The 56,038-nt window shown below is 73.2% G+C and carries 56 protein-coding genes and 4 tRNA genes (2 of these 60 running past the window's edge); 26 read left to right on the top strand and 34 right to left on the bottom strand.

The annotated features are described in order from the left end of the window. Window positions 1-357, bottom strand: the 5' portion of a protein-coding gene (locus FB380_RS09170) for a hemerythrin domain-containing protein (RefSeq protein WP_166754801.1). 354 nt of this gene lie to the left of the window's left edge; only the first 357 of its 711 coding nucleotides appear in the window; it begins with the start codon at window positions 355-357; its stop codon lies beyond the left edge, outside the window. Window positions 358-479: 122 nt separating this feature from the next. On the opposite strand from FB380_RS09170, the gene FB380_RS09165 reads away from it, so the two are divergent. Next, window positions 480-698, top strand: a complete 219-nt coding sequence (locus FB380_RS09165; RefSeq protein WP_166754800.1) for a hypothetical protein — start codon at window positions 480-482, stop codon at window positions 696-698. Between the two features lie 35 nt (window positions 699-733). Then, a complete protein-coding gene (locus tag FB380_RS09160; RefSeq protein ID WP_229681842.1) occupies window positions 734-2,407 on the top strand; it encodes a bifunctional 3'-5' exonuclease/DNA polymerase in 1,674 nt (557 codons plus the stop codon). A gap of 72 nt (window positions 2,408-2,479) precedes the next feature. On the opposite strand, the gene FB380_RS25945 is transcribed toward FB380_RS09160, so the two are convergent. From FB380_RS25945 to FB380_RS09140, 4 genes are all read right to left on the bottom strand, one after another. Next, on the bottom strand, window positions 2,480-4,036 hold the full coding sequence (locus tag FB380_RS25945) for a flagellin N-terminal helical domain-containing protein (protein WP_166754799.1): 1,557 nt from the start codon (window positions 4,034-4,036) through the stop codon (window positions 2,480-2,482). A 93-nt stretch (window positions 4,037-4,129) separates the two neighbouring features. Beyond that, the gene (locus FB380_RS09150) at window positions 4,130-5,032 is read right to left on the bottom strand and encodes a hypothetical protein (RefSeq protein WP_166754798.1); all 903 of its coding nucleotides are present in this window, start codon (window positions 5,030-5,032) and stop codon (window positions 4,130-4,132) included. Further along, window positions 5,032-5,268 carry a hypothetical protein gene (locus FB380_RS09145; RefSeq protein ID WP_166754797.1) on the bottom strand — a complete coding sequence of 79 codons (237 nt, stop codon included), beginning with the start codon at window positions 5,266-5,268 and terminating at the stop codon, window positions 5,032-5,034. Before FB380_RS09145 ends, FB380_RS09150 begins: the two co-directional genes overlap by 1 nt. 442 nt (window positions 5,269-5,710) lie before the next feature. After that, a complete protein-coding gene (locus FB380_RS09140) occupies window positions 5,711-6,931 on the bottom strand; it encodes a WD40 repeat domain-containing protein (protein ID WP_166754796.1) in 1,221 nt (406 codons plus the stop codon). Window positions 6,932-7,118: 187 nt separating this feature from the next. Here FB380_RS09140 and FB380_RS09135 point away from each other — a divergent pair, with 187 nt between their 5' ends. From FB380_RS09135 to FB380_RS09120, 4 genes are all read left to right on the top strand, one after another. Continuing rightward, a complete protein-coding gene (locus FB380_RS09135) occupies window positions 7,119-8,303 on the top strand; it encodes an alpha/beta hydrolase family protein (protein ID WP_166754795.1) in 1,185 nt (394 codons plus the stop codon). Between the two features lie 290 nt (window positions 8,304-8,593). Then, a complete protein-coding gene (locus FB380_RS09130; protein WP_166754794.1) occupies window positions 8,594-9,016 on the top strand; it encodes a hypothetical protein in 423 nt (140 codons plus the stop codon). A 1,007-nt stretch (window positions 9,017-10,023) separates the two neighbouring features. Then, window positions 10,024-10,317, top strand: coding sequence for a hypothetical protein (locus FB380_RS09125; RefSeq protein ID WP_166754793.1), 294 nt, complete (start codon window positions 10,024-10,026; stop codon window positions 10,315-10,317). Window positions 10,318-11,454: 1,137 nt separating this feature from the next. Continuing rightward, window positions 11,455-12,480, top strand: a complete 1,026-nt coding sequence (locus FB380_RS09120) for a hypothetical protein (protein WP_166754792.1) — start codon at window positions 11,455-11,457, stop codon at window positions 12,478-12,480. Window positions 12,481-12,588: 108 nt separating this feature from the next. Here the strand turns inward: FB380_RS09120 and FB380_RS09115 are convergent, their stop codons facing one another. The 4 genes from FB380_RS09115 to FB380_RS09100 form a co-directional block, all read right to left on the bottom strand. Next, a complete protein-coding gene (locus FB380_RS09115; protein ID WP_166754791.1) occupies window positions 12,589-13,368 on the bottom strand; it encodes a hypothetical protein in 780 nt (259 codons plus the stop codon). A gap of 1,372 nt (window positions 13,369-14,740) precedes the next feature. Further along, window positions 14,741-15,595 (bottom strand): hypothetical protein, encoded by an 855-nt coding sequence (locus tag FB380_RS09110; RefSeq protein ID WP_166754790.1) that lies wholly within the window; start codon window positions 15,593-15,595, stop codon window positions 14,741-14,743. A gap of 461 nt (window positions 15,596-16,056) precedes the next feature. Beyond that, the gene (locus tag FB380_RS09105; RefSeq protein WP_166754789.1) at window positions 16,057-16,704 is read right to left on the bottom strand and encodes a hypothetical protein; all 648 of its coding nucleotides are present in this window, start codon (window positions 16,702-16,704) and stop codon (window positions 16,057-16,059) included. A gap of 390 nt (window positions 16,705-17,094) precedes the next feature. Next, the gene (locus FB380_RS09100; RefSeq protein WP_166754788.1) at window positions 17,095-17,343 is read right to left on the bottom strand and encodes a hypothetical protein; all 249 of its coding nucleotides are present in this window, start codon (window positions 17,341-17,343) and stop codon (window positions 17,095-17,097) included. Between the two features lie 72 nt (window positions 17,344-17,415). Here FB380_RS09100 and FB380_RS09095 point away from each other — a divergent pair, with 72 nt between their 5' ends. Beyond that, window positions 17,416-18,315 (top strand): tyrosine-type recombinase/integrase, encoded by a 900-nt coding sequence (locus tag FB380_RS09095; protein ID WP_166754787.1) that lies wholly within the window; start codon window positions 17,416-17,418, stop codon window positions 18,313-18,315. Window positions 18,316-18,427: 112 nt separating this feature from the next. Here FB380_RS09095 and FB380_RS09090 read toward each other — a convergent pair. Then, window positions 18,428-18,500, bottom strand: a tRNA-Lys gene (locus FB380_RS09090). Window positions 18,501-18,732: 232 nt separating this feature from the next. Here FB380_RS09090 and FB380_RS09085 point away from each other — a divergent pair. Next, window positions 18,733-19,443, top strand: a complete 711-nt coding sequence (locus FB380_RS09085) for a hypothetical protein (protein WP_166754786.1) — start codon at window positions 18,733-18,735, stop codon at window positions 19,441-19,443. A gap of 125 nt (window positions 19,444-19,568) precedes the next feature. Here FB380_RS09085 and FB380_RS09080 read toward each other — a convergent pair whose 3' ends face one another. Continuing rightward, window positions 19,569-20,237, bottom strand: coding sequence for a TetR/AcrR family transcriptional regulator C-terminal domain-containing protein (locus FB380_RS09080; protein ID WP_166754785.1), 669 nt, complete (start codon window positions 20,235-20,237; stop codon window positions 19,569-19,571). Window positions 20,238-20,318: 81 nt separating this feature from the next. Between FB380_RS09080 and FB380_RS09075 the strand changes: the two genes are divergently transcribed. Continuing rightward, the gene (locus FB380_RS09075) at window positions 20,319-21,371 is read left to right on the top strand and encodes an NAD(P)-dependent alcohol dehydrogenase (RefSeq protein ID WP_229681841.1); all 1,053 of its coding nucleotides are present in this window, start codon (window positions 20,319-20,321) and stop codon (window positions 21,369-21,371) included. A gap of 165 nt (window positions 21,372-21,536) precedes the next feature. Here FB380_RS09075 and FB380_RS09070 read toward each other — a convergent pair whose 3' ends face one another. From FB380_RS09070 to FB380_RS09055, 4 genes are read right to left on the bottom strand one after another with little or no spacing between them, the layout of a single operon-like run. Continuing rightward, on the bottom strand, window positions 21,537-21,680 hold the full coding sequence (locus tag FB380_RS09070) for a hypothetical protein (protein ID WP_166754784.1): 144 nt from the start codon (window positions 21,678-21,680) through the stop codon (window positions 21,537-21,539). Next, a complete protein-coding gene (locus FB380_RS09065) occupies window positions 21,635-22,360 on the bottom strand; it encodes a hypothetical protein (protein ID WP_166754783.1) in 726 nt (241 codons plus the stop codon). Before FB380_RS09065 ends, FB380_RS09070 begins: the two co-directional genes overlap by 46 nt. 35 nt (window positions 22,361-22,395) lie before the next feature. Further along, the gene (locus FB380_RS24635) at window positions 22,396-23,283 is read right to left on the bottom strand and encodes a Rieske (2Fe-2S) protein (protein ID WP_166754782.1); all 888 of its coding nucleotides are present in this window, start codon (window positions 23,281-23,283) and stop codon (window positions 22,396-22,398) included. Window positions 23,284-23,335: 52 nt separating this feature from the next. Next, window positions 23,336-23,836: a hypothetical protein gene (locus tag FB380_RS09055; RefSeq protein WP_166754781.1), complete on the bottom strand. Its 501-nt coding sequence runs from the start codon at window positions 23,834-23,836 to the stop codon at window positions 23,336-23,338. Window positions 23,837-24,029: 193 nt separating this feature from the next. On the opposite strand from FB380_RS09055, the gene FB380_RS09050 reads away from it, so the two are divergent. After that, window positions 24,030-24,554 (top strand): GtrA family protein, encoded by a 525-nt coding sequence (locus FB380_RS09050; protein WP_166754780.1) that lies wholly within the window; start codon window positions 24,030-24,032, stop codon window positions 24,552-24,554. Window positions 24,555-24,588: 34 nt separating this feature from the next. Here FB380_RS09050 and FB380_RS09045 read toward each other — a convergent pair whose 3' ends face one another. After that, the gene (locus tag FB380_RS09045; RefSeq protein WP_166754779.1) at window positions 24,589-25,230 is read right to left on the bottom strand and encodes an AMIN-like domain-containing (lipo)protein; all 642 of its coding nucleotides are present in this window, start codon (window positions 25,228-25,230) and stop codon (window positions 24,589-24,591) included. 118 nt (window positions 25,231-25,348) lie between these two features. Here FB380_RS09045 and FB380_RS09040 point away from each other — a divergent pair. From FB380_RS09040 to FB380_RS09020, 5 genes are all read left to right on the top strand, one after another. Then, window positions 25,349-25,421: transfer RNA gene (locus tag FB380_RS09040), tRNA-Glu, on the top strand. A gap of 37 nt (window positions 25,422-25,458) precedes the next feature. Then, window positions 25,459-25,535, top strand: a tRNA-Asp gene (locus tag FB380_RS09035). A gap of 23 nt (window positions 25,536-25,558) precedes the next feature. Then, a tRNA-Phe gene (locus FB380_RS09030) sits at window positions 25,559-25,632 on the top strand. A gap of 111 nt (window positions 25,633-25,743) precedes the next feature. Continuing rightward, window positions 25,744-26,484: a response regulator transcription factor gene (locus FB380_RS09025; protein WP_166754778.1), complete on the top strand. Its 741-nt coding sequence runs from the start codon at window positions 25,744-25,746 to the stop codon at window positions 26,482-26,484. A 16-nt stretch (window positions 26,485-26,500) separates the two neighbouring features. After that, window positions 26,501-27,991 carry a sensor histidine kinase gene (locus tag FB380_RS09020; RefSeq protein ID WP_166754777.1) on the top strand — a complete coding sequence of 497 codons (1,491 nt, stop codon included), beginning with the start codon at window positions 26,501-26,503 and terminating at the stop codon, window positions 27,989-27,991. A gap of 11 nt (window positions 27,992-28,002) precedes the next feature. On the opposite strand, the gene FB380_RS09015 is transcribed toward FB380_RS09020, so the two are convergent. Beyond that, entirely contained in the window at window positions 28,003-29,055 is a 1,053-nt protein-coding gene (locus FB380_RS09015) for a glycosyltransferase family 4 protein (protein WP_166754776.1), read from the bottom strand. Between the two features lie 453 nt (window positions 29,056-29,508). Between FB380_RS09015 and FB380_RS09010 the strand changes: the two genes are divergently transcribed. Then, a complete protein-coding gene (locus FB380_RS09010) occupies window positions 29,509-30,882 on the top strand; it encodes a serine/threonine-protein kinase (protein ID WP_166754775.1) in 1,374 nt (457 codons plus the stop codon). A gap of 56 nt (window positions 30,883-30,938) precedes the next feature. Here FB380_RS09010 and pcaC read toward each other — a convergent pair whose 3' ends face one another. The 5 genes from pcaC to pcaH all read right to left on the bottom strand — a co-directional run bounded on the left by pcaC (window position 30,939) and on the right by pcaH (window position 35,021). Beyond that, window positions 30,939-31,355, bottom strand: coding sequence for a 4-carboxymuconolactone decarboxylase (gene pcaC, locus FB380_RS09005; RefSeq protein ID WP_166754774.1), 417 nt, complete (start codon window positions 31,353-31,355; stop codon window positions 30,939-30,941). After that, a complete protein-coding gene (gene pcaD, locus FB380_RS09000; protein WP_166754773.1) occupies window positions 31,352-32,128 on the bottom strand; it encodes a 3-oxoadipate enol-lactonase in 777 nt (258 codons plus the stop codon). Before pcaD ends, pcaC begins: the two co-directional genes overlap by 4 nt. A 67-nt stretch (window positions 32,129-32,195) precedes the next feature. Continuing rightward, window positions 32,196-33,536, bottom strand: coding sequence for a lyase family protein (locus tag FB380_RS08995; protein WP_166754772.1), 1,341 nt, complete (start codon window positions 33,534-33,536; stop codon window positions 32,196-32,198). Between the two features lie 37 nt (window positions 33,537-33,573). Then, window positions 33,574-34,257, bottom strand: coding sequence for a protocatechuate 3,4-dioxygenase subunit alpha (gene pcaG, locus FB380_RS08990; protein ID WP_166754771.1), 684 nt, complete (start codon window positions 34,255-34,257; stop codon window positions 33,574-33,576). Further along, on the bottom strand, window positions 34,254-35,021 hold the full coding sequence (gene pcaH, locus FB380_RS08985) for a protocatechuate 3,4-dioxygenase subunit beta (protein ID WP_166754770.1): 768 nt from the start codon (window positions 35,019-35,021) through the stop codon (window positions 34,254-34,256). The genes pcaG and pcaH overlap by 4 nt, the downstream gene beginning before the upstream one ends. Before the next feature lie 69 nt (window positions 35,022-35,090). On the opposite strand from pcaH, the gene FB380_RS08980 reads away from it, so the two are divergent. From FB380_RS08980 to FB380_RS08960, 5 genes are all read left to right on the top strand, one after another. Continuing rightward, window positions 35,091-35,867: an IclR family transcriptional regulator gene (locus tag FB380_RS08980; protein WP_166754769.1), complete on the top strand. Its 777-nt coding sequence runs from the start codon at window positions 35,091-35,093 to the stop codon at window positions 35,865-35,867. A 62-nt stretch (window positions 35,868-35,929) separates the two neighbouring features. Next, window positions 35,930-37,102 (top strand): 4-hydroxybenzoate 3-monooxygenase, encoded by a 1,173-nt coding sequence (locus FB380_RS08975; RefSeq protein ID WP_166754768.1) that lies wholly within the window; start codon window positions 35,930-35,932, stop codon window positions 37,100-37,102. 158 nt (window positions 37,103-37,260) lie between these two features. Beyond that, window positions 37,261-37,470 (top strand): hypothetical protein, encoded by a 210-nt coding sequence (locus tag FB380_RS08970; RefSeq protein ID WP_166754767.1) that lies wholly within the window; start codon window positions 37,261-37,263, stop codon window positions 37,468-37,470. Between the two features lie 87 nt (window positions 37,471-37,557). Beyond that, window positions 37,558-38,178 carry a hypothetical protein gene (locus tag FB380_RS08965; RefSeq protein ID WP_166754766.1) on the top strand — a complete coding sequence of 207 codons (621 nt, stop codon included), beginning with the start codon at window positions 37,558-37,560 and terminating at the stop codon, window positions 38,176-38,178. Beyond that, entirely contained in the window at window positions 38,178-38,837 is a 660-nt protein-coding gene (locus tag FB380_RS08960) for a hypothetical protein (protein ID WP_166754765.1), read from the top strand. Before FB380_RS08965 ends, FB380_RS08960 begins: the two co-directional genes overlap by 1 nt. 15 nt (window positions 38,838-38,852) lie before the next feature. On the opposite strand, the gene FB380_RS08955 is transcribed toward FB380_RS08960, so the two are convergent. Continuing rightward, window positions 38,853-40,463 carry a GMC family oxidoreductase gene (locus FB380_RS08955; RefSeq protein ID WP_229681840.1) on the bottom strand — a complete coding sequence of 537 codons (1,611 nt, stop codon included), beginning with the start codon at window positions 40,461-40,463 and terminating at the stop codon, window positions 38,853-38,855. A gap of 26 nt (window positions 40,464-40,489) precedes the next feature. Next, window positions 40,490-41,356, bottom strand: a complete 867-nt coding sequence (locus FB380_RS08950; protein WP_166754764.1) for an MBL fold metallo-hydrolase — start codon at window positions 41,354-41,356, stop codon at window positions 40,490-40,492. A 66-nt stretch (window positions 41,357-41,422) separates the two neighbouring features. Here FB380_RS08950 and FB380_RS08945 point away from each other — a divergent pair, with 66 nt between their 5' ends. After that, complete coding sequence (locus FB380_RS08945; RefSeq protein ID WP_166754763.1) at window positions 41,423-41,902, top strand: hypothetical protein; 480 nt, start codon at window positions 41,423-41,425, stop codon at window positions 41,900-41,902. A 108-nt stretch (window positions 41,903-42,010) separates the two neighbouring features. Here FB380_RS08945 and FB380_RS08940 read toward each other — a convergent pair whose 3' ends face one another. The 4 genes from FB380_RS08940 to FB380_RS08925 all read right to left on the bottom strand — a co-directional run bounded on the left by FB380_RS08940 (window position 42,011) and on the right by FB380_RS08925 (window position 46,347). Beyond that, window positions 42,011-43,354, bottom strand: coding sequence for a M23 family metallopeptidase (locus FB380_RS08940; protein ID WP_166754762.1), 1,344 nt, complete (start codon window positions 43,352-43,354; stop codon window positions 42,011-42,013). Between the two features lie 151 nt (window positions 43,355-43,505). Next, entirely contained in the window at window positions 43,506-44,306 is an 801-nt protein-coding gene (locus FB380_RS08935; protein ID WP_166754761.1) for an ATP-binding cassette domain-containing protein, read from the bottom strand. Further along, a complete protein-coding gene (locus tag FB380_RS08930) occupies window positions 44,303-45,187 on the bottom strand; it encodes an ABC transporter permease (RefSeq protein ID WP_229681839.1) in 885 nt (294 codons plus the stop codon). The genes FB380_RS08935 and FB380_RS08930 overlap by 4 nt, the downstream gene beginning before the upstream one ends. A 173-nt stretch (window positions 45,188-45,360) precedes the next feature. Then, on the bottom strand, window positions 45,361-46,347 hold the full coding sequence (locus tag FB380_RS08925; RefSeq protein WP_166754760.1) for a sugar ABC transporter substrate-binding protein: 987 nt from the start codon (window positions 46,345-46,347) through the stop codon (window positions 45,361-45,363). Window positions 46,348-46,650: 303 nt separating this feature from the next. Between FB380_RS08925 and FB380_RS08920 the strand changes: the two genes are divergently transcribed. Both FB380_RS08920 and FB380_RS08915 read left to right on the top strand, forming a co-directional pair. Continuing rightward, entirely contained in the window at window positions 46,651-47,709 is a 1,059-nt protein-coding gene (locus tag FB380_RS08920; RefSeq protein WP_166756168.1) for a Glu/Leu/Phe/Val family dehydrogenase, read from the top strand. A 295-nt stretch (window positions 47,710-48,004) separates the two neighbouring features. Further along, on the top strand, window positions 48,005-48,220 hold the full coding sequence (locus tag FB380_RS08915) for a DUF3073 domain-containing protein (protein WP_036336377.1): 216 nt from the start codon (window positions 48,005-48,007) through the stop codon (window positions 48,218-48,220). Window positions 48,221-48,338: 118 nt separating this feature from the next. Here the strand turns inward: FB380_RS08915 and purM are convergent, their stop codons facing one another. The 4 genes from purM to FB380_RS08895 form a co-directional block, all read right to left on the bottom strand. Next, complete coding sequence (purM, locus tag FB380_RS08910; RefSeq protein WP_229681837.1) at window positions 48,339-49,403, bottom strand: phosphoribosylformylglycinamidine cyclo-ligase; 1,065 nt, start codon at window positions 49,401-49,403, stop codon at window positions 48,339-48,341. Continuing rightward, complete coding sequence (gene purF, locus FB380_RS08905; protein ID WP_166754759.1) at window positions 49,400-50,971, bottom strand: amidophosphoribosyltransferase; 1,572 nt, start codon at window positions 50,969-50,971, stop codon at window positions 49,400-49,402. The genes purM and purF overlap by 4 nt, the downstream gene beginning before the upstream one ends. A gap of 76 nt (window positions 50,972-51,047) precedes the next feature. Then, the gene (locus FB380_RS08900; protein WP_166754758.1) at window positions 51,048-51,656 is read right to left on the bottom strand and encodes an MBL fold metallo-hydrolase; all 609 of its coding nucleotides are present in this window, start codon (window positions 51,654-51,656) and stop codon (window positions 51,048-51,050) included. Then, entirely contained in the window at window positions 51,653-52,753 is a 1,101-nt protein-coding gene (locus FB380_RS08895; RefSeq protein ID WP_166754757.1) for an S-(hydroxymethyl)mycothiol dehydrogenase, read from the bottom strand. Before FB380_RS08895 ends, FB380_RS08900 begins: the two co-directional genes overlap by 4 nt. A gap of 237 nt (window positions 52,754-52,990) precedes the next feature. Here FB380_RS08895 and FB380_RS08890 point away from each other — a divergent pair, with 237 nt between their 5' ends. Both FB380_RS08890 and FB380_RS25420 read left to right on the top strand, forming a co-directional pair. Continuing rightward, entirely contained in the window at window positions 52,991-54,406 is a 1,416-nt protein-coding gene (locus FB380_RS08890; protein WP_166754756.1) for an OFA family MFS transporter, read from the top strand. Further along, a complete protein-coding gene (locus FB380_RS25420; protein ID WP_268237702.1) occupies window positions 54,403-54,525 on the top strand; it encodes an MFS transporter small subunit in 123 nt (40 codons plus the stop codon). Before FB380_RS08890 ends, FB380_RS25420 begins: the two co-directional genes overlap by 4 nt. Window positions 54,526-54,651: 126 nt before the next feature. Here FB380_RS25420 and FB380_RS08885 read toward each other — a convergent pair whose 3' ends face one another. Beyond that, a complete protein-coding gene (locus FB380_RS08885) occupies window positions 54,652-55,059 on the bottom strand; it encodes a sterol carrier family protein (RefSeq protein WP_166754755.1) in 408 nt (135 codons plus the stop codon). 132 nt (window positions 55,060-55,191) lie between these two features. Next, window positions 55,192-56,038, bottom strand: the 3' end of a protein-coding gene (gene purL, locus FB380_RS08880) for a phosphoribosylformylglycinamidine synthase subunit PurL (protein WP_229681836.1). 1,493 nt of this gene lie beyond the right edge of the window; the window shows 847 of its 2,340 coding nt (coding positions 1,494-2,340); its start codon lies beyond the right edge, outside the window — the gene reads right to left on this strand; its stop codon occupies window positions 55,192-55,194.

Here is a 56,038-nt window from a genome sequence, read left to right as displayed (position 1 = left end):
CACCTGGACCAGTCGGGACAGCGCGGCGGCCCGGCGCGGGTCCTCGTGCGGGAGCGTCTCCAGCTCGCCGACCAGCTCGTTGACCTCCTGGTGCTCCTCCTCGACCTGGCGGGTCAGCGCATCGCCGTCGGGCAGCACCCGCCGGACCACCGGCCAGAGCACGGTCTCCTCGGCGAAGGCGTGGCTGAACACCAGCCGGTCGATCCGGCGCAGCACCCGCTCCTGCGCGGTGCCGGTGGTGCCGTCGAGCTCGTGCAGCAGCCGGTCCAGCTGCTCGTGGTCCGCGCGCTGGCGGGTGAGGACGCTGCCCGGCCCGCCGAGCTCCTCGACGGTCTGGTCGGCGATCGATCGGGACATCGGTGGCTCCTGCGGTGCGGCGGTGCGGCGTCCGTGGCTGGGACGGACCCGGCTCCTGCCCGGGACCGGTCCGTCCCATGCGCCGGCCGGGCCCCGCGGGCGCGGGTGGGAGAGTGGCGGCCATGGCGAACGTGATCGGGCGGGCCCGGCGGACGGCGCAGGACCCGGTGGGCGAGAAGCTGGCCGGGCCGCTGCACGCGGTCGACGCGGCCGTCGGCCGTCCGGCGATGGAGTCGCACGAGGACGTGCCGGCCCTGTGCGGCACGTACGTCCAGGTGGTGCCGGTGGAGGACGTGCCGGACGACACCGGCCTCTGCCCGGCCTGTCAGTACGGCAGCTGAGCGGTCGCGTCGTACCCGTCCCGCACACTGACGGGGTGAGCTCGGGCGGGCCGGCGCGGGACGGCGGCGTCCCGGAGCGGGTGCTGCTCGTGCGCCCGGCGCCCGGCAAGGTCCACGCCCAGCCGCTCTCCGGCGCCGGTGTTCCGGTGCGGCTGCCGGAGGCGGAGCTGCCCGGGTTCGTCCGGCAGCACCCCCACACCCGGTGGGTCTGGGACGACACCACCCGCTGGTACCCGCAGCTGCTGGCGGCCGGGGTGCGGGTGGAGCGATGCACGGACCTGCGGTTGAGCCGGGCGCTGCTGCGCCACTCCCCCTTCGTCGACCAGGCCTTCCTCGCCGGGGACGACGCCGCCGCCTGGGACGCGCTGGCGCCGGTCGCCGCCGAGGACCCTGCCCTCTTCGCCCTGGACGACCTGGCCGACCGGCTCGACCCGGGCGCCGAGCACGACCGGCAGCAGGCGGCCCTGGCCGCGGCGCCGCACCGCGGCCGGCTGGCCCTGCTGCTCGCCGCGGAGTCTTCCGGTGCCCTGGTGGCCGCGGAGATGACGCACGCCGGGCTGCCCTGGCGCGCCGACGTCCACGACCGGCTGCTGACCGAGCTGATGGGCCCACGGCCGCCGCGCGGGCAGCGGCCGGCGCAGCTGGAGCGGCTCGTGCCGGAGATCCGCGGCGCCCTGGGGGCGCCGCAGCTGAACCCGGACTCCCCCGGCGAGCTGCTCCGGGCGCTGCAGGCCGCGGGGCTGCCGGTCGCCGACACCCGGTCCTGGACGCTGGAGCAGCTGGACCACCCGGGCATCCCGCCGCTGCTGGAGTACAAGAAGCTGTCCCGGCTGCTGGCGGCGAACGGCTGGGCGTGGCTGGACAGCTGGGTGCGCGACGGCCGGTTCCGGCCCACCTACCTGCCCGGCGGGGTCGTCACCGGCCGGTGGGCGTCCTCCGGCGGCGGAGCGCTGTCGGTCCCGGCCCAGGTCCGTCCGGCGGCCGTCGCCGACGCGGGGTGGCGGTTCGTCGTCGCCGACGTCTCGCAGCTGGAGCCGCGCGTGCTGGCCGCGATGAGCGGCGACACCGCGATGGCCGGGGCCGCGCGGGCCCGGGACCTGTACCAGGCGATGGTCGACAGCGGCACCGTGCCCAGCCGCAGCGACGCGAAGCTGGGCATGCTCGGCGCGATGTACGGCGGCACCCGCGGCGAGAGCGGGCGGATGCTCCCCCGGCTGGCCCGCCGCTACCCGCGGGCCATCGGCCTGGTCGAGGAGGCCGCCCGGGCCGGCGAGCGGGGCGAGGTCGTGCACACCCTCCTCGGCCGCGGCTCGCCCCCGCCGACCGGCGCGTGGGCCGAGCGCTCCCTCGAACCGTCCGACGACGGCGTGCCGCCGGAGGACCGGGCCCGCGACCGGCGCGCCTGGGGCCGGTTCACCCGCAACTTCGTCGTCCAGGGCACCGGGGCGGAGTGGGCGCTGTGCTGGCTGGCCGACCTGCGCAACCGGCTCTGGCAGCTCGGGGACGCCGGGGAGCTCACCGACCGCCCGCACCTGGTGTTCTTCCTGCACGACGAGGTGGTGGTGCACACCCCCGCCGACCTCGCCGACGAGGTGACCGCGGCGGTGCGCCGGGCGGCGGCGGAGGCCGGCCGGCTGCTGTTCGGCTCGTTCCCGGTCGACTTCCCGCTCGACGTCTCGGTCGTCCAGTCCTGGGCCGACGCCTCCTAGGGGTCGGCGCAGGTCAGGGCTGCAGCAGGCTGAGGACGCGCTGGGCCGACGCCTCCTAGGGGTCGGCGCAGGTCAGGGCTGCAGCAGGCTGAGGACGCGCTGGGCCGACTGGTTCGCCTGGGCGAGCATCGCGGTGCCGGCCTGGATGAGCACCTGGCCGCGGGCGAAGCGGGTCATCTCCTGGGCCATGTCGGTGTCCCGGATCCGCGACTCGGCGGCCGTGGCGTTCTCCAGGGCCACCCCGAGCCTGCCGATCGTGTGCTCGAGCCGGTTCTGCACCGCCCCCAGCTCGGCCCGCTGTGCCGACACCAGCCCGATCGCCCGGTCCACGGCGCGGATCGCGGCCGGGGCGCCGGTGGCGGGGCGGTACACCGGGCTGGCTGCGGCCACCTCCTCCGCCGTCGCGTCGTCGGCGGGCACGGGACCGCGGAACACGACGTCCTCGCCGACCACCGTGAAGGAGTCCCCGCTGGTGAGGCCGGCCGCCTGCGCCGCGGCGCCCAGCTGCGCCAGCGCCTCCGCGGTGGAGACCACCTGGTCGCCGGTGGTGTCGACGAGGCGCACCCGGCCCAGGTCCAGGCCGCGGCCGCCGACGGACACCGTGCCGGTGAGCCGGCCGAGCTGGCCGCCCGCGGCGGCGCCGAGCAGGACGAGCGAACCGGCCGCCGGGCTGTCCGGGGGCAGCGCGGGCACCGTCGACACGGTCACCGGCGGTGCGCCGGTCGCCGGGGCGTACGCCGGGGTGGCCGCGGCCAGGTCCGCCGTCGTTGCGTCGGCAGCGGGCAGCGGGCCGCGGAAGAGGAGGTCGTCGCCGTCGTCCAGGAACGGGTCGTGCGGCCAGCCGAAGCCGGCGGCCCGCGCGGCGGCGTTCAGCTGGGTCACGGCCTCCGCGTTGGGAACGCCGTCGCCCTCCGGGTCGGGGTGGACCACCGCGCCGAGGTCGAGGCTGAGGCCGTCGAGGGAGATGGTGCCGGTGAGCGAGGCGACGCCGCCGGCCACGAGCGTCACGCCCTCGAAGACCAGCGCGGCGGCGGTCGGGCTGTCCGTGCCGTCCGGCCCCATCGCCCGGGTGGCCCGCACCGCCGGTTCGCCCCGGGTCACGTCGACGTCGGCCAGCCCGAGCGCCACGGCGTCCGTGCCGGTGCCCAGGCGCAGCCCGATCGTCTCGCCCACCCCGGCGCCCACCTGGAAGAGCCGGTCCCAGGTGCCGTCCAGCAGGGCGTTGCCGTGCGAGGTGGTGGTGCCGGCGATCCGGTCCAGCTCGTCCCGCAGCCGGCCGAGCTCGGCCTGGACGGCGGACCTGCCCGCGGCGTCCACCGCCCCGTCGTTGGCCGCCCGGACGGCGAGGTCGCGCATGCGCTGCAGGATCGCGGCGCTCTCCTGCAGCGCGCCCTCCGCCGTCTGCAGCACGCTGATGCCGTCGCGGGCGTTGCGGAGCGCCTGGACCGTCCCGCCGATCCGGGACCGCAGTCCCTCGGAGACGGCCAGCCCGGCGGCGTCGTCGGCCGCCCGGTTGATCCGGAGGCCCAAGGAGAGCCGCTCGAGCGACGTGCGCAGCGCCTGGTCGTTCGTCGCCAGCACCCGGGCGGCGCTCCTGGCCGCGCTGCCGGTGGTGACGGTGAGACCCACGCTGTCCCCTCATGGCCGGACGGACCGCCGCAGCCGTGCGGCGGGATGGGGACGGCGGCCCGGCCTGGTCGTGCCGGGCCGCCGTCCGGTCGCTCAGTGCGGGTCGACGGCCACCAGGAAGCAGCCGGCGCTGCCGAACGGCTGGACGTCGAAGCCCAGCTGCAGCAGGCACTCGGCGATCGCGGCGTTCATCGTGTGCTGCACCGCCTCCTGCGCAGCGACCCCGCGGACCAGGTCGCGGCTCATCCGGTCGTGCTGGTGCCAGCTGACCAGCACACCCGGGTGCCCGGGCTCGGGCGTGAGGCACACGCCGCCGGCCGGGCCCTCCCCCGCGCAGTCGTGCAGCTGGAGCCCCGCCTCGACCAGCGCGGCGGTCAGCTCGACCCCCAGCGAGACGAGCTCGTCCTCGTCCGCCAGCGGCCCGTCCCACTCCTCGGGCAGCCGGTCGAGCTGGTCCCCGAGGTCGCTGAGCCACTCCCGCTCGGCCGGCAGCTGCCGGCGGACCAGCCGGCCGTCGGAGCGCAGCACCCCGTAGACGGCCCGGCCCGCACCCGACGGCGCCGACAGCGCCAGCCAGTCGGCCTCGATCGGGTCGGCGAACGGGCCCGCCAGCACCTGTTCGCGGGCGCCGTCCTCCTGCTCCTCGACCAGCCACCAGGCCGGCGGGGTGCCCTGCCCACCGCCCTGCCGGCCCGCCGGGTGCGTCGCCGTGGCGTGCGCCGGGACCGGCTGCCGGGCCACCGCGTTGGCCGGCTCGGCGGGCTGGACCCGGCCGGCCGGCCCGCCGGCGGCCGCCGCCGCGCCGACCGCGACCGGGACCTCGAGCTCGACCTCGGCCTCGACCTCGGCCTCGGCCTCGGCCGGCGCCTGCCGGCGCTGGCCCTGCACCTGGTTGCGCTCGAACTCGTACTGCGCGGTCGAGCTCTGCGCGAGGGCCACGACGAGCGCGGCCAGCACCACGAAACCGACGACGGCGACCACCGGCCAGATGAACATCACTGCCACCCACCGGGGACGGCGCCCCAGCTCGCGGCCCGACGCGAGGAGCCGCGCGTCCAGCGGAGGAACGAGGAGCCGGACGCACGCAGGGAGGCGCGCACCGACCTCGGCTCGTCCCCGGCGTCCTCGCCGGCCTCGAAGAGCTGGAGCAGGGTGGCCAGGTCCAGCTCCTCCTCCGCCGGGGCTCCGGAACGGGACGACGGGGGCGGCGCCTGGTCGAGCGCGGTGGTCACAAGGGGCTCCTCGGTGCGGTCCGTCGCGGCTGGGGAAGCGCCGCGGACATGCCAAAAACTAGGGCGCCCGACGCGCCGGACGACGCGCTTTCACACCGTCATCACGGTCCCGTCACCGAATCGTTGTGCAAGGCACCCGAACGGTCGATGACCGGCCTCTCAGCAGCCGCCTTGTCGACATCTACACGGCTCTGAACTGGCATTTCCCTGGATCGCGGTGCGGTCATCCAGATCTGGGCATTGCACTTCGGCATGTTGCGCCCGCCATTCCTGATGCGGCCCCCGCAGGTATCGGAATCGCGGTCCACGGCCTTTCACCCGCCGCCACGAGCGCTGTCCGGATGAGGACGGTCGGCGAGCGTTTGGGGTGTTGCCAGTCAGCGGCGGGGCGCAGCCCGCGCCACGGTGAGGCCGATGGCTGCCGCAGCGACGAGGGCCAGGGTCACCCGCAGCGGCGTCGGCCACCGGCCGCGATCGGGCTCCCCGGCCGGCCGGACCTGCAGGTCGGGCACGAGCGCCGTCGCCAGCTGGAAACGCCCGGCCCCGTAGTTGCCGCCCCGGTGGGGACGACGCTGAGCCGCTCGGTGGCGCCGTCGTCCAGCGACACCCGCGTCACCGCCAGGTCCACGGGGTCGCCGCCCTTGTCGTCGGCGTGCGGGGAGAGGACGAGCACCTCGCGCGCCGACACCCAGCCCAGCAGCCGGCTAGACGCGGCGACCGCCCCGTCCAGGGACTCGGGCACCTCCGTGGGCCGGTCGGTCGCGGCGACGAACGTGAGGACGTCGGGGATCGACTCCCACTCCCCCTGGCACGCCGTCCACTGCGCCTCGTGGACCGTGTCCAGGCACGGGAACGGCATGCGGGAGGTGGCCAGCAGCGCGCCGTCCGGGGACCAGGCGTCCGCGCCGGCGAGGTGGTGCCCCGCGGGCAGGTCGAGAGTCCGCCGTCCGCCGCCCTCGAGGTCGAACACCTCCAGGGTCCCGCCGGCGGTCGCGGAGCGCTGCACGGCGAGCTCGCTGCCGTCCGGCGAGAACGCCGCCGTCGACACCTGGGTGGCCCCCGTCAGCGTGCGCACCGCACCGCTGGACACGTCGAGCAGGCCGACGTCCCCCTCGATCGGCGTCCCGCTGTAGGGGTTGGTGGCCGCCGTGCCGGCCAGGTGGGCGACGAGCCGCCCGTCCAGGGACCAGGCGACCGGGAGGGCGCTGTGGGCCCCGGGCACCGGCTGCCGGACGACGTCGCCGGTCTCCAGGTCCAACAGCGCCAGGTCGGCCCGGTCGCTGTCGTGGTCACCCACCGCGATCCGGGTGCCGTCGGGGGACAGCAGCATCGGCGCCGGGTCGCCCTGGGTCTCCGGGCCGGCCCGGTCCTCGGCGAGGTCGACCCGCCGGTAGACGTCGTCATCGGCGCCGACGACGACCGCCTGCGGGAAGTCGAGGAACTCCACGCCCCACCCGTGCTGGAACAGCGCGAGCGCGCGCCCCGGCGGCGCGTCGGACACGTCCCCGGTCAGGTAGGAGTAGCCGGCCATCCGGTCCGGGATCCCGGCGGCCGCGTTGGAGTCGGCAGTGGCCGGACCGTCGCCGGGCAGCAGGGCCACGACCAGCGCGGGCAGCAGGGCCAGCCCGCCGACGAGGAGCGGGAGACGTCTCCGGGTGCCCACCGCGCCAGCATGGGGGCGGACCGGCCGGGGTTACCACCCGCCGAGGCGACCAGCACCCCAACCGCGCGAGAAGAGACGGTGTCCGGTCGCGTCCGAGCACCTTGTCGGGGAGGTCCCGCAGTGCCAGCCTGATCGGCGCAGCGCCGAACGCCCGGCCGCACCTCCGTGGCCGTCCGAGGAGGTGCCGGTGGAGCTGTACTTCGACGACGTCCCCTTGGACGGCCAGCTGCAGCGCAGTGTCGGGAAGGCCGCTTCGGGCATGGGCGACGTCGGTGAGTGCCTGGCCATCGCCGGACGGATCACCCCCGGCGACCGGGACAGCTGGTACCGAGCATGGTCGGGGTTTGCGACCCGGCTGGTCGGCCAGGCCGATCAGGCGGCCGAGGACGGGCACCGGGTCAGCGCCCGCGGCGCCTACCTGCGCGCGGCGGAGTACTTCCGCCAGGCCTTCTTCTTCCACCGGGAGGACCTGGACGGGAGCGAGCTCCGCAGCGGGTACGCGTCCAGCGTGCAGGCGTTCCGCTCGGCGCTGAGCCACGTCGGTCATCCGGCGCAGGTGTTGTCCGGCGCAGCATCGGGCTACCTGTTCACCCCTGGCCACACCGACGACCGCTGCCCCACGATCCTGCACATCGGCGGCTACGACGGCACCGCGGAGGAGCTCTACGCCGCGGTGCCCGCTGCGCTGGACCGGGGGTACGCCGTCGCCGTGCTGGACGGCCCCGGCCAGGGAGCGATGCTGTACGACCGGCGGGTCCCGATGCGGCCGGACTGGGAGGACGTCGTGCCGGCCATGTTCGACGCCGTCGCTGCCTGCCCCGAGGTAGATCCCGACCGCGTCGTCCTGGTCGGGCGGTCCTTCGGCGGTCTGATCGCGCCGCGGGGCGCCGCCGGGGAGCACCGGCTCGCGGCGATGGTCGTCGATCCCGGCCAGTACGACCTGGGGGCGGCACTCACCGCCCGGCTGGGCCCACTGGTGGACCGGGTGCACGACCCGGCCGCCGATCCGCAGTTCGACGCCCTGCTCGACGTCCCCGGCATGACGGCGGTCCTGGGGCCCCGGATGGCGACCCACGGGGTGACCGGCGTCCGGGCGTACTTCGCCGACGTCCTCCGCTACACCAACGCCGACACCGTGAGCCGGGTCGTCTGCCCGACCTTCGTCACCGACAACGAGACCGACGAGATCTCGACCGGCCAGGGCAAGGTCCTCTTCGACCACCTCCGCTGCCCCAAGGAGTTCCGGCTCTTCACGGAGGCCGAGGGCGCCGGAGGGCACTGCGAGGGGATGGCCCCGGTCGTCTTCTGGGACGCTGCGTTCGACTGGCTGGACACGGTCCTGGCGCCCGCCGCCGGAAAGGCGTCCGCCTGACCGGTCAGTCGCCTGCTCGGTGGGCCCCGTGGGGATCGAACCCACAACCCGCGGAGTAGAGGGCAACCCGTCACGGACGTTCACGACTTGACCCGCATGCCTAGGTCAGCACCGCACAGCAACGATCTGGGCCGTCCCGTGACCCCACCTCCACACGACGAAAGTGTCGAGTAAGTGTCGGATCGGACACGGCGGTCCCCGGGACCCGTCTAGCTTGATCACCGTGCACCACGGTGGGAAGGTTGTAGCCATAGATCCACACCGTCCATACGATCCGGGAGAAGTAGTAGATGCCCGCGAGCAAGATCGTGGACGAGGGCGAGGTCTTCCGGTGGTTCGCGGAGGGCAAGACCTACGAAGAGATGATCGCGCTGTATCGGGAGAAGTACAGCGTTGAGACCACGATCGGCCTGTGGGCGAACTTCCGACGCAGGAAGGGAATGGCCCCGCGCACGACCCGGGACCTAGACCTGATCCCCTGGCAGGTGCAGGAGCGGCACCGGTGGGCCTACCCCTTGCAGATGCTCCGCCTAGAGGGTCGACGCCGAGCCACAGGCGAGTCGGTCCGTGGGCCTGACGCGGTGCGTCACGCCAACTTCTTGGCTCGCCTGAGCGACCGCCATGAGGTCGTGGAATACCGACCCGAGACGCCGGAAGGCTTCTTTTACGTCCCGCGCCAGCCGACAGACGTGGACCTCGTTCGCCGTCCCTGATGCTCCTGTGACTGTTGCGACTCGCCGCTAAATCACCCTTCTAACCGCCGACCTGGGCAGATGCGACATCCGGTCGGATCGCCCCCGCTGCACACTTGCTACCCCATCACTACGCGTGGCAAGTTTGTCGCGAGCCGGACGCACCGCTGGTCAGGCCGTCGAGCGAGCAAGGTTTCCCTCAGGGAGTAAGCCCCTCGCCGGGTGCCCCCTCACAACTACACCGATTCACCACCGAGGCGGAGCTATGCCAATTTGTCGCTCCCGGTAGGAAGTTTGCAGCCCGCCGGGTTGACCCATGTCGCCCGGTCCCCACCTACACCAGAAGGGATCACCCAGTGACACGAGACAAGGCCAAGACCAGCCACCACAGGGACAACGACGCACCACCCGTGTACCTGCGTCGCAAGGAGGCGGCAGCGTTCATCGGCCTTGCCGTAGGCACGCTGTCCAACCTCGCCAGCGCCGGGCGGGGGCCGAGCTACCACGTTCCTCCGGGCACCCGCACCCCGTTGTATGCCTTGCACGACTTGGTGGCGTTCGTCAGCGCTGGTCGCATCGAGTGCTCGGGCACCGCATGGCGACCACGGAGCCCGAGACCATCCGGCAGGCACAGCGCACCGACGGATGGATGGCCAAGTACCGGACCGTCCTGAGCTGTGACCCGTGCAGCGGTCAGGCCGGGTGGGCGCACGCCCTGGGGTGTAACGCAGTCCGTCCCCCCTGCCCCCGGTGTCGTCCCAGGGTGGAGAGCTGGGCGGGTGAGACGCGGAACGGTTGGAAGCGCCTCCCACCGGACAGGGCGCGTCGCCAATGCCCGTCTCAGCTCCGCCCATCCCTCCACACCCGGGCGAGCTGACGCGGGCACTGAGCGGCCATACAGGGGGCTCATGAACACCCCCAACAACGATCAGGAATCAAACAACGGCGAGGGGTAGAACGTGGGCGACACCCAAAGTGGAATCGGTAAGGGACCAGCGTGGACGAACGAACATGACACACACGACGTCGTGTTGACCGGGGAGTACCTGACAAGCCTCCCCATCGGCTCAGTGATCAGCGTGCTGATGACCGCCAGCAGTGGGACCGGTCACCGCATACCCATCGCATTCGCAAAGCGCGGCGACGACGTGTGGGATGTACACGCCCGGTCCTGGGTCAACTCCAAGAGGCTCATCGGTGGTCGAGCAACAGCACGCAAGCGCCGGAGCCCCAGGGAGCCCGCGCCCGTTCCGGAGACCACACAGCGGCGGGTGTCGTTCGCGGAAGCGGCTGCACGGATGACCAAGCGGAACGACGAGTGACCGCCTCATTCGTCCCCGGCATCGCTTTCGCAGGAGATGCGCCCTGGGGTGCCTACTGCCAGCGGGAAATGGGAATGTGGGCAAAAAGGCCCGAGGTGACCCCCTTGGCTGTCCGCATCTTATTCGCCGCGATAGGGCGGCACGATTCGGCTGGGCACGCAGTGTTCGGACCAGGCGAACTGGCGGAGGTGCCGGGGCGAGTTGACACGGCTACCGGGGAGGTATTGGTGGCGCGGAAAGACAGCGTGTCCGACGCAATTAAAGCGGCCAAGCGTCTGGGATTCATCACCGAGGAGTCGACTGTCCGTTGTTTGGTCTTGGGGCGGCATGCCTTCCAGAAGGGCAAGGGTGCTCCAAAGCTTTGTCCCGTGCACGGTTGACTTTGGCCTTACAGGCCAAGGTTTTCCCCGTTCCCTGGTCCTGAGGGCCAAAGCGTTTGACCTGTAGGGCCAAGGGCTAAGTGCCCGCTGAGGCCGAAACCCCTGGTAAATCAGGGTATCGGCCGATTCTCAGGTATCCCCCTTCTTGATTATCTTCTTGGTCTGGACGACAAGTATCCAAGGCAGGCAAAGAGGCAGTGTCCCTCGTGACCTACGGAACGGCGGCACTTCGTCTCTATGGCAGCGGCGAAGTGAATAGAAGCGTTGGGGTCACTATCGCTCCCAACAGGTCTATCCCTGGTGGAACAGGACAACTAGGGGATGGACCAGTTCCCCTTGAGCAACAGCGACCATGACCTAGTCGAGCAGGACGACTAGAGGATGGGGCGGGGCCCCGCCCGCCCATAGGCCCATCGTCTAGAGCAACAGAGCTCTAACCAATCCCAGCACTCTAACCCTAACCAGGGTCTATCAGTCCTGCGCAGAAACGGGATCCGTCCCCAATTCCGGAGCCGGCGAACAACAGACAGAAGGCGAGTCAACGAATGCCGCATAACGGAATTCTGCTGATCAGTGCCGACGACCTCCACCCGGGGACCACCGCGCCACCGACGACCAGCACGCCAAGGAAGGCCAGCGCGAGAACCCGCAAGACCACGACGCCGACCGCGACCACCGACACCGGAGAGAACATGACCAAGACCGACCCGACCCCGGCCGAGTTGTCCCGGCGGCACTGGCCGATGCCCAGGCCGCAGTGACCAAGGCCAAGGCTGAGCAAGAGCAGCGTCAGACCGCCGCTGAGGACTTCCGCACCTGCCTGACCAGCGGCAGGGCCAGCATGACCGACGTGGACGCCCTGACTGCCGAGTGGCTGAGTACGACCGCCGCTGCTGAGGTCGCCGCACTACTGGTCCAGGGGTGTGAGGCCGGCGTCCAGCGGGCCGAGCGTGCGTTGATCAACGACGACACCGCCGTTGCCGACGTCCTGGCCGACGTCCTCAGGAAGCTGTACGCCGGGCGTCTGCCGGTGCAGGTGGTCACCCTCGCCACCGACGTCAAGCCCAACGACAACGGCGACCCGGTGCTGTTCATCTTGCAGGAGAAGGCCGGGAAGAACACCGGCGGGATCCTGTCGGGGAAGCTCATGATCATCCTGTTCCGTCCGCCGCCGCCGCTGTTCGCAGAGCTGGATGGACAGATGATCGAGAGTGCCTGCCGGGAGTGGGGTTACGCCATGGAGGTCGGCATGTGGTCCAGCATCGACCACGGCGACTACTGCCAGGACCCGGCCAGCGTCACGGTGCAGCGCGCCTGGCTGCCCGTTCCGGTGTTGACCCGAGAGCCGGAAGATGCGGACTTCCGCGCTTTCGAGGGCGAAACCCGGAACACCCTCCGTAACGCAGTCACGGGTCAGGGACGCACCCCCCGACTGTACGAGTCCGGCGAGGAGATGGAGGGTCGGGCCTGGGCCAAGTCGGTCAGCCACAAGGTGCTCAGCAAGACGCAAGACAAGCGTGTCCGGCGCATGGTGATCGAGGTCGTGACCAACGTGTGGCCCGACGTGCAGATCGCCAGTGCACCGGGGATGTTGCTCCGTGAGGCTGTGGCCGGAAAGGGTGGGACGTACGACCGAGGGCGTGGGACGGGCCGTCTCTGTCGAGCACTGCAAGGTGGACGTCCCCGACTTCCGGGAGCACTTCGCGGACACCAAGCCGTTCGCCGTCACCGCGCACTTCGCAGTGACGTACCGGCTCAATTGACCGGCCGCCTTGCCCGGTGAGGATGCAATTGTGTCCTCGCCGGGTGAGGCGCGCGGCGCCATGGTTTGACTGGAGCAAGTCCTGACAACCATCAGCGCGGCTGACCTTAGTCAAAGGCATCCACGAGCTCAGTCGAAGCACTCAATCTGATCCCATATGACGCAGTCCCTCGCCCGGGAAGTGCTCGTCGTTCTGAATGGTTGCCCGTCGTCATCTGCGGTGATGGTGCCTGACGACCCCGCCGACGTCCAGTCCACCTCGATGACCCAATCGACGTCAAACTCTTCCGTATAGCCAGTGATGGCGAATGTTTCTGCATCCTCGACGGAGACCTCGTATGGAAATCTGATCGGAGTTATAGACCACTCAGGCTCGCCAGGTGGAGGCGTGGTATACCCAGTCTCAACGGCCGTTGCGGTCGGAGGGTTTTGATCCAGGTCGACCTCCAACAGACGATAGGCCCCCTCGCCACCACATTCCCTTGTAAGCGCAAGCCCATCGACTGGTTGACGCCTCGATTGAACCACGGCACGAATGTCGTTGATCACTACTTGGGTCGAGTTGACGCCTTGGACGGTAAGCAAGACCGTACTCGCCTTCGCCCGGACGCCGTCAGATACTGGTGCCCAGTCCGGCCAATCGCCCTCTGCGATCAACTCTTCAGAGATCGGCAACGCCGCGTTCAACTCCTCGACCGAGTTCTGCGTAACCCAGTCATTGCAGAAGTGGCCTTGCTTATCCACCTCGATTGATGGTGGGATTGGGGCCACCTCTTCGGCAGTGACCGGACTGGGTGAACCATTTATGGGCAGGTCCGGGTTCGCGCTGGCCTGATCTCGACTACTGTTGACATTTAGTACTCCAAGGGCGTACAAGGTTGCAACGGCTGCGCCGTAGACAATGGTCATGGTTAATGCGATAGCGATGGCCGGCGGATTGATGTTTACCGTCTGGCTAACGGTTGACCCACTGCGTGCAGATACGCCAGACATGGTGACGTTGGTTCGCGGGTTGTTGTGCCTAGCTCGGCCATAGTGGGGCACATTCGCCTGATTGGTTCGACGAAGATCAACGGCAACAGTAGTAAATGCCACTGTTAGAGTCGCCAATCCGACAGCTACCCAGGCCCACCACTGCCCCCCACTGTCAGTGGCGAGATTTATTGTCACACCAACGACTGTCGTGGCAGCCGAAGAGATAAGAGCCCAAATCCAGGAGCGCAGCGGTGCCGACCTCATCGACAAACGACCCCGTTTCGCCCGCCGTCAGCATGACCCGAAAGAGCGACGACCCCTGGTACGGCACAGCCTGGGAGCCGCCCAGGCAGTCTCTCGCCCAGGAAGGTCGGTGCGCAAGATTCGCTGAGAGAACTCCGGCGCGGCAGCCTCGGTGTTGCCCTAGCCCCACAGCTCGCCGCCTGGCGCCATCGGGCCAGCGGGTAGATCGTCATCTCAATTGCCTCGCCGACGCCGGGACAAGGCGTTTGACCTTGAGCCGCTGCGTCGACCCTTGAACAGTGGCAAGGGGGTGGCTGCTAAGACAGGCGATGAGGCCCCTGAGTGCCCAGGGGGTACCACCCCCAGGGGGTAGCGGCGGTTGCCATCCCGCGGCCCGGTCAGGTTCGGCGATCTGAAGGGATGATGGCGCGGCCCATCAATTGGTGCGCTCCGCGCACCTGGACACCCGGCAATGCTCAGGCGGGCGCTCACGGCCAACTCAGCGGGCGCACGAGCCAGCCCGCGACCACGCGCGGCCAGCCGATTCGGGCCAGCGGCCAGGGTCAGCGGCCAGGGCAGGCCAGGCTAGACCAGGGTCAGGCCAGGCCAGGCCAGGGCAGGGCCGGGCGCAGAGCCCACAGAGCCACACGACAGCGTAGAGCCAACAGACCGGCGATGTAGAGAGCGCGGCGTGCAGCCATGTGCCTGCGATCACATCGCCACAGAGCCCCGGGTTCCCGTCCTGTTCATGGAAGGCAGGCCGGTCGAGCCCGGGGCTTTCCCCGCGGTTTCATCACAGATACCCGGCCCGTACCGCGCTGCTCCCTGGCCGATCTTGTGGGCCATGGCCCTTATGCCCAATGCCGCGGGCCCACCCGGATACCCCTTCACGCTGACGACCGCTGTTGTAGCCACACGAAGACCACGCAGCCCGAACCGGCCAGCACCGCACGGGTCAGCAGCGCGGACAGCTGCCCGGCAGTCAGGGAGTACGGCCAGGGCAAGGCGCGGCCAGTAGGACTTGGCACACCTTTGAGAGCCGTCGCAAAGCCTCGCGACCACCCTAGAATGGGGCGTCATCATCCGACGACGTAGCGGCGAGGCCCCCCTTCACCGCGTCGTCAAACAAGATCTCGTTCAGCTCGTCCGCATCGGAAATTCCGGTTACACGCTTGAGAGCCTGACGAAGCCACGCATCCAGCGTTTCCGTAGTGGACTGAGTGATGCATCCTTCGAAATCAGTTGGCCTCAGCCGCCCAGCCGCTCCCACTCTAGCTGCCAGCCGTCGCAGGGAGTCAGCGTCAGAGGCATTGCCAGTTCGGCGGGTCCGCGACGGAAAGTCGCTTGCGAACAGTTCAGTGCGCAGTTCGTATCGAAGCTGCTGAACCTCACTGAGAACTTGTGACGTGACGTGTAGTTCCGGGTCCGTGCTCGACTCAACGGCCCCGAAGGCCTGGGCCCCCTTGAGGGGCGTTTCAATGTCCGCCGGATTGGACACCGCGAATTTTGCCGCCTTTGCAAGTGCCTGCTTGGCTTCCTCGACACTGTCCAGGTCGTTTATGTCATAGTGGATGGTGCGCATGTCCTTAATATCGAACGGCACTTTGTTGCCAACACTCTGAATATGAACCGTCGGCTTGTCGTAGCCGTGCGCGATAGCGAGCTCATAGAAGACGTTCGCATTTCCTCCGCTGATGTCTGCGACGATCAGGTCAGCCTTTAAGATGCTGTTAACTATTTGGGGCGTGATCGCACCCGGGTTACTGCTGTCGTCCGCACGATCAACGACATACTCAGGCTCAAGAGTCGCCTTTATGATGTGGCGAAGTACTTTATTTGCCCGGACCCAAACGTCGGACTCTTTCTCGCCAATGGGTGAAATGACGAAGCACCGTGGGCCGGGCGTAAGGTTTGGCATCAGCTTGTCCTCTGGGCTAGGCGTAAGACCCGCACATCGTGCCAAACGAACGGTCGCGTTCCGAAGTTACGCGCCGTGTGTCGCTGCGTGCCGTCACGACCGACCGGACGGACGACGGACGACGGTGCAGCGCCGGTTCAAGGGCGAGCGCCGTAAGCTCCGAAGGGGTAGTCGGCGAACAGGACGGTGGCCTGCGGCATCACCAGGGCCACAGGCGGTTATCGCCACGCCTTGCTAAACGATTGCCGCCGCCGGCCCGCCGACTTGCGGTGAGTCGCCGACCAGCACGGCTTCTTCCGCACCCAAGACATCTAGTATGGCGGAGCCAAAGTCCTGCACGCATCGGTAGGCCACCCGCCGCCCGATCAAGCTCCGGTCTGCGGTACCGTGACCGTCGCCGATGACTGGTTCGCCCACGCGGAGAACTACTACTAGGCCGGACGGCGGCGACCTCCCCGGCGTTAGCTACCCCTTCGACCTCCCGAGTCGGCCCCTTCCCACTCGTCCAAGACGTCCAACACGACACTCCCGAGCGCAGTAATACGGACCGGCGCTCCGAGCACCATCGCGGGAATCTCGGCAAGCCCTCGGCTAATCAGCGCCGCGAGCACCAAAGAACCCACTTGATCGGGGAAGTCGGCTTCCGTCACCAGTGTCTCCGTTGTCCAAAACAAGCCACCTTCGCTTCCCTCGGGGGAGACGGTCGCCTGAGTTGTCATCAAGTGCAGCAGCTGCGTATGCGCAGCATTGAGGTCCGCCAATGCGGCCAGGATCAACTCGCACTCGTCCACGCGGAGGGGGTCGACGACCGCGTTACCGACGGCCGTACCCATGGCACGCAGTACCGCGTCATGACCATTCATACCGGCAGCGAACAACAGCCGGGTGAGCAGCGGGTGAAGCCGGGGCCGCTCACGCAGAGACTCAGCAAGTTCCTCACGAGTGAGTCCACTGGCTGCCTCCGCTGCACTTAGGGCGACCGACCCGTTCCGGCCCCATTCAGCAAAAACTTGCCGAAACAAGCGCTTCATAACCGGGCCAGCTCCGGGCACGACCGTGTCTGTCAAGCTACTGGCGATGTCGACCGACAATCCATCTCGCTGTTGCACTAGGGCACACTACGCCGGCCGTGGTCCGGGGGGCTGGCTGCGGGAGGCCCTGCACGTGTCCTTCGAAGCTGGTGGTTCCCGTCGCAGGAGCCGCCGAACGTGACGGCATGGGCCTACTGATCGCCGAGGTGAACCGCGTGCGCCCGCCTGATCGGACGTTGGGAGCCAGCAACATCACGACCGCAACCCAGGCGAGCTCTCTTAATCCCGTAAAGGAGGCGCCGTTTGAGGCCAATCACAGCGCGTGGCTCCCCGTTAGCATTGCGGCGTCCTTGCTCCCGGCCCAGCCGTCGAAGAGTCGGTAGATTACTTCGATCTGCAAAGAGACTAGGAGCACCGCTAGGGCATCGCCGATCGGGGCGTTGAAAACGGCGACCAATTGGGGGTCTATTAATCCTTGACTGCGGTAACAAAGTGACGGTAGGCGTACACCTGGCCGATCGCCTCGCGGACCGCGAGCTCAGCTTTCGTTCCGACCGTCTTGGCCTCGACCAACCAATGCTCATACGCCGCGTCCAGAGTCATGTCACGAGGGTGCACGTTGGTGGCCAGGACGCCGCCCGCCTGCCGAACAGGCTCACCGAATGCCTTGATTAAAGCTTCGTGCTTGCGACTTCGCTTTTGCTGCGTCTTGACCACGTTGGCTAGGTAGTCGCTGTCATCTTTGGGCGCAAAGACGGGCGACGGTGCTGGTTTCTCGACCGGCTCAAGGTGAACACCCGAACGGTCTACGCATCGTCACTGAACCGGCACGTCATCGGGGGCGACCTGGCGAACCTAACGGTCCGAGAGGTCAAGGTCGTCGCCATCGAACGGTGGCTGCGCGGCATCGAGAAGGCCAGTGGTCCCGACGCCATGAAGACGGCGCGGTCGGTGCTTAACGGCGTGCTGAACCTGTCGGTACGACATGAGGCCATCCCGCACAACCCGGTGCGCGACGTCGGACACGTCTCCGTGCCGACCACCAAGACGACCAAGCGCGACACGCACCGGGCGTTCACCACAGAGGAGCGCGCCGAACTGCTGGCGTACGTGGATGCCGACGCTGTAGCCAAGCGCCATGACTTGCCGGATCTGCTGGCGTTCATGGCAGCCACCGGAGCCCGCGTCGGAGAAGCCTGCGGGTTGCGCTGGTCGCACCTGGATCTAGACGCAGGCCGGGCAGACCTTGGCCCCCTGCCGGTCCGCGTGCCCGGGGTTGGTCTGGTCTTGCAGGAAGACGGCAAGACCGCTGACAGCAACCGGACCGTCGAGTTGCCCCCGTGGCTGGTGTCCCGTCTGCTGGCCCGCCAGGTCGAAGCCGTCCCGAACGAGTGGGACGTGGTGTTCCCGTCCCAAGCCCGCTGGCCCGGTACCGCCGGAGCCGAAGGGGAGCGCAGGCTGCGGGACATCTCCAACACGACCAAGCACGTCTGGGCACTGCTGGACGGTGCCGGGTTCAAGTGGGCGACCGGGCACACAATCCGCAAGACGGTGGCAACGTGGATGGACGAGGCCGGAGCCACCGACCGGGAGACGGCCAACCAGTTGGGTCACAAGCGGGCCAGCATGACCAAGGACGTCTACATGAGCCGTCGCACGGTCTCGACCCGAGCAGCGTCGATCCTCTGACGGTGGGCGATAGCGCCGACCAAAGTGTCGAATAAGTGTCGAATTGATCCGACCAGGACTCGGCAGCCAAGGCCCCTGATCGGTGAACATGCTGGTACTAGAGCTCCTATCGTGGGCCCCGTGGGGATCGAACCCACAACCCGCGGATTAAAAGTCCGCTGCTCTGCCAGTTGAGCTAGAGGCCCGGTGGGTGCAGACATCCCTCCACACAGCGCACGAGGCAACGCAGGAGACAACGGGGGGCGTCTGCGGCCCGGTCCGAGGCTAGCGCGCCGCAGGAGCGGCCAGCGGCGCCGGACCGGGAGCCACGCGGACGAAGCCGCCCGGCGTTGCGCCGCACCGTCCGGCGGCGTGGTCCGGCCTGGTCCCGCCGTCCTGGCATGGTCGTGACGGGCCGGGACGGGGTAGGGGGGAACGGTGCGCACCGGAGCCGCGACCGTCGCCGTCCTGACCGTCCTGCTCGTCCCCGCCTGCGGGGGAGGGGGCGACGCCGGCGGATCGGCCGTGACCGCTGGCCCGCCGGCGGGGACGACGACCGAGGAGCCACGCCGGTCCGGTCCCGAGCTGGTCGAGGCCGCCGCCGACGCGTTGGAGGAGTCCGGGGCCGTCCGGGTGCGGGGGACGGCCACGGGCGACGGCGAGGAGACCCCCGTCGACGTGTTCCTCCGCGGCGACGACCTGACCGGGACCTTCGGGCTGGCGGGCCGCACCGTCGAGATCGTCCGGGCGGACGGCGAGATCTACGCCCGGGCGCCGGCGGGCTTCTACGAGGACCAGGGGGTCCCCTGGTTCGTGGCCGGGCAGCTCGACGACGTCTGGGTCACCGTCCCCGAGGGGCAGGCCGAAGAGCTCGACGCCGTGTCCGTCGCCGCGTTCGCCGAGGAGCTGCGGGCGCGCGCCGGGGAGGCCCGCGAGGACGCCCGGGCCGGCGAGCTCGCCGGTCGGCCGGTGCTCGTGGTCACCGGGGCGGACGGCACGTCGGTGCGCGTCGCCGCCGAGGGCGAGCCGTACCCCCTGCGGATCGACAGCGCCGAGGGCGACTTCCGGCTGGACCGGTTCGGCTCGGACCGCACCGTCGAGGCGCCGGGGTCCGCCCTGGACGTCGGAGGCCTGGTCCCGGGCGGCTGACCGGAGTGCCACGGGAGGGTCGGCCACGCCGTGGCACCCCACCCGCGCGCGCCGACAGCAGGGTCGGAGAGGGAGCAGGAGCACGGACAGCCCCCGGCATCGTCGTCGTCCCGGCCAGGCGCCGACTACCGGCCCTCCCGCTCGGCCGCCCGCTCCAGCCCGTCCAGCACCAGGTCCAGGCCGAGCTCGAACTCGTCGCCGTAGTCGTAGCCGGGCTGCAGCACGTGCGCGGTCGCCAGCTCGACGAGATGCGGGTACGCGCCGGGTGGGAACCGGGCCAGCATCGCCTCGGCCACGTCGGCGGTCTGCTCGGCCGTCTCGAACGGCAGCGCACGCTCCTGCAGGGCGAACCCGTAGACGTAGCTGTCGATGGCCGAGAAGGCGTGCGCGGTCAGCGCGACCGAGAAACCGGCCTGCCGCAGGCAGCCGATGACCGCGTCGTGGTGCGTCAGGGTCGCCGAGCCCGGCGCCGTGCGGGAGTCCATCAAGCCGATCGCCCAGCGGTGCCGGGACAGGGCGTCGTGCAGGGAGACCGCCCGGCGCCGCATCGCCGTCCTCCAGTCGACCCCCGCGGGTGGCAGGTCCACCTCGGCGAAGACCAGGTCGACCATGCCGTCGAGCAGGTCCACCTTGTTCGCCACATGGTGGTACAGCGACATCGCCTCGATCCCGAGCGCCTGGCCCAGCTTCCGCATGCTCAGCGACTCGATGCCGGTCTCCCCGGCCAGCGCCATCGCCGACCGCAGCACGCGCTGGCGGTCCAGCGGCGCACGTGCGGCGTCCGACGGGCTCATGCCACTCCTCTCACCCTTGACGACCTTACGCCGTAAGGCGCACCCTTACGGCGTAAGGGACACTCGGACGGAAGCGATGCCATGACACCCGGACAGCACGGCGCGTACTCCCCACCACTCGTCTCCGCCGACCGGATGACGGCGGTCCTGCACGACCGGTACGGCCCCGACCCGGAGGACGTGCTCCGGGTCGGGGAGGTCGAGCGGCCGGACATCGACGCCGACGAGGTGCTGGTGCGGGTCCGCGCCGCGAGCATCGACCGGGGCACCTGGCACGTCATGGCCGGGCTGCCCTACCCCGTCCGCGCGGCCGGGTTCGGTCTCCGCCGCCCGAAGGACACCAACCCCGGCCGCAGCCTGGCGGGGGTCGTCACCGCCGCCGGCGCGGACGTCGCCGGCTTCGCCCCCGGCGACGAGGTGTTCGGCGTCGGCCGCAGCTCCTTCGCCGAGTACTCCCGCGCGCGGGCCGACAAGCTCGCGCCCAAGCCCGCGAACCTGTCCTTCGAGCAGGCGGCCGCGGTGCCGATCTCCGGGCTCACCGCCCTCCAGGCCGTCCGCGACCAGGGTCGGGTCACCGCTGGGCAGCGGGTCCTGGTCATCGGCGCCTCGGGTGGGGTGGGCACCTTCGCCGTCCAGTTCGCCCTGCACGCGGGCGCGGAGGTGACCGGTGTCTGCAGCGGCTCGAAGGTCGACCTCGTCCGGGCGCTCGGGGCCCACCACGTCATCGACCACACCCGCGAGGACGTCACCGCCGGGGGCCGCCGCTACGACGTGGTCCTCGACATCGGCGGGAACCGCCCGCTCGGCCGGCTGCGCCGGGTGCTCACCGCCCGCGGCCGGTTGGTCCTCGTCGGCGGCGAGACGGGCGGGCGGTGGCTCGGTGGCACCGACCGCCTGCTGCGCGCCCGGCTGCTCTCCCCGTTCGTCGGGCAGACGCTGGCGACCTTCCTCTCCTCGGAGAACGCCCGGGACCTCCAGGCCCTGCGCGAGCTGTTCGAGTCCACCGGGCTCACGCCCGTCATCGACCGGACCCTCCCGCTCGACCAGGTCGCGGCCGGCATGCGGCACCTCCTCGACGGCCACGCCCGCGGCAAGGTGGTCCTCACGATCCCGGACGGCCCGTCAGCATCCTGACCGGCGACCGGGGGCGAGGGGGACCGCTCAGAGCAGGGTGAACAGCAGGAAGAGCAGTCCGGTGAGCACCAGGCTGATCAGCAGGGAGCCCAGGCAACCGAGCCGGTTGGTGAAGAAGAGGAACATCGCCCTCCGGTGCCCGCCGCACCGGCCGGTCAACCCCGGTCAGCCGGTGCACACCCGGCCGAGCAGCTCCTGCAACTGGGCCTCCTGGGCCTCTTCCAGCGGCAGGTCCACCGCGACCTCCTCGCCCTCGCCGACGGTCAGCCGGAGCGGGAAGACGAACGGCTGCTTGGTCTCGGCCAGCACATGCGGGGCGCAGGTGGCCGGGCGGAAGGCCACCGGCAGGCGCAGCCGGTTTCCCCCGGGCCCAGGGTGGCCGGGAGCTCGGCGTCCAGCACCGGTTCCAGCACCACGCTGCGGCCCAGCGCGGCGATCGCCACCGGCTCGTCGCCGCTGCGCCGGGTGAGCTGCAGGAACCCCGTCACCTCGTCCCCCGCCGGGGCCAGCCCGTCGACGGCGACGTCCACCACCTCGGCCACCGCGACGGCCGCGCACTCCTCGGCGTGCACCTGCGCGAGCGTCCCGCCGGCCAGCGGGACCTGCACCTCCTCCACCGCCCCACCGGGCCGGACGACGGTCAGCCGGGCCGCAGCCGGGTCGGGCAGCACAGCACAGTCGACCGACCCGTAGGGCGTCGGCAGGTCGATCGTCTGCCCCGGGGCGTACTCGGCGTCCACCGGACGGGCCGGCAGGGACGCGAAGCCCGGCGAGTCCAGCGCCACCCCGGTCACGGTGAACGGCGCCGTCCCGGTGTTGGTGAGGTGCACCTGGACCTGCCCGCCGATCGCCTCGTCGGACCGGAAGCGCAACGCCTCGCCCTCGATGCCGGGGACGGCCGGCAGCGAGGGCGCAGCGGCGGGCGGCGGGCCACCCGCCGCGCAACCGACGAGCAGCAGCGCGGGGACGAGGGCGCGCAGCGTCCGCACGACGCCGAGCGTAGGGCGGCCTCAGCCGCCGGCGGTCACTTCGAGACGTGCCGGTTGGGCAGCTTGCCGAGCACCCGGCCGGCCTCGTACTTGACCTCCAGCCGCTCCTGGGCCGAGGCCGTCGGACCGCGCCGCGGCTCGCCGTTCTCCAGGTCGAAGGCCGAGCCGTGCCACGGGCACACGATGCAGTCCGAGCCGCGCACCTGCTCGACGGTGCCCTCGGCCAGCGGCCCGCCCACGTGCGCGCAGGAGTTAATGAAGGCGTCGACCCGGGCGCCCCGGCGCACCACGGCCAGCGCCACGGGTGCGCCCTGGCCCTCGCCGGTGCGCAGCGCCGGCCGGCCCTCCGGCAGGTCGTCGAGCGGGCCGAGGTCGATCCAGTCGGTGGTCAGCTGCCGGGCGTCGGTGACGGCGTGGTTGGCGCCGGAGGACTGGGCGTAGGACATGTGGCCGCCGATGGCCGCCGACCCGCTCGCCACACCGAGACCGCTGTAGGACAGCACCCGCCCCAGGGTGGCGTGGCCCTTCCCTCGGGCCACCAGCGAGCCCACGTACAGCCCCAGCGCGACGACGTTGGTGGCGGCGTGGATCGCGCCCAGCCGCCGGACGGCGTCGTCCTGCTCCGACCAGTCGGCGGCACCGGCCATCGCCGCGGGCAGGCTCGCCGCCACGCCGGTGCCGATCAGCGCCGTGGCCGCGGGGCGGGCCGGGGGCAGCAGGTCCAGGATCCCGGCCGACAGCCAGGTGCCCACCGGGACCATCGCCAGGATCGGGTGCAGCGGATGGCCCAGCCAGGTGCCGTGCAGCAGGTCGCGGAACGCCTGCGGCTGCAGCACCTTGTTCACCGCCGTCCGGGCGGACTCGAGCTTCGCGTCGAACTGCGACACCTCGGACAGGCGGTCCAGCACACCGAACAGGCTCATGCACCCGCCCATACCCGGCCGGCGCCGCCGGAACCGGCCGACCGGACCGGGGTCAGCCGGCTGCCGCGCGGACCCGGCTGCAGACCGTCCGGTCGGCCTCCTCGGCCAGCAGCGCGACGGCCGCGGCACCGACCGCGTCGACGTCCGCGGCCACCGCGGCCAGTCCCTCCGAGGTCAGGACGTCCTGCCCCGGGGAGCTCAGGTGGGCGGACAGCCGGCCGGTCGCCGCACGCAGTCGCCCCCGGGCAGGACCGTCGGGGTCGACGGCCGAGAACCCGGGCCAGACCAGACCCACCTCGGCGCACAACCCGCGCAGGCGGCGCAGCAGACCGGCCGACGCGGCCGCCGTCCGCCACGCCGTCCCGTGGACGAGTTCGGGTCGGCAGTCCAGCGTGGCCGTCGCCCAGCGCACCACCCGCAGCACGTCCGTCCACAGTGCGTCGGACACCACGGCGTCGACGGCGCCGGCCGACGGCGGCCGGTGGGCACGGACGGCCCGTCCGCCCGCGGAGGGGTCGTAGAGCCAGGGACGACGAGGACCGGGTGCGCTCATGCCCCGACCCTGGCCGACGCACCTGAGCGCTCCTGGCCGAGCGGCTGTGACCTCCCCGTGACCACGGAGCGTGAGGGAGGTCACGGAGTGTCGCGGGAACGCAGCGGGAATGCACATGCGGCCCACTGGTTGCTGCCGGAGGATGACACCGCCGACCGAGCACGGACCCGTGCTCACGTCCTGAGGAGGACCCGTGACCTGCCCGTCCCTGCTCCGCCGCACCGCCGTCGACGGCGTGCGCGAGGGACGGCTCGACGTCACGGTCGAGCCGACGTGGGTGCGGGAGCGGTCCGACGCGGTGCGCGAGCGGCTCCACCAGGACGACGCCGGGGCGCAGTTCGCCCGCTTCGTCGTCGTCGGCGGCGTCTCCAGCGCCCTCTACGCCCTGGTGTTCATCGCGCTGCAGCCCGTCGGCGCCCAGCCGGCGAACCTGGCCGGCGCGATCGCCTCCACCCTGCTGGCCAACGAGATGCACCGCCGGCTGACCTTCCACGCCGGCGGCCGGGTCTCCTGGTTCACCGCCCAGTGGGAGGGCGGCGGCCTGGCCGGCATCGGGCTCGTCGCCACCTCGCTCGCACTGGCCGGTCTGCACACCCTGCTCGGCGACGTGGGCACCGTGGTCCAGCTGTGCCTGATCGCCGCGGTCACCGGCGCGATCGGCCTGATCCGGTTCGTCGCGCTGCGCAGCTGGGTGTTCTCCACCTCGTCCCGCGACTGAGCACGGAGCGCGGGAGCGTCTCCGCGGGCCGAGCTCAGCCGGCGTCGGCGACCTCGACCACCAGCCGGGTCGGGTCGCTCAGCGCGGACACCCGGAACGGGACCTCGGCGCTGGTGCCGATCCAGGCCACCGAGGTGCCCTCGAAGGTGGCGTCGTAGACGACGCCCTGCACGGTCTCGGTGCCGGTGACCGGCACCGGCCCCCGGGCGACCTCCTCGGCGCCGGTCTCGTACGGGTAGCTCGTGCCCTGCAGGGTCACCTGGAGCCAGGCCGACCCCGGGACGTCGACGGCTGCACCCGACCCCTGGGACGACGGTGCGTCGACGTACTCGACCCGCCACCCGGGGGTGCCGGTGCCGGCGAGCTCGAACACCACCCGCTCGTACCCCTCGTGCGCGGCGGCGCGGACGGCGGTCACCGTGAGCCCCTCGGGGTCGACCGGCTCGGCGGTCTCGGGCGAGGTGTCCCCGTTGAACTCCGGCGCCGGGCTCTCGGACCCTGCCGCCGTCGTGGTGGGCGCGGTCGACGCGCCCGTCTCCGGTGCCGCGCTGGACGACGCGGCACCGGTCGACGCCGCGCTGTCGGTGCCGGGCTGCGCGGCGCAGCCGGCCACCAGCAGGAGGGCGGCGGCGAGCCCGGCGGAGCGGGTCACCCGAGCGGGACGGCGGATCGGCACGGGCTGGATGCTGGCACGGCGGGCGCGGCCGGAGCGGGCGCCACGCGCACCGGTGGCCCCCCGGTGCGAACACCCGCTGGAGGCCATGTATGGTTCTCCCTGCCTCCAGCGACCACGAGCCCCCATCGTCTAGCGGTCCAGGACGCCGCCCTTTCAAGGCGGTAGCACGGGTTCGAACCCCGTTGGGGGCACGCACCATGCACCACAGCTCCACCAGCAGTACAGCAAGGCCCTGTAGCGCAGTTGGTTAGCGCGCCGCCCTGTCACGGCGGAGGTCGCGGGTTCGAGTCCCGTCAGGGTCGCCACCCGGTGTCCAGCACACCGGGAGGGGCAGGTAGCTCAGTTGGTACGAGCGCTCGCCTGAAAAGTGAGAGGTCGGCGGTTCGACCCCGCCCCTGCCCACCTCACCTCATCCCCGCCTGCCCGGCCGCACTCCTGGCCGCTGCGCAGGCGCCCAGTGACTTCCTGGCCGACGCACAGGCGGTTCTCAGGTCCAGGACGCACAGTGATCCCATGACGACCACCACCCCGGCACCCGGCTCCCGCGCCCAGCTCACCCGGCCGGACGGCACCGCCCTGCGGGTGCTGGTCGTCGACGACGAGCCCTCGATCTGCGAACTGCTGTCGATGGCGCTGCGCTACGAGGGCTGGGACGTCCGCACCGCCCCCGACGGCGCGGCTGCGGTGCGCGAGGCCCGCGAGTTCCGCCCGGACGCCGTCGTCCTGGACGTCATGCTGCCCGACATGGACGGCCTGGAGGTGCTGCGCCGGCTGCGCGCGGACACCCCGCTGGTCCCGGTGGTCTTCCTGACCGCCAAGGATGCGCTGGAGGACCGGATCGCCGGGCTCACCGCCGGCGGCGACGACTACGTCACCAAGCCCTTCAGCCTGGAGGAGGTCGCCGCCCGGCTGCGCGGCCTGCTGCGCCGCACCAGCCGGGTCGTGGCCGACGACGGCCTGCTCGTCGTCGGGGACCTGACCCTGGACGAGGAGAGCCACGAGGTGACCCGGGCCGGCCAGGACATCCGGCTGACCGCCACCGAGTTCGAGCTGCTGCGGTACCTGATGCGCAACCCCAAGCGGGTGCTGTCCAAGGCGCAGATCCTCGACCGGGTCTGGCAGTACGACTTCGGCGGTCAGGGCAACATCGTCGAGCTCTACATCTCCTACCTCCGGCGCAAGATCGACGCGGGGCGCCCGCCGATGATCCACACCCTGCGGGGCGCCGGGTACGTGATCAAGCCCGCCGCATGACGTCCCCCCACCTCCGGTGACCAGCGGCCCTGCCCGGTCCCGCCGGTCGCTGCGCACCCGGCTGCTGGTCGCCTTCGTCGTCCCGCTGGTGCTGGTGCTGGCCCTGGTCGGCATCGTCTCGGTGACCGCGCTGCGCTCGGAGCTGGTCGGTCAGGTGGACACCCAGCTGGCGGCGGTCCAGGAGCGCTCGGAGGGGTTCGCCGCCGGGCGCGGCGGTGGGTGGTTCGGCCGCGGAGGCTGGGGAACGGGCGGGCCGGGCGGCCTGGGCGCCCGCGGCCAGGGACAGGGCACGCTCGGCGCCGTGATCACCGGAGGAGCCGTCGAGGGCTCCGCCGTGCTGGACGCGGACGGTGTCCTGATGCCGCTGACCGACACCCAGGAGGGCATGCTCGCCGAGCTGCCGACCGACGCGGAGCCGGTGACCCGGGACCTCGGCGGCGGCCTCGGCGAGTACCGGCTGGTCGCCAGCACCACCGAGGACGGGGTGCTGGTGAACGGGCTGCCGTTGACCGGCGCCGGCGACGCCGTCCGCAACCTGGTCACCGTCGAGCTGCTGGCCGGGCTGGCCGCGCTCTTCGCCGCCGCCGGCGCCGCGGTGCTGGTGATCCGCCGCGCCCTGGCACCACTGGACCGGGTGGCGGCCACCGCGACCCGCGTCTCCGAGCTGCCGCTGGCCAGCGGCGAGGTGCAGCTGGCCGAACGGGTGGCGCCGGAGGACACCGACCCGGACACCGAGGTCGGCCAGGTCGGGGCGGCGCTGAACCGGATGCTCGACCACGTCGAGGGCTCGCTGGCCGCCCGCCAGGCGTCCGAGACCCGGGTCCGCCAGTTCGTCGCCGACGCCAGCCACGAGCTGCGGACCCCGCTGGCCTCCATCCGCGGCTACGCCGAGCTGGTCAGGCGGCAGCACAGCGAGGTCGCCGAGGACGTCGGCCAGGCGATGCGCCGGGTGGAGTCCGAGGCGTTGCGCATGTCGGCCCTGGTGGAGGAGCTGCTGCTGCTGGCCCGGCTCGACGCCGGCCGGGAGCTCGCAACCGAGGAGGTCGATCTCACCGCCCTGGTCGTCGACGCGGTCAGCGACGCGCACGTCGCCGGTCCGGGTCACCGCTGGCAGCTCGACCTCCCGGACACCCCGGTGCTGGTGCGCGGCGACGGCGCCCGGCTGCACCAGGTGCTGGTCAACCTGCTGGGCAACGCCCGCAGCCACACCCCCGCGGGGACGACCGTCACGACCCTGCTGCGGACGGAGGGCGACGCGGCGGTCCTGCAGGTCCTCGACGACGGCCCGGGGGTGCCTCCCGGGCTGCAGGCGCACGTCTTCGAGCGGTTCGCCCGCGGTGATGCCTCCCGCTCCCGCGCGGCGGGGAGCACCGGGCTGGGGCTGGCGATCGTGCACGCCGTCGTCGCCGCGCACGGCGGCCGCGTGGAGCTGGACAGCATCCCCGGGCGCACCGCGTTCACCGTGTGGTTGCCGCACGCCACCCGGGCCGTCGCCGAGGCGGACTGACCTCCCGCCGGTCAGCTCACCGCAACGTCGGCGGCGACCTGCTCGTACACCTGGGCGTGCACCCGCTGCACGGCGGCGCGCTGTTCGGCCCGCCACGCACGGTCCACCCGGGCCGGCGCCGGCCGGGTGAGCGCGGCGACCACCGCGGAGGTCAGCGACGCGGCGTCCAGGCCGTGGTCGGGGTCGTTGCCGTACAGGACGACGTCGGACCACTGCTGGGCGTGCTGACCACCGCCGGGCACGACGACCCGGGTGCCGGCGTCGCGGCACAGCTCCACCCAGCCCGAGTGCGTGCCCGTGCGGCGGGGCAGCACCGAGACGTGCAGCTCCTGCAGGTGGCGGACCCAGGCGGCCGGGTCGCCGGGCCAGCTGCGGGCCAGTTCCAGCTCCCCGGCGTCGGCGAGCGCCAGCAGCCCCGGCAGCCGCGCCGCGAGGTCGACGTCGGGGTGCACGTCGACCCGGAGCCGGCCGCCGCCGGAGACCGCACCGGACAGCGCGGCCCGGACCAGGTCCTCGGCCTCGGGCACGTCCGGGCCCAGCCGCCCCAAGTGCAGCCCGGCGAGCCGGGTCTCCCGCCCGACGTCCGGGGTGGGGCCGGCCAGGGAGGGGTGGGCGACGACGATCGCCGTCCGGCCGAAGCGGTCGGCGATCTCGTCGGCGGCGCCCCGGGTCAGGGTGAGCACGACCTCGGCGGTGCCGAGCAGCGCCCGCAGGTGCGCGCGGTGCCGGGTGCGGGCGGCGCCGGGGTGGGTGCCGGTGTCGGCTCCCTCGAGGGCGTCCAGGTGGTGCACGGTGACGACCAGCGGCACGCCGGCGCGCCGGACCGCCGCGGTCCAGGCGTCCATCTCGGCCACGGTCAGGTGGTCGTACCCGCCGTGCAGGTGCAGCACGTCGACCTCGCCGGCGTGCGCGCCGAGGTGTCGGGGGTCCAGCCACGGGCTGGGCGAGCCGGCCGGCCCCACCCGGACGATCCCCTCCGGCAGCACGGCGTCCAGGTACGCACCGGCGTACGGCACCGTCGCCACCCGCAGGGGGCGGGCCGTCTCCTCGGGCACTGCGGTCACGCGGTCGTACGCCTCCTGCGGTCGGGCACTCCGACGCGGCAGGTGCGGTGCTCCTCGACGGGTGGGGGTCTCTCAGCGGATCGCTGTCTACCCGGTCTAGCCGCCGCCGAACCGAGGGGCAAGACGTCGCTCCTCCGTCCGGGTGACCGACCGGCTCCGGCGAACCGGTGGCGGTGCGTGCCACGGCCCCGCCCGGTCGGTTAGCGTTCCCGGTCGGCCGCTCCCCGGGCCAGTCACGTGCACCGAGAGGCCGGAGGACCAGTGGGCGGAGAGGGCGAGGAGCGCCCCGGCGCCCCCGCGTCCGAGCCACCCGCGCCGTCCGACCCGCCCGCGCCGTCCCGTCCGGCGGAATCGTCCGATCCGGTCGGGCCGTCCGACCCGCCCGCGCCGTCCGATCCGGCCGGGCCGTCCGACCCGCCCGCGCCGTCCGTTCCGGTCGCGCCGGAGCGCCCGGTGTCCGGACGCCGGGCGGCCGGGCGCCGCCGTCCCCGGCCGGTCGGGTCGATCCTCAGCGCCGCCCTGCTGGTCGTGCTGCTGGCCGGCACCGGCCTCTTCGCGCTGCTGCGCGAGGACCCGTTCACCTACGGCGGCCGCTACGTCACCGAGCCCGCCGCGGTCCTCGCCGCGGCCGACCGGGTGTTCGCCGACCACGTGGCGGCCCGTCAGGGGGTCAGCAGCGCGGACAGCCGCTGCTGGTTCCAGCTCGACGACGCCGCCGGCTCCGAGGTGCGCCCGGACCTGCTCTGCGGCCCCGCGCTGTTCGTCGACGGGCAGGACGACGCCAGCTGGCTCCGGTTCCCGCTGACCGGCACCCCGGCGGGCGGCGACGTGCGGCTCTCGGTGGCCGCGCTGCCCGCCGACCCCGCCCCGGAGCCGCTGACCGACCGCGAGCTCCTCCGCCGGCCCGATCGGACCGAGCCGCCGCGGGGCACCGGCGGCCTGACCGCCCCGGCGGTGCCGCAGGCGGAGCCCGGCCACACGGTGGTGGGCCCGTTCCCCGACGTCAGCTGGCGCAAGCCGGCGGGCGCGGCCCGGCTCTCCGGCCCGGCCGCGGCGGTCACCGTCACCGGGCTGGCCCGGCCCGACCGGGTGGGCACCGGGGACGCCGCCCGGCGGCCCGCCGACGGTGAGGAGTTCCTCGCCGTGCGGTACGTGGTCGAGCAGGGCGAGGGCCGCTCCCCCGCCGCGCCCACGCTCACCTACCAGGTCGGCGGCCGAGAGCCGGTCGCCGTCCCCCCGGCGCTGACCGCCCCGGGCACCACCGTCGAGGCGCTGCTGTCGGTGCCCACGGGCACCACCGTCGCCGACCTGGTGGTCTCCGACGCCGGGGTCGAGCAGCGGCTGTCACTGCTCACCGGCGCCCCGGGGCCGGGCAACCTGCAGGTGCTGGCCCGCACCTCCCGGGAGGCCGACGTGGACGCCGTCCGGGAGCTGACGGCGACGCTGAGCGCACCCGGCCGGGTCTCGGCGTCGCTGCCCGTCACGATCGCGGTGCGCGGCGGCCGGCTCGAGTGGTTCGTCCGGGAGGCGCGGCCGGCCGACCCGAGCCGCGCCCTGTTGCTGCTCGACGTGACGATGGCCCTGCCGGAGTCCCCGCCGGGCGCGGTGCCGACGGGGCTGCTGTCGCTGCGCCTGCCGGACGGGACCACCCTCCGGGCGCAGGACCTGGACGACTCCCCGACCCGGGTGATCACCGCGTTCGACGTGCCCGCCGACCTCACCGGGGCCACCGTCGTCGTCGCGGGTTCGGCGACCTCCCCCGACGGCGCCACCGTCGACCTCGGCACCGGCCGGGCGACCGTCCCGGTCACCGTCCCGGCCGGCTGACCGCCCGGGCGCCGTCCAGCCGGTCGTCCTCGGCGCCTTTCGGCCCGGCCTGCAGCTCAGCCCTGGGCGCGGAGCTCGGCCAGGATCGGCTTGGCGACGGCCAGCGCGTGGTTGGCCGCCGGCACCCCGGCGTAGACGGCGGTGTGCAGGCACACCTCGGCGATCTCCTCGTCGGTCAGCCCGTTGTGCACCGCAGCCTTCACGTGCAGCGCGAACTCGTCCCAGTGCCGCAGCGCCGCGGTGATCGCCAGGGTGAGCATGCTGCGCTCGCGCCGGTCCAGCCCGGGCCGCTGCCACAGGTCGCCCCACGCGACCCGGGTGATGAAGTCCTGGAAGTCGGCGGTCAGCGGGGTCACCGCGGCGACCGCGCGGTCGACGTGGGCGTCGCCGAGCACCTCCCGGCGCACCCGCATGCCGGCGGTCCGGCGCTGCTCGTCGGTCTCCAGCGGTCCGGGCTCGAGGTCGTCGGTCACGGGGTGCCTCCGGTGGCGTGCGCGATCAGCGCCCGGCTGACCTGCTCGGGCTGTTCCAGGTTGGCCAGGTGCGCGGCCGGGCTCAGGCTCAGCAGCCGGGCACCGGGGACGCCGTCGGCGATGCGCTGCTGGTGCTCCGGCGGCACCGCCTGGTCCTCGGCGCCGGAGACCACCAGCGTCCGGGCGGTGATCCGGTGCAGGTCCGGGCGCTGGTCCATGTGCTGGATGGCGGCGCAGCAGCCGGCGTAGCCCTCGTCGTCGGCGGCGGCGACCATCGCCTGCAGCCGGGCCACCAGCTCGGGGTGCGCGGCGGCGTAGGGCGGGGTGAGCCAGCGGCTGACCACCGGCTCGGCGATGGCGCCGGTGCCCTCGGCCCGAACGGTGCGCGCGCGGTCCGCCCAGCTGTCGGGGTTGCCGGTGTGCGCCGAACTGCACAGCACCGCCAGGGTCAGCACCCGCTGCGGGTCGCGCACCGCCAGCCGCAGGCCGGTCATCCCGCCGATCGACACCCCGGCGACGTGCGCCCGGGCCACCCCCAGCCGGTCCAGCAGCGCGACGACGTCGTCGGCGAGGTCGTCGATCGTGGCGTCGCCGGCCCCCGCCGGCGAGCGGCCGTGCCCGCGGGTGTCGTAGCGGACCACCCGGAAGTGCTCGGTCAGCGCCGGCACCTGCGGGTCCCACATGGACAGGTCCGAGCCGAGCGAGTTGGACAGCAGCAGCACCGGCGCGTCGGCCGGGCCCTCGACGACGGCGTGCACCTCCACCGGGCTCATCGCCTGCCTCCTGACTCGTCCGGTGGCGTCGCCTGCGACGCGCGCGGGCCGGTGGGCTGTCCAGCGGTCATGCCGGTCCTCCTGCGATGGGGTCGGACTGCGCCGCGATGGTGTGCGCGGCGAGGACGGCGTCCACCTGGGCCCCGGCCTCACCGACGTCCGGGGAGCTGTCGGCGACCAGTGCCGCGCCGTCCACGTCGGTGCGCCCGGCCACCAGGTCGGCCAGCGGGCGACCGGCGGCGGCCGCCTCGCGCACCGCGGCCGCCGCTGCGTCGTGCGCGGCGCCCGCGCCCAGCGCCGGGGTGAGCGCCTCGGCCAGCGCACCGGCCAGCTGCGGGTCACCGGCCGCGGCCACCGTCCGCGCCATCCGCTCCGGGTCCAGCCGCAGCGAGGCCAGGCACTCGGTCAGCCAGGACGCCGCCGAGCCCACCGTGCCGAGCAGGTCGGTCAGCGTCGGCCACTCCGCGTGCCAGGTGCCCGCGCCGCGCTCGTGCTCCTGCTCCATCGCGGCGAACAGCGTGGCGACCAGGCCGGGGGCGCGGCGGGCACAGGCCCGCGCCGAGACGGCGGCCACCGGGTTGGCCTTGTGCGGCATCGCCGAGGAGCCCCCGCGGCCCTCGGCCACCTCGGTCGCCTCGGCGACCTCGGTCTGGGCCAGCAGGATGACGTCGAGGGCGATCGTGGCCACGACCCCGGCCGCCGCACCGAGCACGCCGGCGACGTCGGCGATCGGCAGCCGCACGGTGAACCACGGCACCTCGGTGACCGCGAGCCCCAGCTCGGCGGCCAGCTCCCGGCGCAGGTCCACCCCGGAGCCGGAGCTGGCGGCCAGGGTGCCCACGGCCCCGCCGTACTGCACGGGCAGCGCCGCCGTCACCGCGGCGATCCGGGCGCGGACGCCGTCCAGGCCGGCCAGCCAGGTGGCGGCCTTGAGCCCGGCGGTGATCGGTAGCGCCTGCTGCAGCAGGGTGCGGCCCATCAGCACGTCGTCCCGGTGCGCGCCGGCCAGCCGGGCGCAGGCCCCGGCGGCCGCGGCGAGATCGGCGTCGATCAGCTGCAGGCCGCGGCGGGCCAGCAGCACCGCGGCGGTGTCGACGACGTCCTGGCTGGTGGCGCCGACGTGCACGGCGCGGGCGGCGTGCGGACCGACGGCGTCCTGCAGCGCCCGGACCAGCGGGGGCACCGGGTTGCCGGCGTCCCCGGCCCGGGCGTAGACCGCGGCCAGGTCGAGGGCGGCCGGTTCGGCGCAGACCCGGCTCACCTCGTCGGCGGCCGTGCCGGCCACCAGGCCGACCCGGGCGGCGGCGCGGGCCAGCGCACCCTCGACCTCCAGCAGGGCCACCAGCCAGGCGTCCCCGGAGGTGCCGGCGGAGACGGGGCCGCGGGCGAAGGTCGCGTCGAGGATCACGCGCCCATCCTGGCGGGTGGTCCCGGGCGGCGGGCGCTCACACCGCGAAGAAGACGGTCTCGTCCATGCCCTTGGCCGCGCAGGCCTGCAGGTGGATGTCCAGCACGTAGCCGTCCGCGCTGGGCCGGGCGATCAGCGTGGCCCGCGAGGCGTCGTCCGGGAGGCTGCGCAGGACGGCGTCCTCGGCGTTGGCCTCGGCCTCGTCGGCGAAGTAGATCCGGGTGACCAGCCGGTCGAGCAGGCCGCGGGCGAAGACCGAGACGTCGACGTGCGGCGCCTGCAGCCCGCCCTCGCCGTCGGGCAGCCGGCCGGGCTTGAGCGTGCGGACGGCGTACTCCCCCGCCGGCTCGACGGTGTGCGACCGCCCCACGCCACGGAAGCCGGGGGTGGCGACGGCGCCGCGCGGGTCGTCCGGGTGGTCGAAACGACCGTCCGGGTCGGCCTGCCAGGTCTCGATCATGCCGTCGGGCACGAGGTCGCCGTTGCCGTCGAAGACCCGGCCCCGCAGCCAGATGGCCCCGGGGGTGCCCTCGGCCACGACGTCCGGGCCGTCGGCCCAGGTCAGGCCGATCGCCAGGTAGGGCCCGACGGTCGAGCTCGGGGTCGTGCCCAGCCGGAACGGCTCGGTCAGGAACCCGGTGCCGCGGCGCGGCGTCCCCTGCCGGCGGTCGTTGCTCTCGTCGGCGGCCAGCACCAGGGGGGACAGTCGGTCGGCGCTCACGCGACATCTCCGTCGTCGTCGGTCTCGAAGGGGGTCTGGTCGCGCCCGCGCAGCACGATGTCCCACTGGAACGCCAGCGCCCAGTTGGGCTGGGTGCGCTCCAGGTCGAACCGGCTGACCGCCCGGTGCCGCGCGGTCGTCGGCATGGAGTTGAAGATCGGGTCCTGCCCGAACAGCGGGTCGTCCGGGAAGTACATCTGGGTGACCAGTCGCTGGGTGAAGGCCTGGCCGAAGAGGCTGAAGTGGATGTGCGCCGGCCGCCAGGCGTTGTGGTGGTTGCCCCACGGGTAGGCCCCGGGCTTGATGGTGGTGAACTCGTACCGGCCCAGGTCGTCGGTCACCACCCGGCCCAGCCCGTCGAAGTACGGGTCCAGCGGAGCGGGCCAGTTGTCGACCACGTGCCGGTAGCGGCCCGCGGCGTTGGCCTGCCAGACCTCGACCAGCGCGTGCGGCACGGGACGGCCGTCGCTGTCGAGCACCCGGCCGTAGACGATGATCCGCTGGCCCTGGGCCTCGCCGCCCTCGCGCAGCGTCAGGTCGGCGTCGGCGGCGGTGACCAGGTCCTCCCCGAGCACCGGGCCGGTGACCTCGGTCAGCCGGTGCGGCAGGTCGACCGGCGTGCGCAGCGGCGCCCGCAGCCCCGTGCTCTTGTATCCCGCGTAGTCCAGCGGGGTGCGCCGGTCGGCGGGTTCCCGGAGGTAGCGCGGCAGCGTCAGCGCACTGTCCGACGCCGGTCGCGGCGCACGAGGTGTGGTCCCGGTCATGCCGGGACCGTACGACCCGGCAGTACGCTGCCCAAGCAACGTCTTCCGCTGAGCAGAAAGTAGGGCGACATGGCCGGTGGCGCCGCCGCGGCCGGCCGGTCGGTGACCTCCCGGGCGCTCGGCGTCCTGGACGCCTTCGACGCCGCCCACCCGCGGCTGAGCCTCTCCGAGGTCGCCGAGCGGTCGGGCACCCCGCTGACCACGACCCACCGGCTGCTCGCCGAACTGGCCGCCTGGGGCGCCCTGGTCCGCCGCACCGACGGCCGGTACGAGGTCGGCCGCAAGCTCTGGGACCTCGGCCTGCTCGCCCCGGTCGACCTGGAGCTGCGGCAGGTCGCCTCGCCCTTCCTGCTCGACGTGCACACCGCCACCCGCGACACCGTGCACCTGGCGGTGCGCGAGGGCAGCAAGGCGCTCTACGTCGAACGGATCTCCGGCCGGGAGTCGGTGCCGGTGGTCAGCCAGGTCGGCAGCCGGCTGCCGCTGCACGCCACCGGGGTCGGCAAGGTGCTGCTGGCCTCCGCGCCGGACGACGTCCTGGAGCAGGTGCTCCGGCAGCCGTCCCGGGAGACCCGGCACACCGTCGTCGACGCCGGGCTGCTGAGCCGGGAGCTGGCCGAGGTCCGCCGCCGCGGCTGGGCCCGCACCGCCGAGGAGATGAGCCTGGGCGCGGCGTCGGTCGCCGTCCCGGTCACCGTCGAGCGGCCGTCCGGCCCGGTGGTCGCCGCCGCGCTGGGCATCGTCGTCCCGGCCCACCGCCGGGACGTCGCCCGGCTGGCCCCGGTGCTGCAGGTGGCCGCCCGCGGCATCGGCCGGGCCCTGGCGCGCACCGAGCAGTTCCGCTGACCCTTCCGCCCAGCGGGAGGAGGGGGTCGCTAGAGGTCGGCGGCCGGGGTCACACTCGGCCGATGCGCACCCAGGTGGGGATCATCGGAGCCGGCCCGGCAGGACTGCTGCTGTCCCGCCTCCTGCAGCTGCAGGGCATCGACACCGTCGTCCTGGAGAACCGGTCCCGCGACTACGTCGAGGCACGGATCCGCGCCGGGATCCTGGAGCAGCACACCGTCTCCACGCTGATCGACGCCGGCGTCGGCGACCGGCTGCAGCGCGAGGGCCTGCCGCACGACGGCATCTTCCTGCAGTACCCGGGCACCCGGCACCACCTGGACTTCCCCGAGCTGTGCGGGCGCAAGGTGTGGGTCTACGGGCAGACCGAGGTGACCAAGGACCTCATCTCGGCCCAGCTCGCCGGCGGCCCGCCGCTGCTGTTCGAGGTCTCCGACGTCACCCCCGAGGACGTCGACACCGACCACCCGCGGATCCGGTTCACCGACGCCGACGGCGTGTCCCAGGTGCTCGAGTGCGACGTGATCGCCGGCACCGACGGCTTCCACGGCGTCTCCCGCCCGGTGGTCACCGCCGGCACCTCCGGCCGGCTGTGGGAGCGCACCTACCCCTACGCCTGGCTGGGCATCCTGGCCGACGTCGCGCCGTCGGAGGACGAGCTGGTCTACGCCTGGCACCCGGACGGCTTCGCGCTGCTGTCGATGCGGTCGCCGTCGGTGTCACGCCTCTACCTGCAGGTCGACCCGGACGAGAAGATCGAGGACTGGTCCGACGACCGGATCTGGGACGGCCTGTCCACCCGGTTCGCCCTCGACGGCTGGGAGCTGGAGACCGGGCCGGTCACCGAGAAGTCGATCCTGCCGATGCGCTCCTTCGTCAGCGCGCCGATGCGCCGCGGCCGGCTGTTCCTCGCCGGCGACGCCGCGCACATCGTCCCGCCGACCGGCGCCAAGGGCCTCAACCTCGCCGTCGCCGACGTCACGCTGCTCGCCACCGCACTGGTCCGCCTGCTGGCCGAGAAGCAGACCGACCTGGTCGACAGCTACAGCGACCGGGCGCTGGCCCGGGTCTGGCGCTGCACCCACTTCTCCTGGTGGATGACCTCGATGCTGCACCGCTCCGGTGACGACTTCGACGCCGAGCTCCAGCTCTCCCAGCTCCGCCGGGTCTGCTCGTCGGAGGCCGCGGCCCGCGAGCTGGCCGAGAACTACACCGGCCTCCCCCTCGACGTCTGAGGACGGCGGCTGGCAGACTCTGCCGGGCCGGATCGTCCAGCTGTGGTCGACATGTCGACTCCCACTGTCAGACTTCGCGCATCCGGTGATCAAGTTCGGCACCTTCTGCCCGACCGGACACCGGACACGGACCAGTCCGGACCACTAGCTTCTCCAGCATGCTCTCGACGCTCTTGGTCATCGCTGGTGTGCTCGTGGGGCTGCTCGTCCTGCTCTCCCTGATCGTGCACCTGTCCGCCCGCCCGGCCACCCGGAACGGCGCCACGGGCACCCGCGCGCCGGGCTGGGTGAGCGACGCCGGGCAGTCGCACCCCGACGCCTGGTCGCCGCTGTCGACCACCAGCACCCAGATCCGCGCCGTCCGCTGAGCTGACCAGCGCAGCAGCGCCGGACCCGCGCGACACCCGCCCGGCGACCCGGCGTCGGGCTCCCGGTCCCGGTTAGGCTCCCCGGCGATGACCAGCGACTCGACCGCGGAGCAGGTCTACCCGATCGGTCAGCTGATCGGCGTCCGGGCGGTCGTGGACCAGTTCGACATCCGGGTCGGCGCCGCCCTGCACAGCCTCACCTCGGCCGAGTTCGGGGTCTGGGCCATGGCGCACGGGCCGGCCGACCACGTGCCGCGCCCGTGGACGCCCGACGCGCTGGCCGCCCAGGCCGAGGCGGTGGGCCTCGCCGACTGCGCGCAGCGGCTGGACCGGCTGCAGGAGCAGGGGCTCGTCGCCCTGGCCGCACCCGGCACCGGGTCGGCCCGCGACCTGGCCCGCCGGGTCCGGATGGTGCCCCTCGTGCTGGGCCTGGGGAACAGCGCCGCCGCCCCGGACGCCTACGCGGTCGGGCTGCCCGGCCGGCCGCTCGCCGTGCTGTCGGCCGCCGCCTACGACCTGTTCGAGTGGGCGCACATGGAGAGCAGCCTCTGGCGGGCCTGCGAGGGGGCTGCGGCCACCGCCGCCCGGGTGGGCATCGACGACGCCCTGGCCACCGACCCCGACGCCCTGCTCACCTCGCTGCTGGAGGACCTGCACCGGCTCCTCACCCCCAACGCCGTCCACCTGGACACCTGGGCGGTGAGCTGATGCCCCCCGCCGACGAGGCGCTCGTCTTCCCCCTCGGCCACCCCATGGGCGCCTTCCACCAGCACCGCGGCGAGCCACCGAGCTACTGGGTGGTGCGGCTGGGCTGGGACAGCCCGCTGCTGGAGGACCGGACCACCGCCGACGTGTGGACGCTGACCCACGGGGTGCCCAGCCGGGTGCGGGACGGCGTCCCGTGGACCCGCGCCGCGGTCCGCGAGGCGGCCGAGGAGGCCGGCGTCCCCGACTGCGACCGCGTGCTGGACGCGCTGATCGAGCGGGGCCTGGTGGCCGAGCTCGTCCCCGGCAGCGAGCCGGCCGCCGTGTTCGCCCGCACCCACCGGGTGCAGTCCCTGCTCCTGGGGCTGGGCGAGCTGCCGGACCGGCCGGGCGTCGACGGCATCGGCCTGCTCGGCACGCCGGCGTCGGCCGTGGTGGGGCCGGCCACCTACGAGTTCTGGCAGTGGGCCCACCTGTGGCCGACGCTGGCCGACGCGTCGGTCGGGCTGGCCGAGATGGCCGGCCAGGCGCCGGACCCGGACCCGGCCGACACCGACCCGGCCGCGGTGCTGGACCGGTCGTTCCGGGACCTGCACCGGCTGCTGTCCGGCAACGCGGTCTACCTGGACCGGTCCCTGGCCGTGGCCGACGCCCAGCGCTGAACCCAGGGGGCTGGCTCAGCCGTCCATCAGCTCGGCGGCCCGCTCCCCGATCGCCACGGCGGTCGCCGCCGGGCCGCGGGAGGGCACCTGGGGCATCACCGACGTGTCCACCACCCGCAGCCCGGCCACCCCGCGCACCCGCAGGTGCTGGTCGACCACCGCCCCGGGGTCGGTGGTCGGACCCATCCGGGCGCTGCCGGCCAGGTGCACCGCGGTCGCCAGGTGCGCCCGGGTCCACCGGTCCAGCTCCCGGTCGTCGGCCAGGACGTCGTCGGGCAGTCCGGTGCGCTCGGCGACCAGCGGGGCGAAGGCCGGGGTGCGCAGCAGCTCGGCGGCCAGCCGGACGCCGTCCCGCAGCCGGCGCCGGTCGGCGTCCTCGGTCAGGTAGCGGTACCGGATCCGTGGCTGCACCAGCGGGTCGGCGGTGGTCAGGCTGATCCGGCCGCGGCTCTCCTCCTGCTGCAGCGCCACCGCCAGGTAGAGGTCGTCCCGCCGGCGGGCGGAGTCCAGCAGCCGGGGCACCGAGGCGCCCCGCAGCGCGCGCAGCGTGGCGGCCGGCCGGCGCAGCACCTCGGTGACGCCGGACAGCGCCGACCCCGAGGCCCGCGACAGCATCACCTTCCCGAACGGCTTGAGCCACGGCATGACCTCGAGGTGGTCGGCGGTGTTCAGGGCGGTGGCCAGCGGGAGCAGCCCGCGGGGCATCGGGGTGCGCCGGGCCGGCCGGTAGGTCACGTAGACGTCGGGGTGGTCGCTGAAGCCCTGCCCCACCCCGGGCACGTCGGCGACGACGTCGACGCCGGTGGCGCGCAGCTGGTCTGCGGGGCCGATCCCGGACAGCAGCAACAGGTGCGGGGAGCCGACCGCGCCGGCCGACAGCACGACCTCCGCGGCGCGCACCGGGCCGCGGTCGGTCTGCACACCCACCGCCCGGCCGTGCTCGACCAGCACCCGGGTCACCCGCACCCCGCCCCGCACGGTCAGCCCGGGGTGCCCGCGGCGCGGGGAGAGGTAGGCCATCGCGGTATTCACCCGCACGCCGTCGGAGACGTTGAACGGCACCGGCCCGTGCCCGGGCGGGCCGTCGGCGTTCTTGTCCGGCTCGGCCGGGAAGCCGAGCGCGTCGCAGGCGCCGGCGAAGGCATCGGTGAGCGGGTGCGGCTCGTGCACCCGGGTGACCGGCAGCGGGCCGCTCGAGCCGTGCCCCGGGCGGTCGCCGTAGTCGACGTCGCGCTCGCAGCGGACGAAGGCCGGGCGGAGCGCGTCGGCCGACCACAGGTCGTTGCCCGCGGCGGCCCAGCCGTCGAGGTCGGCGCGGGTGGCCCGGATGAAGTAGGTGCCGTTGAGCGCGCTGGAGCCGCCCAGCACCCGCCCGCGCGGCACCGGCCAGCGGAGGTCGTCGGTCAGCTCGCCGGTGAGCTCCCAGTTCGCGGGGTGGCCGGGGGTGGCGGCCCCCATCGTCGCGGCGTCCCGGATGGTCGCGGGGAAGTCCTCGGGGCGCGGGTGGTCGGCGCCGGCCTCCAGGACCAGCACCCGCCGGCCGGCGTCGACCAGCCGGGCGGCCAGCGCGCAGCCGGCGGACCCGGCGCCGACGACGACGACGTCCCACTCCCCGGACAGCTCCACCCCCGGCACCCTAGGACCGCGACGGGTCAGGCCACCCGGACCCGGTCCCCGTCGGGCTCCACCCGGCCCTCGGTGACCAGCTTGGCCAGCGTCGCCCGGGTGGACTGGGCCGCGGCCGGCCGGACCGCCTGCGGCACGTCGGCGTAGACGACGGCGACCAGCTCGTCCACCGTCCGGGCGCCGGCCGCGAGGGCGTCGAGCAGCTGCTGCTCCCGGTACGCCCGGTGCGCCAGGTAGAACCGCAGCACCGCCCCGGGGTCGGTGGTCAGCTCGGGCCCGTGTCCGCAGTACAGCGCCGAGGGGCCCAGGTCGTGCACCCGGCGCAGCGACTCCAGGTAGGCGAGCACGTCGCCCTCGGGGTGGGTGACCACGGAGGTGCCCCGGCCCAGCACGTGGTCACCGACCAGCACGGCACCCGACGCCAGCCGGAAGGCCAGGTGGTCGGCGGTGTGCCCGGGCGTGGGGACGACGTCCAGCGTCGTGCCCGCCAGCTGCAGCCGCTCCCCCGCCCGGAGCAGCCGCCCGCCCGGGCCGGCGACCGCGGGGGTGGCGGCGGCGACCGGTGCGCCGAAGTGCCGGCCCCACGGCAACGCGGCCTCGGCGTGGTCGCCGTGGTGGTGGGTGACGAGCACGGCCACCACCCGGGCGTCCCGGGCGGCCAGCGCGGCCTCGACGGCGGCCAGGTGCCGGGGGTCGTCCGGGCCGGGGTCCACGACGACGGCCTGGCCTGAGCCCGGCTCGCCCACCAGGTGGGTGTTGGTGCCGTCCAGCGTCATCGGCGAGGGGTTCGGGGCCAGCACCCGGGTGACCAGCGGCTCGGGGTCCGCGACCGGGGCCATCGTGCCGGGTGCGGGCAGCGCCCAGCTGGTCCGCGGGTCGACGGGGGCGGTCACGGGCAGCACGGTAGCGGGCCCGCCGGGCCCCGGTGCCGGCCGCAGGCAGCGGCTACCGTCGATCGCATGCGCGCTCTCCCCACCCCGTTCCGCGCCGGCCTCTCCGCCGTGGCTGCCGTCGTCCTGCTCGCTGCGTGCGGCAGCGACGACGAGCAGCCCGACGCGGCGTCGACCGCGACCAGCTCCAGCACCTCGAGCAGCGCCAGCAGCTCCGCCACCACCTCCGACGAGGACGTCCAGGCGTTCTGCACCGAGGCCGAGGCCGTGCTCACCGCCCCGGATGCCGCCGAGCTGACCCAGCAGGAGCTGCTCGACCGGACCATCGCCGATCTGGGGGAGCTCGACCCGCCCGCGGAGATCAGCGCCGACTGGGACGTCCTGCTCGACACGTTCGTCGGCATCCGGGACACCCTCGGCGGCATCGACCTGACCACCCCGGAGGGCCAGGCCAGCGCGGAGCAGGCGCTCGCCGAGATCGAGGCGCAGGCGACCGAGTCCCAGACCCGGCTGGACGCCTGGATCACGGAGAACTGCGACAACGCCTGACCCGGCGGCCCGCCCCGTCTCGAGGCACCGGGCCGATCGCCACCACAATGGCCATTGTGGTGGCGATCGGGCGGCCCTGAGGGGAGGAGTGGGGCGTCGTCGGCCGGGTCAGCCGCAGCCGCGGACGGTGATGCCGCGGGCGCGCAACCAGGGCACCGGGTCCACCTGGCCGCTGTGCATCTGCCCGTCGGGGTGGACCTCGAAGTGCAGGTGCGGCCCGGTCGACTGACCGCGGTTGCCCACCTCGGCGATCTGCTCACCGGCCGCGACCCGCTCCCCGGCGCGGACGAAGTACTGGTTCACGTGGCCGTACACGGTGATCGCGCCGTCGTCGCCGCGGAGGTAGACCGCCAGCCCGAAGCCGGTCGCCGGCCCCGCCCGCTGGACCACCCCGGCGGTGGCCGCGCGCACCGGCGTGCCGATCGGCGCCCCGATGTCGACGCCGAAGTGCGTGACCCCCCAGCGGGCGCCGAAGCAGCTGCTCGTGGTGCCGACGGCCGGCCGGGCGTAGCCGTACCCGGCGGCCTCGGCGTCGGCCAGCAGCGCCTGCCGGTCGTCGGCGAGCGCCTGGGCCCGGGCCTGCTCCTCGGCCAGCCGGGCCGCAGCCTCCTCGGCCGCCTTCTGCTGCTGCCAGGCCTGGAAGGCGTTGCGCTCGCCCTGGAGCGAGAGCAGCTGCACCTGGGCGTCCTGCAGCTGCTGGTCCAGCGCCGCCTTCTGCGCGGTCACCTGGGTGTACACCGACTGCTGGTTGGCCAGCTGCCGCTCGGCCTCGACCCGCGCCCCCTCGGCCGCCGCCTCGGCCGCCACCGACTCGTCCCGGGCCGCCCGGGCGGCCGCGTCGGCCTGCGCCTGCTGCACCCGGGCCTGCTCCATCACCCCCAGGACGTCGACCTGGTGGTCGCCGACGTAGGACAGCATCGCGGCCTTCTGCACCAGCTCGGACGGCCCGCCGACGTCCAGCAGGGCCATCTCGCTGGTGAGCTCGCCGCCGTTCTTGTAGGTGTCCCGGGAGAACTCGGCGACCCGCGCCTGGGCGGCGGCGACGGCGTCCGCGGCCACCTGCAGGTCCTGCGCCGCCCGGGCCGCCGCGGCCTCGGCCTGCACCCGGGCCTCCTCCGCCGCCAGGTAGGCGGTGCCGGCGGCCTCGGCCAGCACCTGGACCTGCTCCAGCTGCGCCTCGGCGGCCGCGACCTGCCCGGCGATCCGGCCGACCTCGGCCGCGGCCGCGTCCTGCGCCGTCTGGGCACCGGCGAGCTGCTCGTCGCTCGGGTTCACCGGCTCGGCGCGCGCGGTGCCGCCGCCGGCGCCGAGCAGCACGGCCGCCACGGCCGCGGTCAGGGCCCCGGCCAGCAGCCGGGACGGCCGGCGGCGTCCGGCACGGACCCGGCTGCGTCCTGCCTCGCCGAGCCGGCCGGGCTCTGCCGGGGACGGGGGCCGGAGTGCCTGCGTCATGGTCGCTCCCTGGGGAAGAGGGATGGACGGGTGGGCTCAGCGAGCGTCCCAGTCGCACCACGAGTCACACGCACAACACGCGCAGCAACCGCGCGTCGTCCCGAAGTCGTCCGGTCACCGCCCGGCCCGGTCCTCATGTCGACCTGGCCACTCAGGCGCCGTCCGACCGTCCCAGCTCCTCGGCGAGCCGGGTCAGCTCGTCGCCGCCGGCCATCATCTCGGTCAGCTGCTCCCGGGTCACCTCGTCCTTGGCGAAGTCCCCCATGCTCCGGCCGCGGTTGAGCAGCAGGAAGCGGTCGCCCACCGGGTGCGCGTGGTGCGGGTTGTGGGTGATGAAGACGACGCCGAGCCCCTGGTCGCGCGCCTGGGCGATGTAGCGCAGCACCACGGCGGCCTGCTTCACCCCCAGCGCCGACGTCGGCTCGTCCAGGATCAGCACCCGGGCGCCGAAGTGCACCGCTCGGGCGATCGCCACCGACTGACGCTCGCCGCCGGACAGCGTGCCGACCGGCTGGTCGGGGTCGCGGATGTCGATGCCCATCGCCGCCAGCTCGCGCCGGGTGACCTCCTTGGCGGTGGCCCGGTCGAACCGCTGGAACGGGCCCCACCCGGTCGTCGGCTCGGACCCGAGGAAGAAGTTCCGCCAGATCGACATCAGCGGGATCATCGCCAGGTCCTGGTAGACGGTGGCGATGCCGGCGTCCAGCGCCTCGCGCGGGGCGCCGAAGTCGACCGGCTCGCCGTCCAGCAGCAGCTGCCCCCGGGTCGGCCGGTGCACCCCGGCGAGCACCTTGATCAACGTGGACTTGCCGGCGCCGTTGTCGCCGAGCACGCAGGTGACCTGCCCGGCGCGCACGCTGGTGGAGATGCCCTGCAGGGCGATGACCGAGCCGAAGTCCTTGCCGATGTCGCGCAGCTCCAGCAGCGGGGCGCCTGCGGCCGGGGTGCTCATCGGGGAGCCGCCTCGGCGTAGCGCCGGACCAGCCGGTTGGTGAGCACCGCGAGCAGCAGCATCGCCCCGAGGAAGAAGTAGAACCAGTCGGCGTCCCAGTTCAGGTAGACGATCCCCTGCTGGGTCATGCCGAAGATCAGCGCACCGAGGGCCGCGCCGACGGCCGAGCCGAACCCGCCGGTCAGCAGGCAGCCGCCGATCACGGCCGCGACGATGTAGATGAGCTCCTGGCCGGTGCCGGTGTTGGCCTGCACCGAGGTGAGCCGGACGGCGGTGATGGAACCGACCAGCCACGCGGCGGTGGCGGTGGTCATGAACAGCACGATCGTCGTCCGCCGCGCCGGGACCCCGACGTTGCGGCTGGCCACCTCGTCACCGCCGGTGGCGAAGACCCAGTTGCCGAACCGGGTGCGCAGGAGCACCCAGGCGGCCACGGCCGTGACCAGCAGCCACCACAGGACGGCGATCCGGAACGGCTGCCCGAAGACGCTGACCGTGGACGCCAGCACGAGCTCCGCCGAGTGGTAGCCGGGCGCGTCGGCCAGCCCGCGCACCTGGACGGTGCCGGTGAACGCCTTGGTGATGCCCAGGTTGAGCCCCTGCAGCATCAGGAACGTGCCCAGCGTGATGATGAAGCTCGGCAGGCCGGTGCGGGTGACCAGCCAGCCGTTGAAGGCGCCGATCGCCAGAGCCAGCACCAGCGCCGCGGCGATCGCCACCCAGATGTTCTGCTGCAGCTCCACCGCCACGACGCCCACGGTCAGCGCGGTGGTGCCGGTCATCACCCCGGCGGAGAGGTCGAAGTGCCCGCCGATCATCAGCAGTGCGACGGCCACCGCCATGATTCCGAGCACCGAGGCGACGTCCAGCCAGTTGGCCACCCCGGCCAGCGACCGGAAGACCTCGGACTGGGCGGAGAAGAAGCCCAGGATGACGACGGCACCGATCAGCGACCCGAGCTCGGGCTTGACCAGCAGCCGCCGCCACGGGCTGACCCGGGCGACGCGTTCGTCGGCGCGCGCCGGCCCGTCGACGGGCGCCTCCCGGGTCGCGCTCAGCGGGTCCCCGCCGAGGCGAGGTCGGCGATCTCGTCGACGTTCTCCGCGTCGACGATCGCCGGGCCGGTGAGCACCGGCTGGCCGCCCCCGACGGTGTTCAGGTTCTCCGCGTACAGCTGCAGCATCACGATCGGCAGGTAGCCCTGCTCGTACTGCTGCTGGTCGACGGCGAAGGCGATCGTGCCGTCCTGGATCGCGGAGATGACGTCGCCGTTGAGGTCGAAGGTGGCGATCTCGGCGTCGGAGCCGGCGTCGTCGGCGGCCGACGCCGCCACCGAGGCCACGGCGGAGTTCAGCGTGAGCACCGCGTCGATCGAGGGGTCGCTCTGCAGCTGCGAGGTGATCGTCGACTGGGCTGCCTGCAGGTCGTTGACGTCCACCTGGAGCAGCCGGACGTCGGCGCCCAGCCCCTCGGAGGCCCCGGCGCAGCGCTGCTCCAGGCCGATGTTCCCGGCCTCGTGCACCACGCAGATCACGTTCTGCGCCCCGTCGGCGGCCAGCCGCTGCCCGGCACCGAAGCCGGCGACCGTCTCGTCCTGGCCCACGTGCCCGATGGCACCGAACTCGGCCGACCGGTCCCCGCCGGAGTTGATCGTGACGACCGGGATGCCGGCGTCGACCGCGGCGCCGATCGAGTCCTCGAGCGCGTCGGGGTTGGCCATCGAGACCACGATGCCGTCGACGTCCTGGTTGACCGCGGCCTGGATCAGCTGGGACTGCCGCTGCGGGTCCCCGTCGCTCTGGTAGTCGACGCCCACGCCGAGGTCCTCACCGGCCGCCTCGGCACCGTTCTGCACCACGTCCCAGAAGGCGTCCCCGGCGGACCCGTGGGTGACGACGGCGAAGTCGAGGTCACCGGAGGCGGTCGCAGCGCCGCCGCCGTCGCCGCTCTCGTCGCCCCCGCCGGAGTTCTCCGTGGAACAGGCGCTGATCAGCAGGGGTGCCGCCAGGGCGAGTGCGAGCAGCCGGGTGGGTCGAGCCATCGTGTGCCAGTTCCTCATTGTCGTCGCTCCTGTGTGGCGGCGCAGCGATGCCCCGCTGATGTCCTCCACCGGCCGGGCCTCGACTCGGCCCGACGGAGGGAGTGTGCGGCACCGGGGTCGGCCGGCGCCTCTCGTCAGCCCCCGATCATGCCCGCCCGGGCGGGCGGACACGGCACGGACTCCCTTCTCCGGACCCGGGCGTCGCCGTCACGCCCGCTGCGCAACGGCAGCGACGTGCCCCGCGAGGGCGCGTGCACGCGGCGCGGAGGCGCGCGGCTGCCTAGGCTGCCGGTCGTGGACGTGATGGGCACCGGGCACGAACAGGTCGTCTTCTGCTCCGACCCCGGGTCGGGGCTGCGCGCGGTGATCGCGGTGTACTCCACCGCGCTCGGTCCGGCGCTCGGCGGCACCCGGTTCTTCCCCTACGCCTCCGAGGAGGCCGCGGTGGCCGACGCGCTGGCGCTGTCGAAGGCGATGGCCTACAAGAACAGCCTGGCCGGCCTCGACCTGGGCGGCGGCAAGGCGGTCATCATCGGCGACCCGCACACGGACAAGACCGAGGCGCTGCTGCGCGCGTACGGGCGCTTCGTGGAGAGCCTCGGCGGGCGCTACCTCACCGCCTGCGACGTCGGCACCTACAACGCCGACCTGGACGTCGTGGCCCGGGAGACCCGGTTCGCCCACGGCCGGTCCGAGGCCTTCGGCGGCTGCGGCGACTCCTCGGTGCTCACCGCGTTCGGCGTCTTCCAGGGGATGCGCGCCGCCGCCCAGCACCGCTGGGGCGCCCCGACCCTGGCCGGCCGCACCGTCGCCGTCGCCGGGGTGGGCAAGGTGGGCAGCTGGCTCGTCGACCGGCTGGTCGCCGACGGGGCGTCCGTCGTCGTCACCGACGTCGACCCGGCCGCGGTCGCCCGGGTCCGGGCCCGGCACTCCACGGTGCAGGCGGTCGAGGACACCGCGACCCTGGTGCGCACGCCGCACGACGTCTACGCCCCCTGCGCCCTCGGTGGCGCCCTGGACGACGAGACGGTGGCCGTGCTGCCCGCCGAGATCGTCTGCGGCGGGGCGAACAACCAGCTGGCCCACGAGGGCACCGCCGAGCTGCTGCGCGACCGCGGCGTCCTCTACGCCCCCGACTACCTGGTGAACGCCGGCGGCGTGATCCAGGTGGAGGACGAGCGGCACGGGTTCTCCTTCCCGCGGGCGGAGTCGAAGACCACCTCGATCTTCGACGTCGCCCTGCGGGTCTTCGCCGCGGCGGACGCCGAGGGCGTCTCCCCGGCCGTCGCGGCCGACCGGCTCGCCGAGGAGCGGATGCGCTCGGTGGGGCGGCTGGCCACGATCCGGCTGCCCCGCGGCTGAAGGACCCCTCGCCCCCGGCCCCGTCCCGAGGCTCGTCCCGAACGTGCGAGGGATGAGGAGGACGGGGTCCTCCCACTCGCGGCAGGCCCTGCGAGGGGGCCGGGGCCGCCGGATCGGGTGAGACCCCGGTCACATCCACCTCCGGATGAGGCAGCCGGGGGGTGCGCTGCGTGCCCGTGACCGATCCGTGTCGTAAGCTCGGCCAAGGACACAGTCACTCAGTCGGGGTCGCCACACGGGCCGTCCAGCCCAGTGCTGGACGACGACCCGCACTCCGTCACGAGGGGGTCGAGCCATGGGGCGCGGCCGAGCGAAGGCCAAGCAGACACGCGTGGCCCGTGAGCTCAAGTACAGCTCACCCAACACCGACCTCACTGCCCTCCAGCGAGAACTGGCTGGACAGCCGTCGTCGTTCCCCTCCCGGGGGCCGAAGGACGACGACGAGGACGACACGCACGTCGGGAGCTGGTCGCAGGACGACGAGGACGACGACTGGGCTGCCAGTCGTTGAGCCGCTGAGCCAGCGACCCAGCCCCTGAGACACGGCTGCACCGCTCCTCCTCCGGGAGGAGCGGTGCTGTCGTGCGTCCGGAGCCGGCCGGCGCCACCGCGGCCGGCCGGCGGCCGGTTCAGCGGTAGGAGCCGACCAGCCGGGCCGAGGGCCCTCCGTCGTGTGCGCCGACCGTGCCGGCCACCCAGGCCGGGACGCCCCGGCCGATGAGCAGCTCGACCGCCCGGTCCGCGTGCTCGGGAGCGACCGCGGCCACCATGCCGACGCCGCAGTTGAAGGCCCGCTCGGACTCCGCGCGCGGCACGCCGTGCTCCTCGAGCAGCCGCACCACCGCGGGCAGCGCCCAGGTGCCCCGGTCCAGCACCGCCTCCAGCCCGGCCGGGACGACGCGGACGGTGTTGCCGGCCAGCCCGCCCCCGGTGATGTGGGCGAAGGCGTGCACCGTCTCCACGCCCAGCTCCTCGACGAGCGCCAGGCAGTCGCGGGCGTAGATCCGGGTGGGCTCGAGCAGCTCGTCGCCGAGCGGGCGCCCCAGGCCGGCCGGGGTGCCGGTGAGGTCCAGCCCCGCCCGGTCGACGACCCGGCGCACCAGCGAGTAGCCGTTGGAGTGCAGCCCGGAGGAGGCCATGGCGACGACCACGTCGCCGGCCCGCACCCGCTCCGGCCCCAGCACCGCGTCGGCCTCGACGACCCCCACCGCGGTGGCGGCCAGGTCGTAGTCGTCGGCGCCCATGAGGTCGCCGTGCTCGGCGGTCTCCCCGCCGACCAGCGCGGCACCGGCCTGCGTGCAGCCCTCGGCGATCCCGGTGACGATGGCGGCGATCCGCTCCGGCACGACCCGGCCGCAGGCGACGTAGTCCTGCAGGAACAGCGGCTCGGCGCCGCAGGCGACCAGGTCGTCGACGACCATGGCGACCAGGTCGATGCCGACGGTGTCGTGCCGGTCCAGCGCCCGGGCCAGCGCGATCTTGGTGCCCACGCCGTCGGTCGAGGAGGCCAGCAGCGGCTTGCGGTACCTGGCGGTGTCCAGGGCGAACAGCCCGGCGAACCCGCCGAGGCCACCGACGACCTCCGGGCGGTTGGTCCGCTCCACCGCGGCGCGCATCAGGGTGACGGCCCGCTCGCCGGCGTCGATGTCGACGCCGGAGGCGGCGTAGGTCAGCTCGCCCTCGGAGGTCGTCACGGCCGGCTCAGCGCGTCGTCGGCGCCGCCCGGGACCATCGGGCTGCCGGCCTGCTGGCCGGTCCACCCGGTGACCGCGGGGGCCTCGTCGGTCAGCGCGCCGTTCAGCGCCCGGCGGCCGATGCCCTCCAGCAGGTGCTTGCCGAGCACCTCCGGCTGGCCCAGCGGGATCGGGTACTCGCCGGTGAAGCAGGCGGTGCACAGCCGGTTGGCCGGCTGCTCGGTGGCCGCGATCAGCCCCTGCTCGGAGACGTAGCCCAGCGAGTCGGCGTTGATCGAGGCGCGTACGCCGTCGACGTCCAGCCCGTTGGCGACCAGCTCGGCGCGGCTGGCGAAGTCGATCCCGTAGAAGCAGGGCCACTTGACCGGCGGCGACGCGATCCGCACGTGCACCTCGAGCGCACCGGCCTCGCGGAGCATCCGGATCAGCGCCCGCTGGGTGTTGCCCCGCACGATCGAGTCGTCCACGACCACCAGGCGCTTGCCGCGGATGACGTCGCGCAGCGGGTTCAGCTTCAGCCGGATGCCCAGCTGCCGGATCGTCTGGCTGGGCTGGATGAAGGTGCGCCCGACGTAGGAGTTCTTGACCAGCCCGAGGCCGTAGGGGATGCCGGAGGCCTCGGCGTACCCGACCGCGGCCGGGGTGCCCGACTCGGGCACCGGGATGACCAGGTCGGCCTCGACCGGGTGCTCCTTGGCCAGCCGGCGGCCGATCTCGACCCGGGCGGCGTGCACGCCGCGTCCGGAGATCGTGGTGTCCGGCCGGGCGAGGTAGACGTACTCGAAGACGCAGCCCTTGGGGTCGGGGTGCGCGAAGTGCTGGCTGCGCAGGCCGTCCTCGTCGATGGCGATCAGCTCACCGGGCTCGACCTCGCGGACGAAGGAGGCGCCGCAGATGTCCAGCGCCGCCGTCTCGCTGGCGATGACCCAGCCGCGCTCCAGCCGGCCGAGGACCAGCGGCCGCACGCCCTGCGCGTCGCGCGCGGCGTACAGGGTGTCCTCGTCCATGAACGTGAGGCTGAACGCCCCGCGCAGGCGCGGGAGCACCTCCATCGCCGCCGCCTCGACCGACATGTCGGGCTTGGCCGCGATGAGCGAGGTGACCAGGTCGGAGTCGTTGGTCGCGACGAACGCCCCGGCGACGCCCTCGTCGGCCGCGGCGCTGGCCAGCTCGGCGGTGTTCACCAGGTTGCCGTTGTGGCACAGCGCGAGCCCGGTGCCCGCACCGGTGGTGCGGAACGTCGGCTGGGCGTTCTCCCAGGTGGAGGCCCCGGTGGTGGAGTACCGGGCGTGGCCGACGGCGATGTGGCCGCGGAGGCTGCCCAGCGTCGGCTCGTCGAACACCTGGCTGACCAGGCCGAGGTCCTTGTAGACCACGACGGAGGAACCGTCGGACACCGCGATGCCGGCCGCCTCCTGACCGCGGTGCTGGAGGGCGTACAGGCCGAAATAGGTCAGCTTCGCGACCTCCTCCCCCGGAGCCCAGACCCCGAAGACGCCACAGGCGTCCTGGGGACCAGCGTCATGGGGGTCGAGGTCGTGCGTCAGCCGTCCGTCACCGCGAGGCACGGGTGCGAGCGTACCGGCTGCGTGGCCCCCTCCCGGGTGGGACCGCTCACTCGGGAGGGGACGACGCCGGACCGGCTCAGGCGATGTTGCCCAGCTCGGCGTCGATGGTGGTGTCGTCGCCGTGCCCGGTCTTGACCACCGTGTCGCCGTGCAGGGTCATCAGCCGGTCGGTGATCGACCGCAGGATGGTCGGCTTGTCGCTGTAGGACCGGCCGGTGGCCCCGGGCCCGCCGCAGAACAGCGTGTCCCCGGTGAACACGGTGGCCAGGTCGGGGGCGTGCAGGCAGGTGCTGCCCGGCGAGTGCCCCGGGGTGTGCAGGGCCTGCAACTGCACCCCGGCCACGCTGAGCCGGGTGCCCTCGACCAGGTCCTGGTCCGGCGCGGCGTCGGGGTGGACGACGTCCCAGAGCATCCGGTCGGCCGGGTTCAGCCAGATCGGGGCGGCGGTCGCCTCCCGGAGCGCGACGGCGGCGGTGATGTGGTCGTTGTGACCGTGGGTGAGCACGATCGCGGTGACCCGGCGGCCGCCGATCGCCTCGAGGATGGGAGCGGCGTCGTGCGGGGCGTCGATGACGACCACCTCGTCGTCGTCCCCGACCAGCCAGACGTTGTTGTCGACGTCGAAGTCCTGCCCGTCGAGGCTGAAGACGCCGCTGACGACGGCCTGCTCGATGCGCACGCTCACGAGCCGGCCCCCTCGAACACGACCACGGAGCGCAGCACGTCACCGGCGTGCATCTTGTCGAAGGCCGCCTCGACCTCGTCCAGGCCGATCGTCTCGCTCACGAAGGCGTCGAGGTCGAAGCGACCCTGCAGGTACAGGTCGATCAGCATCGGGAAGTCCCGGCTCGGCAGGCAGTCGCCGTACCAGGACGACTTCAGCGCACCGCCGCGGCCGAAGACCTCGATCAGCGGGAGCTCGATCGTCATGGCCGGGTTGGGGACGCCGACCAGGACGACGGTGCCGGCCAGGTCCCGGGCGTTGAACGCCTGCTCGTAGACCGCCGGGTGCCCGACGGCGTCGATCGCCACGTCGACCCCGAAGCCGCCGGTGAGCGCCTTGATCGCCTCGACCGGGTCGGTCTCCTTGGAGTTGACCGTGTGGGTGGCGCCCATGCCCTTGGCCCACTCGAGCTTCCGGTCGTCGATGTCGACGGCGATGATCGTGCCCGCACCGGCCAGCCGGGAACCGGCGATCGCGGCGTCACCGACGCCGCCGCAGCCGAAGACGGCGACCGAGTCGCCGCGGCCCACGCCACCGGTGTTGATCGCCGCACCGACCCCGGCCATCACCCCGCAGCCCAGCAGCCCGGCCGCGGTGGGCTTCGCCGCCGGGTCGACCTTCGTGCACTGCCCGGAGTGGACCAGCGTCTTCTCGGCGAAGGCGCCGATGCCCAGCGCCGGGGACAGCTCGGTGCCGTCGGCCAGGGTCATCTTCTGCGCGGCGTTGTGGGTGTTGAAGCAGTACCAGGGCTTGCCCTTGGCGCAGGCCCGGCACTCGCCGCACACCGCACGCCAGTTCAGGACGACGTAGTCGCCGACGGCCACGTTCGTGACGCCCTCGCCGACCGCGGACACCACACCGGCCGCCTCGTGGCCGAGCAGGAACGGGAACTCGTCGTTGATCCCGCCCTCCCGGTAGTGCAGGTCGGTGTGGCAGACCCCGCACGCCTGGACGTCGACCACCGCCTCACCCGGCCCGGGGTCGGGGACGATGATCGTCTCGATGGTGACCGGGGCACCCTTGCTGAGGGCGACGACGCCCTTGACCTCGTACGGCATGCCGCCACCCTAGGGAACCGGACGACCGTCCGCGCCTCGCTCCCGCACCGTGGAAACAACGGTTGCGCGTGCAACGAATTGGTCTCAGCCTCACCCGGTTGGGCCCCACGGTGCGCTCAGGAGCTCCACAGCGTCGTACGGTGCCCTGCGGCCGCGATCTGTGTCACACGAGTACACGGGTCGCAGCCGGGTTGCGTCCGTCCGGCCGCGCCGTTCCCGTACCTCGGAGGTCGTTCCGTGGCAGTACCCAGCTTCCTGGCCCGGGAGCGCATCATCGCTCGCCCGGGCTTCAACCGCTGGCTCATCCCGCCAGCCGCGCTCGCCGTGCACCTGTGCATCGGCCAGGCGTACGCGACCAGCGTGTACAAGGCCGCGCTGGTCTCGCACTTCGACTCGAGCCTGACCGCCATCGGGATCGTCTTCTCGATCGCGATCGTGATGCTGGGCCTGTCGGCCGCGCTCTTCGGCACCTGGGTGGACCGCAACGGTCCCCGCGCCGCCATGTTCACCTCCGCCGTCTTCTGGGTCAGCGGCTTCCTCGTCGGCTCCCTGGGCATCTACACCGAGCAGCTGTGGCTGCTGTACCTCGGCTACGGCGTCATCGGCGGCATCGGCCTGGGCATCGGCTACATCTCGCCGGTCTCCACGCTGATCAAGTGGTTCCCCGACCGTCCGGGCCTGGCCACCGGCATGGCGATCATGGGCTTCGGTGGTGGTGCGCTCATCGCCTCGCCGCTGTCCCGCCAGCTGATGAACTGGTACGACCCGGTCTACGACGGCACCGCGGGCACGACCCCGAGCGGCAACGCCGTCGCCGGCCTGTTCCTCACCCTGGGCGTGCTCTACCTGGTGTTCATGATGTTCGGTGCCTTCATCGTCCGCGTCCCCGCCGACGACTGGCGCCCCGCCGGCTTCGACCCCTCGACGGTCAAGCAGCGCGCCCTGGTGACCACCGAGAGCGTCTCGGCCGGCAACGCCATCAAGACCCCGCAGTTCTGGCTGCTGTGGACGGTGCTGTTCTGCAACGTGACCGCCGGCATCGGCATCCTCGAGCAGGCCGCGCCGATGATCCAGGACTTCTTCCGCAACGGCGAGACCTCCGCGGTCGCCGCCGCCGCGGCCGGCGGTTTCGTCGGGCTGCTGTCGCTGTTCAACATGGCCGGCCGCTTCGTGTGGTCCTCCACGTCGGACTACATCGGCCGCAAGGGCATCTACATGGTCTACCTGGGTGTCGGCCTGGTGCTCTACGTCCTGCTGGCCACGATCGGCAGCAGCGCCGTCTGGCTGTTCGTCGCGCTCGCGGCGATCATCATCAGCTTCTACGGCGGTGGCTTCGCGACCGTCCCGGCCTACCTGCGTGATCTCTTCGGCACCTACCAGGTCGGGGCCATCCACGGCCGGCTGCTGACCGCCTGGGCCGCCGCCGGCATCGCCGGCCCGCTGATCGTCAACGGCGTCCTGGACACCCAGGGCACCCCGGGTCAGCTCAACGCCGGTGACTACCGGCCGGCGCTGTTCATCATGGTCGGCCTGCTGGCCGTGGGCTTCGTCGCCAACCTGCTGGTCAAGCCGGTCGCGGCGAAGTGGCACGAGCCGCACGCCACCACCCCCGCCACCGCCCGCGCCAACCCCGAACGGAGCACCACCCGATGAGCGAGCAGAGCAGCACCCCGACCGGCCTGGTCGCCTTCGCCTGGGCCCTGGTGGGCCTCCCGCTGGTGTACGGGCTGGTGCAGACCATCCGCACCGCCAGCACGCTGTTCACCGGCTGACCCACCGCACCACGCAGCACAGCGCCCCTCCTGCCACCGGCAGGAGGGGCGCTGTCGTTCCCGCGACCGGCCGTCATCGGCGGACGGCGACACCCGCCGGTGTGCCGGGCAGCCGTCCGCCGGCGGTCACCGGGGCGGCTGCGGACCGGAGGAGCGCAGCCCCCGCAGTGGGAGGTGCTCGGAGAGGTCGGCGCGGTTGCCGCTGGCGCTGACCCGGCCCTCCCCCACCGCCTCGGCCCAGGAGAGTGCGCCGGTGGCCAGCCGCAACCAGGTCGCGGCGTCGGTCTCGACCACGTTGGGCGGGGTGCCGCGGGTGTGCCGCGGCCCGGGCACGCACTGCACCGCCACGAACGGCGGCACCCGCAGCTCGACCGAGCGCCCGGGCACGTGCTGGGCCAGCCAGCGGGCCGAGGTCTTCACGGCCGCGCCCAGCACCGCGCGGGGCGGCTGCTCGGACTCCCCGGCCAGCCAGCCGGCCGTGGGGGCGAGCGCCGCCCGCAGGTCCTCGGCGGAGATCGGCGCGACCCCGACCATCAGCGCCGCACCGTCACCGCGGGGCCCGTTCCGACGGGCCCGTCGACACCGGCCCACGACGGGGCCGGCGCGACGGGGACCGGCACGACGGGACGGGGCCCCGGCGGCGGGGTCAGCACGGCAGGACCCGGCTCAGCTGGTCGGGACGGTGCCCGCCGGGACGCTGCCCACGGCGATCTCCGGGCTGCCGAACAGCGCCGGCAGGGTCGCCGTCCACGCCTCCCGCAGCTCGGCCAGCGGCAGCTCCAGCAGGCCGTCGAGCACCAGGGCGTCGCCGCCCGTGGTCCCGAGCTCGGTGACCGGCACCCCGGCCGCCTCGGCGGCGGCCCGGACCGCGGCCGGGTCGGTGGTGGTGACGACGACGCGGGCCACCGACTCACCGAACAGCGCGGCCGTCGGGTCGCCGGGCACGCTCAGCCGGGCGCCGGTGCCGTACCGCAGCGCCGACTCCGTCAGGGCCTGCGCCAGCCCGCCGTCCGCCAGGTCGTGCGCGGAGCCGACCAGCCCGTCGGCCGACAGGGACGCCAGCAGCTCACCCAGGGCGCGCTCGGCGGCCAGGTCCAGCCGGGGCGGCAGCCCGCCCAGGTGGCCGTGGACGACCGCAGCCCAGGCCGAGCCGCCGAACTCCGCCCGGGTCTCCCCCAGCAGCAGCACGGACTCGCCGTCGGCCCGCCAGCCGGTGGGCACCCGGCGGGTCACGTCGGCGTGCACGCCCAGCACCCCGATCACCGGCGTGGGGTTGATCGCCACGTCACCGGTCTGGTTGTAGAGGCTCACGTTGCCGCCGGTGACCGGCAGGCCCAGCTCGCGGCAGCCGTCGGCCAGGCCGCGGACGGCCTCGGCGAACTGCCACATCACCTCGGGGTTCTCCGGGGAGCCGAAGTTCAGGCAGTTGGTGACCGCCAGCGGCCTGGCGCCGGAGACGGCCACGTTGCGGTAGGCCTCGGCCAGGTTCAGCTGGGCACCGGTGTAGGGGTCC

The sequence above is a fragment of the Modestobacter marinus genome (genome assembly GCF_011758655.1).
In the GTDB taxonomy this organism is placed as follows: Bacteria; Actinomycetota; Actinomycetes; order Mycobacteriales; family Geodermatophilaceae; genus Modestobacter; species Modestobacter marinus.
This window is presented reverse-complemented; position numbering and strand designations above follow the sequence as displayed.

Excerpts from the sequence above, each read along its gene's own strand:
- FB380_RS09165 (WP_166754800.1), top strand. The coding sequence starts at position 480 with ATGGCGAACGTGATCGGGCGGGCCCGGCGGACGGCGCAGGACCCGGTG.
- FB380_RS09150 (WP_166754798.1), bottom strand. The coding sequence starts at position 5,032 with ATGTTCATCTGGCCGGTGGTCGCCGTCGTCGGTTTCGTGGTGCTGGCC.
- FB380_RS09130 (WP_166754794.1), top strand. The coding sequence starts at position 8,594 with ATGCCCGCGAGCAAGATCGTGGACGAGGGCGAGGTCTTCCGGTGGTTC.
- FB380_RS09115 (WP_166754791.1), bottom strand. The coding sequence starts at position 13,368 with ATGACCATTGTCTACGGCGCAGCCGTTGCAACCTTGTACGCCCTTGGA.
- FB380_RS09110 (WP_166754790.1), bottom strand. The coding sequence starts at position 15,595 with ATGCCAAACCTTACGCCCGGCCCACGGTGCTTCGTCATTTCACCCATT.
- FB380_RS09080 (WP_166754785.1), bottom strand. The coding sequence starts at position 20,237 with ATGAGCCCGTCGGACGCCGCACGTGCGCCGCTGGACCGCCAGCGCGTG.
- FB380_RS09075 (WP_229681841.1), top strand. The coding sequence starts at position 20,319 with ATGACACCCGGACAGCACGGCGCGTACTCCCCACCACTCGTCTCCGCC.
- FB380_RS24635 (WP_166754782.1), bottom strand. The coding sequence starts at position 23,283 with ATGAGCCTGTTCGGTGTGCTGGACCGCCTGTCCGAGGTGTCGCAGTTC.
- FB380_RS09055 (WP_166754781.1), bottom strand. The coding sequence starts at position 23,836 with ATGAGCGCACCCGGTCCTCGTCGTCCCTGGCTCTACGACCCCTCCGCG.
- FB380_RS09025 (WP_166754778.1), top strand. The coding sequence starts at position 25,744 with ATGACGACCACCACCCCGGCACCCGGCTCCCGCGCCCAGCTCACCCGG.
- pcaD (WP_166754773.1), bottom strand. The coding sequence starts at position 32,128 with ATGAGCCCGGTGGAGGTGCACGCCGTCGTCGAGGGCCCGGCCGACGCG.
- pcaH (WP_166754770.1), bottom strand. The coding sequence starts at position 35,021 with ATGACCGGGACCACACCTCGTGCGCCGCGACCGGCGTCGGACAGTGCG.
- FB380_RS08980 (WP_166754769.1), top strand. The coding sequence starts at position 35,091 with ATGGCCGGTGGCGCCGCCGCGGCCGGCCGGTCGGTGACCTCCCGGGCG.
- FB380_RS08975 (WP_166754768.1), top strand. The coding sequence starts at position 35,930 with ATGCGCACCCAGGTGGGGATCATCGGAGCCGGCCCGGCAGGACTGCTG.
- FB380_RS08970 (WP_166754767.1), top strand. The coding sequence starts at position 37,261 with ATGCTCTCGACGCTCTTGGTCATCGCTGGTGTGCTCGTGGGGCTGCTC.
- FB380_RS08965 (WP_166754766.1), top strand. The coding sequence starts at position 37,558 with ATGACCAGCGACTCGACCGCGGAGCAGGTCTACCCGATCGGTCAGCTG.
- FB380_RS08960 (WP_166754765.1), top strand. The coding sequence starts at position 38,178 with ATGCCCCCCGCCGACGAGGCGCTCGTCTTCCCCCTCGGCCACCCCATG.
- FB380_RS08945 (WP_166754763.1), top strand. The coding sequence starts at position 41,423 with ATGCGCGCTCTCCCCACCCCGTTCCGCGCCGGCCTCTCCGCCGTGGCT.
- FB380_RS08940 (WP_166754762.1), bottom strand. The coding sequence starts at position 43,354 with ATGACGCAGGCACTCCGGCCCCCGTCCCCGGCAGAGCCCGGCCGGCTC.
- FB380_RS08935 (WP_166754761.1), bottom strand. The coding sequence starts at position 44,306 with ATGAGCACCCCGGCCGCAGGCGCCCCGCTGCTGGAGCTGCGCGACATC.
- FB380_RS08925 (WP_166754760.1), bottom strand. The coding sequence starts at position 46,347 with ATGGCTCGACCCACCCGGCTGCTCGCACTCGCCCTGGCGGCACCCCTG.
- FB380_RS08920 (WP_166756168.1), top strand. The coding sequence starts at position 46,651 with ATGGGCACCGGGCACGAACAGGTCGTCTTCTGCTCCGACCCCGGGTCG.
- FB380_RS08915 (WP_036336377.1), top strand. The coding sequence starts at position 48,005 with ATGGGGCGCGGCCGAGCGAAGGCCAAGCAGACACGCGTGGCCCGTGAG.
- FB380_RS08895 (WP_166754757.1), bottom strand. The coding sequence starts at position 52,753 with ATGCCGTACGAGGTCAAGGGCGTCGTCGCCCTCAGCAAGGGTGCCCCG.
- FB380_RS25420 (WP_268237702.1), top strand. The coding sequence starts at position 54,403 with ATGAGCGAGCAGAGCAGCACCCCGACCGGCCTGGTCGCCTTCGCCTGG.
- FB380_RS08885 (WP_166754755.1), bottom strand. The coding sequence starts at position 55,059 with ATGGTCGGGGTCGCGCCGATCTCCGCCGAGGACCTGCGGGCGGCGCTC.